This is a genomic window from Neobacillus sp. NPDC093127 (assembly GCF_044754175.1).
In the GTDB taxonomy this organism is placed as follows: domain Bacteria; phylum Bacillota; class Bacilli; order Bacillales; family Cytobacillaceae; genus Neobacillus.
This window is the reverse complement of record NZ_JBIVOP010000016.1, coordinates 57672-115342: the sequence shown is the minus strand read 5'-3', so window position 1 is coordinate 115342 and position 57671 is coordinate 57672. Positions and strand designations below refer to the sequence as shown.

The following is a 57671-nucleotide window of genomic DNA, read 5'->3' as shown; positions in this document are numbered from 1 at the left end:
AAAAGTTTTCATGCACCGATTGAGCCGCCAAGGCACAATTGCGCAGAAACTTTATCACAGTTACTCAGTATCGGTTATCGCATTATGGCCATTACACCCATCATTTCAAATCAAATTCAATACGTTTTAGTCCTTTAATTTTTTTACCATTGAACAAACCAAACAGGGTGCAATCCCGCTGCTCTTACAAATAGCTTACATTTCTAACGTAAATCCAGTTTATTTTTTTGAATAAACTCCTTCATATACATGCGAGTCTGTTTTTCAAGCATGGCAGCCATTTGTTCTGTCCAGCGATCTTTTCTAACTCCGTTCGTTCTTTGCTGATAATAGGTAGCGATGATCTCATTGTAATCATCGAGCTGGTGTAAATTAACTTCCTTATTTTGTTCATATCCATTTTCGTGATAAACATGTTCAAAAGGAAGTCTTGGTTTTTGACCGGTTACATTAGCAGGGTATCCAACAGCCAGTCCAAACAATGGGATGACACGGTCTGGAATATGTAAAACTTTTTTAACTTCTTCAAGGTTGTTGCGAATGCCGCCAATATAGCAGATTCCTAATCCAAGTGATTCAGCTGCAATGGCAGCATTTTGGGCAGCAAGAGCGGTATCAATTAAAGCCACCATGAATTTTTCGGTACTTTCAAGTGATGCCTCCACGTTTTTATCTTCCTTCTCCCCGATAAGGGTATGACGATATAGGTCAGCACAAAAGACAAAAAAGTGGCCGTTCTTTTCCACATACTCCTGATTTCCGGCGAGCTCTGCTAATTTCTTCTTTTTAACAGGATCCTTAACACCAATAATGGAGTAGGCCTGAATAAAGCTTGATGTGGCAGCTGCTTGTGCACACGAAACAATCGTTCTTATTTGCTCTTCAGTTAATGGCTTGTCCTCAAAATGACGGATTGAACGATGGTTTAGGATTGTGCCAATTACATCATTCATCTCGTACACCTCGCTGTTCATCTAAATTTTTCGTTTGTGTGATTATATCAATCAAAGCAATCTTATTCAAGAAATGAACGTAGTCTACGACACTCTAGTGGCGAATCTTCGAATATGTGAAGTACTTTGTTTGACAATGCTATTTATCTCAAATGCAATTATCTTGAATTAAAAATAAATTCCAAAAAGAAGGATGATTTTACATGACGAAAATTGGTATCTTACTTGGTAGTTTACGAAAAGAATCTTTTTCAAAAAAACTTGCAGCACATGTGGCAGAATTATTCCCTGCAGGATATGAAGCTGAATTTGTGGAAATCGGAAATCTCGCTTTATATAATCAGGATTATGATGATGAAAACAATGCACCGGCAGATTATACGGCATTCCGTAACACAATGAAGGGAATTGACGCTGTGTTATTTGTAACGCCAGAATATAACCGTTCTGTTCCGGCTGTATTAAAGAATGCTTTGGATGTAGGTTCCCGTCCTTATGGAGCGAGTGTATGGGATGGCAAACCAGCGGCGATTATCAGCCAATCGCCTGGCAGTTTAGCTGGTTTCGGTGCCAACCACCATTTACGTCAGTCGCTTGTATTCCTTAATATGCCAATACTTCAACAACCAGAAGCTTATATTGGTAATGTTGCCGATTTATTGGGTGAAAACGGAAAAGTAAAAGATGAAAACACTGTTCAATTCTTACAATCCTTTGTTAATACGTTTGTTGAGTTGATTAAGAAACATCAAGCGTAGAATATTTCAAAACTTTTGGAGATATAAAACGATCTCAAGTCGAAGTTCGTATAGTGAGGAAAATTCAATTCTATATTCAAGCCTTTCTTGTGACTCAATCTAATTTTTTAGGTTGAGTCTTTTTTTGCAGCAGGGGGGAAGAATCAATTTATAATACTGCCACCCATTTTCTAAAAAAATAGAGACCTCCTAGGAGATCTCTATTAAATATTTACTATGGCTCATTTAAATAATAAGGATTTATTTTTTAATTCATACTTTACAGATAGGAATTATGAGTTTATAGTAATAGTAATAAATTCGCTCATTAATAAAAGGGATTAAAAGATTTCCGGAGCTACTTAAAAAAAATGTAAAGGAAAAGAATCTATAAATAGTGAAGGAGTGTTTCTAATGAAAAAGGATGTTGAAAAAAAGAGACAAAAACTAATAAATAAACTGATATTCTTTCGTGTTTATGTCAAAGAGGATCAACAACTTTACGAATTTTCCCTTTCAAAACTGGAAAATGAATATAAAAGATTTAAATTACAACATCATCCACATGGTGAGTTTGGCTCTATTCAATGGAGATAATGTTTATAAAATAATTAAGCCAATATAGACAAGGTTTTATAGAAATCCTGTCTATATTGGCTTATTTTATGCAAAAATGAATACGGCCATGAATGCCATTTTGTCATTCCAAAAGCAGATCACGCTACTGCTAGCTTTTTACTACAAAGGATAAAATTAAAATTTTTTAACCCTTATGGGACTTACCATTAAGAGAGCGAGGATTAAAGTAATCCATGCATTGCTATATGAAAAGAATCCCATACCAGCCAATGGCAATCCAGCTGCAGGAATAGGCAATCCTTTAAAATATCCAATGGTTGGTTTAACACTAAACCTTGCTAAACGTAATGCTCCCATTGTTGGGAAAAGGATAAATGCTATAGATGTTAAAATGGATGGGTCTGCTATCGAATGAAATAGAAGTGCAGGAGCAACTCCGAAACTAACAATATCAGCTAAGGAATCCAATTCTACGCCTAATTCACTGTTTACTTTTAATTTCCTGGCAACCCTTCCGTCAAGAAGGTCTAAAACAGCCGAAAAGAAGATAAAAACGGAGGCTACTTCCCAAAAGCCACTCATATTAAAGGTAATGGAAAAAACACCGCACAATAAATTTCCGATTGTAAATAAATTGGGTACAGCTTTTACTATCTTATTGAACATGGCAGCTCCCCCTGACGTTAATAATTCGCCCATTTAAGTAGTATTTTCTATTTATTCTTCCGTTATCCTTAAAAGATTAGAATGTATTCATTTTCCAAATAAATAAATTCTTAATCTTATATTCAGAGAACGAAAAGGTTTCTTTTCTATACTTTTTGTTTTAAGTGGCGTCGTCATTGCAATGTATTTGGTTATTTTTTGGTTAACAGTAAAAAAAAACACGCTGAGTTGATTCAGCGTGTTTTACACATTTTACTGATTTGAAACCTTTTTAAGCGCACTTGGAGTGGTATGCACAGAAAGTCTGCCAAGAAGTTTAGTACTATCTAAATTTAACCCAATCAGATTCACCTTTACTCCATTTTGCTGATACTTAAGGACGATTTTATCAATCGCACCAATCGCAGAGTCATCCCAGAGATGAGCATTGGAGAAATCAATATCAATTTCAGTTATATCTTCTTTAAAATCAAACTGACTGACAAAATCTGTTACAGACGCAAAAAAGAGCTGTCCTGATACCTGATAAATCTTTTTATATGAACCTTTTCTCGATATCGTTTTAATCTCCAATTTTGAAATTTTTGAGGCAAAGAAAATGGCACTCAAGATTACCCCTATGAAAACTCCAATCGATAAATTATCCGTTGCAACGACAGTCACGACTGTCACAACCATAACGACAGTTTCCGATTTAGGCATAATCGGCAGTTTCTTCAATGATGACCAATCAAACGTACCAATACACACCATGAACATGACTGCTACTAGGGCAGCCATCGGAATTTTAACAAGGACATCATTTAGGGCAACAATAAGGATCAATAAAAATACAGCAGCCCAAAAGGTGGATAGTCTTCCTCTGCCGCCTGACTTAACATTGATTCCGGATTGACCAATCATGGCGCAGCCAGCCATACCGCCAAATAATCCTGAAACAATGTTGGCAATCCCTTGACCACGCGCCTCTTTATTTTTATCACTCCCCGTGTCCGTCAGATCATCGACAATTTGAGCGGTTAAGAGTGACTCTATCAAGCCAACAACAGCGATTCCAAGTGAATAAGGAAAAATGATTCTTAGTGTTTCTAGATTAATAGGAACATTGGGAATAAAAAATGAAGGCAAGGACTGACTTAAATGTCCTAAATCTCCGACTGTATTTACGTGAGCTCCAGTTGCCACCGAAATAATCGTAATGATAATAATGGCGACAAGTGGGGAAGGAACAGCCTTGGTTATCCGAGGGAAAAGGTAAATGATGGCTAATCCTCCCGCAACCATAGCGTACATCACCCATGATTGCCCTTTAAAATGGGTTAGCTGCGCGATAAAGATTAATATCGCCAATGAATTAACAAAACCCACCATAACCGAACGTGGAATAAATTTCATTAATCTCGCTACTTTTACTGATCCAAAAATTATTTGGATCATCCCTGTCAGGATAGTGGCGGCCATTAAATACTGCAATCCATGATCTTTCACTAACCCGCCCATTAACAAGGCTGTTGCTCCAGTAGCAGCTGAAATCATCGCAGGTCTGCCCCCAACAAAAGCAATCACAAGGGCAATACAGAAGGAGGCATACAAACCAACCATGGGATTCACCCCAGCAATAATCGAAAAGGCAATGGCTTCTGGAATCAATGCTAAAGCAACAACAGTACCTGAAAGGATATCTCCCTTTATATTCCCGAACCATTCATATTTAATTGTACTTACATTCAACAAGTAACACCTCATTTATTTAGGATTATTTTTGACTTTCAACTCTCATGAAAGCCGGGTCCGTTATTACCACTTGATAGTATATCTGAATGTGACAATTTTGCGAAATGCGATGAAAACGCTATTATCGGTAAAATACTCTTATATCATTCGTTATTCACCTATTTAATGTGGTTTCTAAAAATTTGCACCTCGGTCATTCATAGAACCTAACAAAACTTTTTACTGCCTATTGATATAAATCTAGTGCCTTTTACAAAACACGCTTCTAAATACCTACACAATGTCAGGTTTAGTGTTTGGGGAGTTCTGCCTATCATTTCTAACTAGTTCATGGTTAATCAACATAGTTTTACATTATGCCTCCTATCTTTATAGTGAAAAGGTAATTGATAACGTCGATTTTTGTTTCTTTTTGTAAATTCATTGAAGTTTACTAAACTATTAAAATCGTCGATAATCAATTGGAAACGTTTTCAAACGATAAAAAACTAGGAGGGATTTAATGAGTAAGAAAAAAATGATGTCAGTTTTATTAACGGCAGGGTTAGTCTTAAGCGTCAATGCAGCATACGCACAAGGACCAGGTGAGGCTCCAAACTCAAATGCAGCCTCGGCGTTTGACAACAAAATTATCAAAAAAATTAGTGCAGACAACATGTATAACACGATTGCTCTATTGTCAAAGGAGCCTCGGACGGCAGGTACCCCGGGGGAACTAAAGGGAGCACAGTACATAAAAGGACAGTTTGAGAAGTATGGGTATGAAACGGAACTGCAGCCTTTTGCTTTCTATGATGTGGTGAGAACCAATGTAAGTGGAGTTTTAGAAATTGGCGGCCAAGATCTAAAGCCATACGTATTTTCCGGATCATTTAGTGGTGAAGTAACGGCGGAAGTCGTGAACGCTGGTAAAGCAATCGCCGGTACCGTCCCGGATGCGGTGAGAGGGAAGATTGCCCTGGTTGAGCGCGGCGATAACACATTCGTTGACAAGGTGAAAAATGTTATAGAAAAAGGTGCAGTCGGCGTTATTTTATATAATAACACCGGAACTGCTAATAATGTGGGAGTTGCGGATCCAGGACAAAATATCCCGGCGGTAACGGTTACGAGGGCCCAGGGCGCTGCCCTAGTTGATCAGCTAAAAAGTGGCCCGGTAACAGCACATATAAAAGTAACAGGCTCAGGGTATAAAGAAGGAACTTCCTACAACGTTATCGCCAAAATGAAACCAAATAAAAACAAAGATACCGGCCAGATTGTCATGGTGGGGGCGCACCATGATTCTGTTCCAGGTGGTCCGGGGGCAAATGATGATGCTTCGGGTGTATCTGCGGTTCTTGAGCTAGCCAGAGTCATGGCCAATATGCCGATTGATACGGAGCTGCGTTTCGTGACATTTGGTTCCGAGGAAAAGGGCCTGTTAGGATCTTACCATTATGCCAGTACGTTAAGTGATACAGAAGCGGATAAAATTGTAGCCCACTTCCAAATGGACATGATTGGAAGTAAAGATGCCGGTGGTGATAACAAGGCAAACGGATTAATCATGTATACAATTGATGGTAAGAAAAATTTAGTCACTGATCTTGCTTCCGCTGCAGGTGTTAGAACAGCAATGGGTGAAGCCGTGCCATATGGCCAGTTGGGACGAAGTGACCATCAGCCATTCCATGAACTGGGAATCCCAGCAGCGTTATTCATTCACTCACCGCTTGAGCCATGGTATCATACACCAGCCGATACCATTGATAAAATTGATAAAAACAAGCTGCAAGAAACTGCGGAAATCGTTGGTGCCGCCGTCTATCAAATTGCTCGGCCGGACACACCAGCACTACAGCACTCCCGAGTTGCTCCGCAACCGGTCGATTATGATTTCGAAAATCGTCCACCAGGAGCTTAATAAATTTCACAAAAAATGGCGGAAGAAATTGATCCGTCATTTTTTATTTTTTGGCTCTGTTAAAGATAGTTGTTGATATTTGATACCTATTCGAATTCTTGATATTATGAACACGAGAACAGACATTCGGGGGTAAGGTGGGCAAAGCGTTTAGCAATTTGTTAGAGTAAGAATATCTGAATGATAATGGGAGGAAGGGTTATGTCAAATAACGTAAAACAGAGAAGAATAATTTTAGATTTAGCTGTTACTTTAGATGGTTTTATTGAAGGGAAAAATGGAGAAGTTGATTGGTGCATCATGGACTCTGAGATGGAGTTTATTAATTTCTTAAACCAAATTGATACTATTTTATATGGAAGAAAAAGCTACGATTTATGGGGACAATTTACTCCAGAAGCTATTGATGATACTGAAAAAGAAATATGGAAATTAGTTCATAGTAAAGAAAAATATGTGTTTTCCAAAACTAAAAAGGAAACCGATAATAAAGCGATATTCATAAAGGATAATATTCTTGAAGAAGTATTAAAACTAAAGAATAAGCCTGGTAAAGACATCTGGCTATATGGAGGATCAAGTCTTATTACTACTTTTATCAATTTAGGGATTGTTGATGAATTTAGATTATCTATTCACCCGGTTATTTTGGGAGAAGGAAAACGGTTGTTTATTGATATAAAACAGAGGTTGAGTTTAAAAATGGTTAATACAAGAACGTTCTCTTCTGGTGTTGTGCAACTAATTTATCATTGGGATGATAATTAATATATTATAAAATTATCAACATTAAATTATTACAGAGCCTATTTTTATGAATGGAGTTTATGAAAAAAATGAAAGTAATTATGTTAATATATAGTAAAATTAAATTTGATTTTACTTTTATTGCTAAGAGGCGATATATCTGAAAAAAGTATCCATTTTTATAGGTTGGATTATTGGGGTAGTTATAATGCTCGTAAGCAGCAAGCTTGCTGCAAATTATTACGCTATTCATGCAAACATTGACCCATTGTCAAAGAGTGCTTCATTACTAACTTTATTGTTCATGCTTTTTTTCTTTCTTGGAAGTTCCGTAACTGGTGTGTATATGTTTATTTTCCGAAAGCAGCATCCTAGATGAAGTTGCATAATGGAAAGAATTAATATGGGAGAGTGGTTTTGTTGAAGAAAATTTATCTAATTAGGCATTGTGAGGCTGAAGGGCAGCCATCTGAGGCAAAGCTTACAGAAAGAGGCCGTAAACAAGCATTAGAGTTATCTGGGTTTTTTTCTGATAGGAAAATCGACCGTATTATCGCTAGTCCATATAAGCGTGCAATTCAATCGATACAGCCCCTTGCCCAGCGATTAAATATTGAAATTAAGACCGACCAACGATTAATCGAACGTGTCCTAAGCACTACTAATCTTTCGGATTGGTTTGAAAAACTGAAAACAACCTTTGATGATCTTGAACTTAAATTTGAAGGCGGGGAATCCAGTCAAGAAGCAATGAACCGAATTGTAGAAGTGGTGGAGAAGGTTTTTAACAGTGAATCTGAAAACACCATCATTGTTACCCACGGAAATTTACTGTCCTTACTATTAAAGTATTATAATAAGGATTTCGGATTTGAGGATTGGCAAAATCTTAGTAACCCTGATGTATTTCTTTTAAAAAATGAAGATAATAAAGTAACCATTGAGCGAATATGGATAGGGTAGTATAGAGAAGGAAATCTAGAAAAAAATTAAGAACCCCTCTGCATTAATTTCGGTGAAGGTAAGAAAAATTATTTATCTATGCCGGAGCTATTTAACAATGCGGAAAAAATAGTTATAAATTTTAAGAAAGACTAGCTGAATCAAAAGTAAGGTGATGTGTATGCTATTTGAAAAAGAAAAAATAAAAGTGCGCCAATTGCAGCCGGAGGACAAGTATTTACTTGTTAAATGGCTTTCGAACCCTTCCGTTCTTGAATATTATGAAGGGCGGGACAATCCGTTTGATTTGGAAAAAGTAAACAAGAAGTTTTATTAATCGGGAGAATGGTATTGTTAGATGTTTGGTCGAGTATGAAGGGGTAAGTATCGGTTACATACAAATTTATCCAATAAATAAGAAAACAAGTTCAATAGATGATTATGATGAGAAAGAAATAGTTTTTGGTATGGACCAGTTCATTGGCGAACCGGATTATTGGAACAGAGGAATTGGAACAATACTTGTAAAGTCAATGGTGGATTATTTAATTGAGCAGAAACAAGCAACTCGGGTGATTATGGATCCTCAAATAACGAATATACGTGCATTAGCATGTTATGAAAAGTGTGGATTTAAAAAGATTCGATTACTCCCAAAACATGAATTCCATGAAGGAAATTATCGTGAATGTTGGTTAATTGAATGTAAATCTTAAACATTATGCAAATTCAATGGGGTGTTGGATATGGTAAAAATACGAAATGTAAAAATGGAAGATTTACCTGAACTTGTAGTCATTGAGCAGCTTTGTTTTACAAAAGAAGAGGCAGCGACCAAGGAAGTATTTGAAAAGCGTATACAAGTCATTCCGGATAGTTTCTTTGTTGCTGAGGAAGAGGGCAAAATTGTCGGTTTGGTCAATGGACCCGTCATTGAAAAAGCATACATAACGGACGACCTCTTTAGTAATTTAAAGGTAAATCTGGCGACGGGCGGCCATCAAAGTATTTTAGGATTAGCAGTGGCACCGCATTTTCAAAAACGTGGCGTGGCATCCGCGTTACTTTCATATATTGAAAAAGAAGCGAAGGTAAAAGGACGTGAAACGATTACACTTACTTGTAAGGCGGACTTAATACAATTCTATGAAAACCATGACTACCTAAACAAAGGTGTTTCAACTTCTGAGCATGGTGGGGTTATTTGGTACAATATGATTAAGAACTTGCAATGAATTAATTCAAAAAGTGTAATGTTATATAATTTGTAAAAGGAGGAGATTCCATGATATTGGAAGCCGTGATGCTTCAGGTTAAGCTAGGGATGGAAGAAGAATATGAGAAAGCCTTTCGCCAGGCTTCAGAAATTATTTCTTCAATGAAAGGTTACATATCTCACGAATTACAATATTGTTTGGGAGTGAATGGGAAATATTTATTATTGGTAAAGTGGGAAACATTAGAAGATCATACAGTTGGATTTAGACAATCAACTGAGTATCAAGAATGGAAAAGGCAATTACATCATTTCTATGACCCATTTCCTACAGTTGAACATTTTAAGAAAGTTCATCTTTCGTAAGGACATTATTAATTGGGAAAAAATTGAGCAGAAGAGACTTTCATAGAAAAAGCAAAAGTAAACTTGATTACTCCTGCTTCATCTTTTTTTAAGGCTGTTTTCTCAAAGGTTGTTGTTTTTATGATGTTTGGATTTTTTGATATAGTTATATGTAAATATATTGAGTTAAAAGAAACCTCTTTTAATATCAAGCGTAGATAATGTAAAGGAATTTAGGTAAGAGGGTGGAAGCATTGGGAGCTTTGCTTGAACTTTTAGGTTCTATAGGTACATTTCTATTTACCTTAACAAAGGATGTAACGGAGGAAGAAATAGAAAAGAATATAAATTTCCTAAAAGAATATCAATGGTTTCAAAAATATCTTGATAATGATAAATTTGAAAACTTAATTATGAATGATAAAGATGTTCGTTTTGCAATAGGAAAACTTAATAGTGAAAAAATGAAAAAGAATGCCTATTACAAAAAACATCAAATAAAGATTCAAAAAGTATTACTCAAAAAGTCAAATTAATTTAACGATACACCGACCTCATACTTGAGGTCTTTCTTTATGCACTTTTTAACATTTCAACCGTTGTATAATTAGATTTTTGACACGCTGAAATAAGCATTTGTTTTACTCGATTTTTAAAAGCAAAGTTCTTCCCAATTTCAAGCCGACGAAACGAATTAAGGTAGTTGTCCAAATATTTAGTTGCAACACCTTGAAAACGTTCCATCCAATGCCTTAACCCTTGCAAGAAGCCAGGTTAAGGATTTGATTTATGCGTGTTTCAAGAACACGTGGAGGTACTTATTACTATTTCCACCTTTTAAATAATTTAAAATTATCATATAATAGTATATATATGAAGCTGTAAATAATTGTTTACACTATGAAAGGGTTTTAATAGAGACAGAAAAGGTATGTGACTAGGTCGCTTCTTAGCTTGTTGTGACACCTCTATCTTTTCTGCAAATATCAGGGGAAAAGGTTGATAAAAATGAGCAACAGCGAAACTACTACAGATGTTATTTTAATTGGTGCCGGAATTATGAGTGCGACTTTAGGGACGCTCTTGAAAGAATTAGTACCGGAATGGGAAATTACAGTGTTTGAGAAGCTCGCAAACGCAGGAGAGGAAAGCTCTAACGAATGGAATAATGCGGGAACGGGCCATGCGGCACTGTGCGAGCTTAACTACACGATTGAAAAACCAGACGGATCGATAGATATTAGCAAAGCGATTAAAATTAATGAACAGTTCCAGCTTTCAATGCAGTTTTGGTCTCATCTTGTAAACAGCAAGCTAATACGTAATCCGCAGGACTTTATCATGCCACTGCCTCATATGAGTTTGGTAGAAGGGGAACAAAATGTAACGTTTTTGAAAAAACGTTTTAAAGCGCTATCAAATAATCCCCTCTTCCAAGGGATGGAATTTTCAGATGATCATGAAAAACTGATAGAATGGATTCCGCTGATCATGGAAGGCCGTACATTGAATGAACCGATAGCGGCAACAAAAATCGACTCTGGAACAGATGTCAATTTTGGTGCATTAACACGCATGTTGTTTGACCACTTAAAGAGTAAAAATGTCGATATAAACTTCAAGCATGGCGTTGAGGATATTAAACGTACTGACGACGGCTTATGGGAATTGAAAGTGTGGAATATGGGTACCGGTAACATCGAACGGCATACTGCAAAATTCGTCTTTATCGGCGGCGGTGGCGGGTCCTTGCATTTATTGCAAAAGACGGGTATTCCTGAGTCAAAACATGTTGGAGGTTTCCCGGTAAGCGGACTATTTATGGTATGTAACAATCCGGAAGTTGTAGCGCAGCATCATGCAAAAGTATACGGAAAAGCTAAGGTTGGAGCCCCGCCGATGTCGGTTCCGCATCTTGACACAAGATTTATCGACAATAAAAAATCGTTGCTATTTGGACCGTTTGCCGGCTTCTCACCGAAGTTCTTAAAAACCGGTTCAAATATGGATTTAATAACTTCCGTAAAACCGAATAATTTCTTAACTATGCTGGCGGCAGGAGCAAAACAGATCCCGCTGACAAAATACCTGATTCAACAAGTTATGTTATCGAAAGAACAGCGCATGGAAGAGTTACGTGAGTTTATCCCGGAGGCCAAGTTCGAGGATTGGGATTTAGTAGTAGCGGGACAGCGTGTGCAAGTGATCAAAGATACTGAAGCTGGCGGCAAAGGTACACTTCAATTTGGTACGGAAGTGATTACAGCCACTGATGGCTCGATTGCAGCATTACTAGGTGCTTCTCCAGGTGCTTCTACTGCTGTTCACGTTATGCTTGAGGTAATAAAAAAATGCTTCCCGCAACAAATGAAAGAATGGGAACCGAAAATCAAAGAAATGATTCCTTCTTATGGCGTGTCACTAATGGATAACCCAGAGCTCCTGCACGAGATTCATACTTTAACCGCAGAGACACTTGGTCTAAGCGAAAAAGAGCTGGTCTTAAGTTAATTCTTTGGAACATACGTTAATGAAGCTGCCTCGGCAGCTTTATTTTTTTTTTTTTTTAATTGTTTACGCCAGCTATTTAGATGAGGAGAAAAATAAAGTAAAAGTATTTAATTAATAAATTAGTACGATTTTTGCGACTTTCCGCACTGCTACCGCCCCTTTTTCATCCATAACCCCAAAAGGCCCACTTGGAAGAGCCCTTACACATTTTCAAATTAAACATATTTTGTATTAAGTCGTTGCAAAGGAGGAATGTGAAATGGACGGTGTAGGAGCTGGTGGAGGCTTTGCCTTAGTGGTTGTATTGTTTATCCTTCTCATTATAATTGGTGCGTCCTTTATGGGCTGTGGATATTGGTAACCAATTAATAACTTATTGAAGGGGGGGAGATCTATGTACGGTTACGGAGGATTCGGTGGCGGCTGCGGGTGCGGCGGTGGCTATGGTTACGGTGGCGGCTTCGGTTTTGGCGGAGGTTTTGCCTTAATCGTTGTATTGTTCATTTTGTTAATCATTATTGGTGCAACTTGTTTTTATTAATGAAAATCAATTAACTTCCTGATAAGGAATTAAAAAAAAAGCCCTTTTTTAGGGCTTTTTCGTTTTTATTCTTTGCTTAATTCCACCGAGTGCAAAATAAAGCAATTGAAGAGGTATTGTATGATATTGCTTTGGCTACTATTCAGTTTATGCTGCGATTTATGGAATGAATCGTCTAATTAAGCCCTTATTTTAAAATGTTTTAACGACAGTATTATTACAGAAAGAAAGCATCGACGGCGTCGTTGCATTACTACATATTAAAAATACTATTGTAATATATCTAAATATTCATTATAATACTTTTAGTTAGAATTAATAGATTAGCAAATTTTCTTAGACAATGGGGGGAATCATCTATGAAAAAACTATTGAAAAAGTGGAATCAATTGAGTCTGGTAAAACAAATAATTATCGGTTTAATTATTGGTATTATCCTAGCTGTGTTGATCCCAGAAGTAGCAAAGCCTGTTGTCATTTTAGGCTCATTGTTTGTTGGTGCTTTGAAAGCGATTGCACCTGTATTGGTTTTATTCTTGGTTATGTCAGCGATTGCGCAACATAAGAGCGGTCAACAAACGAACATGAAATCGATTATCGGACTTTATTTATTAGGTACTTTTCTAGCTGGATTAATTGCCGTTATTGTAAGTTTTGTTTTCCCAGTAAGCTTAACACTTGCCAAGGGCGCGGAGGATCTAGCGGCTCCCGGCGGTGTTACAGAGGTCCTTAAAGCATTACTGTTGAATGTTGTGGATAACCCAGTAAAAGCCATTTATAATGCCAACTATATCGGTATTTTAGCTTGGGCAGTCGTCCTTGGTATGGCTTTAAGAAATGCACCAGATACGACAAAAACGATGATCACTAATTTTTCAGATGCCGTATCGAAAATGGTTACATGGGTCATTAAGTTAGCGCCACTCGGCATCATGGGACTTGTGATTGACTCAATTACCGCAAATGGAATCGAGTCATTACTAAGCTATGGCAAATTAATTGCCGTTTTGATTGGTTGTATGCTCTTTGTAGCCTTTGTTGTCAATCCAATCATGGTGTTCGTCGCGATTCGCCAAAACCCATACCCACTTGTATTGAAGTGTATCAGGGAAAGTGGAATTACAGCATTCTTTACACGCAGCTCTGCTGCTAACATTCCTGTAAATATGAAATTATGTGAAAATCTAAAGTTGGATAAGGATACGTATTCTGTCTCCATTCCATTAGGTGCAACCATCAATATGGCAGGTGCCGCGGTTACGATTTCTGTTTTGACACTTGCAGCGGTTCATACACTACACATTCCCGTAGACATCCCAACAGCAATCATTCTTAGCGTCCTGTCAGCAGTATGTGCTTGCGGTGCTTCAGGAGTTGCCGGCGGTTCCTTATTATTGATTCCGCTAGCATGCAGCTTATTCGGAATTCCAAATGATGTTGCCATGCAGGTAGTTGGCGTAGGCTTTATCATCGGTGTTTTACAAGACTCTTTTGAAACAGCACTTAACTCTTCCACAGACGTCCTTTTCACAGCAACAGCTGAGTTTAAAAAGTGGCGTAAAGAAGGAAAGAAAATCGATATCAAAAAAGCAGCTTAAAGAAGAAAAGCCCTCTATACTTTGCAATAGAGGGCTTTCTTTTGCGTATGTGGCAGGACGTCTTAATATAGTATGGGTAACCACCACTCATTGAATTGTGAGTGCCATATTTATCGTATTATAATATTTTTTGTTGGGTAACAGTGAAAGCTACTGTTACCTTGGCTACTTCCATCAAAATTCCTTTGTGGAAAAAGGTAAGAAGAATCTTACTCCACGCTTATTAAAAGGTAATAGTTTCATATCAGCTATTAAGTGACTCAAGTACCCTGACAAACAAGTAATAAAAACTCCTTCTACCTTAAGTGATACTTCAAATTGATAAGCAATCACGCCGAAAAAGATTAGTCCTACTATTGAATGGGTATAGCTTCTATGGGGAACTAGAGAAGCCAGTATTATAAAAACACCTAATAGCCATAACCAATTTTCTTGTAATGAAAGCCCGCCTACCAAAACTCCGGCACCTGTAATGGTCAGCATATGCCTCTTTTTAATAAAGGAAGAAAACACAATTATTCCAATTCCAACACCAATTCCCAGCCACTTTTCCGTATCAATACCCTTCAAATAGCTATAAATCATCATGAAAAGACCGATAAATGGGGCTGCTGTTCGAATTAATTTATGGGGAATGGTAATTTTGTTACTTAATTTCCCGTCAATATCTAGATCAGGGATTAATCCGGCGATTCCTCCCGACCCCACTAATAATAGGGTAGTAGTTGGTTCCGTTTGTAATGTATTTGCAATTATTAAGCCTGTTAATGCTCCAATCGCAATATGTGCTGTACCTTTCAATCTTTTCCACCTATTTCTTTGTTTTTATATTCAGCTAATCAACTATCACATATAGCTATTATACCAGAATATACGTTCTTGTTGAGTGAAAAAAGAAATCTTTATCCCATTGGTGCCCCACAATCAGCCTAATATAGTTATAGACATATTAGGCTGATTATGTAATTACATAGGAACAAAAGGCTAAAATTCATAAACAATGCATTTCCACTTCCGCTTGATCCCATGAAACGGAATAGACTTGACCTTTTGAACAGAAAATCGAAGACGATGTATACTCAGGGTCCGCTTCTTTATTGTAATGGATTCTTGCGATGACCTCGGGCTGATTATGACAAGGGTAATAGCCGCCAACTACTAGATTCAGCAGGCCTTTTCCCTGTGTAAGTGATGCGAATTCTGGACCGTAGTTCATGAAGGTGGCTACTGGCACTTTCCCAGTTATGATGGTTTTGTTTCCTCCCATCATTGGTGGGTCGAAGCTGCCATGTGCCTTCTGAATATCTGTCAGCACTTTGCCGATATGATCCAAATCAATTATTATTTTAAAATCATAAAATGGTTCAAGCAGGATGTTCTCCGCTTTCTCCAATCCTTGCCTTAATGCACGGTAAGCGGCCTCTCTAAAGTCGCCGCCAGAGGTGTGTTTAATATGGGCTCGTCCGGTAAGTAACGTGATTTTTACATCCGAAATGGGGGAGCCTGTTAGAATCCCATGATGATCCCGTTCAAAAAGGTGATGACGGATTACATTTTGGGTTCCGACTGGCAAGTGATCGGTATGGCAGACAGTTTCAAACGAAATGCCGCTATTTCTAGGTGCGGGTGCTATTTTTAGATGAACTTCCGCATAATGCCCTAACGGTTCAAAATGACCATATCCAATTACTGCAGAACGAATTGTTTCTTTGTATAAGATTTCTGGTTCGGCAAATTCCACATCGAGATGAAAGCGGTCCTTAATGATGAGCTTCAACACCTCCAGTTGAATAGTTCCCATTACATGAATATGGATTTCCTGCAAGCGTTCTACCCAGGTCACGTTAAGAGCAGGATCTTCGGCATCCAACATTTTAAAATACCGTAATACCTCTTTAACATTTATCGATGGATCGATGACCACTTTGGATTTTAACGCAGAGACCATTTCATAATCAGCTTTTTCGCTTATGGTTCCTAAGCCGTCTCCAGTGGCAGCTGATGTCAAGCCTGTAACGGCAAAGATATCTCCGGCTGAAGCTTGATCGACAGCATTAAATTTAGTGCCATTATACATGCGGATTTGGGTGATTTTTTCAAAAAATGGCTCATCCTCATGCCCGTAACTGATTTCATCTCGTACCTTTAAAGTCCCACTCAAGGCTTTGATAAACGTAATTCTCGTTCCTTTTTCATCATAACGAATTTTATAGACGCGTCCAGAAAATCGACCCTCGAGGACATAATCCGTTGCTGTTAATAAGTCCAAATTTTCAAGAAAGCTTTTCACGCCGATATCATGCAAGGCAGAACCGCTTGCACATGGGAAAATTTGATTTTCCTGGAGCAGCGTTTTCAGTGTTTCTAGCCAAAGTTCCGGTTGATACCCGGTGTCCATGTATGTATCTAAAAGGGATTCATTTCGCTCTGCAATAAATTCAATCAGTGTCTCGTTCATTTCGCGATTGTTCAATGTCTCGGTCATGTCAACGACATCGGTAGTGAGGTTGGTGCGAATTTCATCCAGGACCTTTTGAGCATCAGCTCCAATCCGGTCGATTTTATTAATAAAGAAAAAAGTTGGCACACGATGTTTTCGCAAAATCCGCCATACAGTTTCTGTATGACCTTCGATTCCTTCAACCGCACTGATAATCACGATTGCATAATCCATCACTTGAATTGCACGTTCCATCTCAGGGGAAAAGTCGACATGCCCTGGGGTATCGATCAAATAATAATCAGAATCATTCAAGGAAAACATCGCTTGGTCAGCAAATACCGTAATGCCTCGTTGTTTTTCAATTTCATGCGTATCGAGGAAGGTATCCTGATGGTCGACACGGCCTCGTTGCCTAATGGCCTTTGTATGGAAAAGCAGTTGTTCTGCCAATGTCGTTTTTCCTGCATCCACATGTGCAAATATCCCAATTGTTTTCTTCATGCTGGCACCTCAAATATTTTTAATCATTCTTAATGAATAGTATAACAAAAGAAGATTCAGATGAATGGTAATACAAATCTGCATATGAATGATTAATAGAAATCCCGAACAAGAAACACAATAAGCAGGACATTTAAAAAAACATATAAAATATCGGTTTTGTACCCGAATTTTTATATGTTTTTAAGTCGTTTTTCTTATGCCATTTACGTAAAAAAATATAGAATTAGGCATCTAGGTCTTACCAATGGACCAATTACTGGTTGATTATTAAATCTCTTTTCGATAAAAACGCTCACCTGTTTCAGGATTGAAATACACTCTCGTTTTTTCACCCGACACAGGGTCAATGTTTACTTCCTCTGTCGAAATAAAACCTTTCGGTACTTTTACTCCGTGATTGCGTTTAAACCGTTTATCATAAATAAAATATCCAAGTAAAATGCAAATGATTGCACCAATAATTTCTAGAATGTAAAAACCGATGATGAAATTCATTATTCCTTCTCCACAACAGCAGCTGTTCCATATGCCACAATTTCACTCATGTTTTTACCAATTTCACCTGAATCAAATCGCATCATCACAATCGCATTTGCACCCATTTGGGTTGCGTTTACAATCATACGGTCTAATGCTTCTTTTCTAGAGTCCTCAAGCATAGCAGTATATTGCTTGATTTCGCCACCCACAAGGGATTTTAAGCCTGCCATAATATCGCCGCCAAGCCCTCTGCTTCTAACAATTAGTCCGAATACTGGCCCTTTAATTTCGACAATTTTATAGCCCTCAATTTTTTCTTTTGTCACTACGATCACTTTATTCACCTCCATCTATATTTTCTATTATTGCGGCTAACTCTTGCAATATCAAGTATTGAGATAGGGAATGGAAGACAGTTTTTCCCTAAAAAAATGAGCGAATCGAAACATTCACATCGATATGCAGATGTGTCTGTTGTTTAGGAAGAATAGTCCATATAAGTTTACTGTCTAGCAGCTGAAATTTCTTGCATTTTTCGCGACACAAGTGGATAAAAATGATTTTTTGCACTTGTTGTAGAATTACCACCGAAAAATCCAGTGCCGGGGCATGTTTTAACATTATATTCAGGAGCGTTATCTAACACTCTTTCGCCCGTTTTCAAATCCCACCAATGATGATACGTGATACTGTCAATGGAAGGTGTTAACCCGAATCTAAGACAAAGCAAAGCCGTAATCTCTACAATCGTTTCCTTTTGTTCTTTAGTCATGACGTCGTGACCAATATCAAAGTTACCAATATTTTCGATAGCGATTCCTGTAATGTTTGCCTTTATCCCAATTGAACCTTCGGGAGCGCTGTTAAATGGCCTCGAAACTGCTATTTTACCATCCGGAAAGGTAGTGATATTTTGTGCGATATTCTTCCATTTCCTTTCTCTAATATGAAAATTCTCCATACTCTTCAGCAATTTAAAATGATTGGAACCATAAAACTGCTTATAGGACGGTAACCACGTGTGATGATGTTGGATTAAAGTGATTTTTCGATTAAATTGATTGTGAAACAACCAATTTCTAAATTCCTCCTTCGTCATAAGAATATACTGTCCTTGGATGGTCATTCTTTTAGGTGGAATCATTAATTGCTGCCCTAAATATAGTTGATTTGTTGAAAGTCCATTTGTTGTCTTTATTGACTGTACTGAGGAATTATAGGCTGCTGAAATCATCCCAAGTGTATCCCCTGCAGCAACTTCATAAATAATCGGAACAAATAATTTCTGATTAACTAGTAATGTATCGGATAGCAATCCATTGGCACCTTTTAACTCTTCTATAGATGTACCGTATTTATTTGCAATTGCCGGTAAAGTATCTCCAGAAGTGACTGTATAAATATTACTGGGATTATTTCCGGCTGCATGAGCAAGAGAGCTATTTATGAGCAAATATAAAATCAAACAAAAAACAAGCACAAAAGTTTTATTCATTTTATTAGATCCTTTCATTCCGATATCACAATGTTCACTGCAACACACTGTTTTATTTTTCTAATCCGGAAATGAAATTATTCAAGGATATGGGGACAGACTGCTTGTCCCACTTGTTTTTCCCTAAAATCCAACAAAATAGAAGAGAAACAACGCAGTCTAACGGGTATTAACTGTATTGTTTATCATTTTAAGCTTTGGGGCATAAAGCCTAGCGAACAATATATTCTAACAATAGCTCTCCGTGTTCTTTGCGGCCGGTATCTTTAAAGCCGAATGACTGATAAAGACGTAAAGCAGCTGTATTTGATTCCTTTACCCCAAGAATGATGGTTTGGCTGCAATCAGGCAGGGCTGCTAAAAAATTCATCGTGTGTGCTAGAGCCAGCTTGCCATAGCCTTTTCCTTGCTGCGTTTGATCCATCATGAAACGGATAATCCAATAGGTCCCATCCTCAGGGTCCTTTCCATACATAAGGAATCCTATCATTCTATTATCTAAGTAAATGCCCATCGGTACAAAAGATGTCTCAAATTTTGATTCTGCCAATGAATAAACATTTGAGGCAATATATGATTTCTGGTGGGGTGCAACCTCTAACTGAATACATTCCTCCCAGTTCTCTTGCGTTATTCCTTTTAATGAAATAGACAAATTGATCATACTCCTTTTCATGTATTTTTTTACAAAAATGGTTTTTAGTGAATATTCTCATATTTTATCAAAAAATCTTTCAATAAAACTAGTGTTTAATCTCATTATTTGCGCTAAAACAAAAACGACTAAAAAAGTGATCTTTAGTCGTTTATGTTTTATTTTCATTAATTTTTTTAAATGATTTCATTTTTTGGGTATTTTATAATAAAATATAACTAATCAGTTGATAAGTAATGAAGGGATTAGCTAAAAATGGCTGCTAGAAGAAGTAATCAAAACGACTATACGACGCAAGAAACAAAACAATTAATCATTTATACCTCACAAAAATTATTTATGACGTACGGCTATCGTTCGGTAACTACTAGACAAATTGCTGAAGCGTGCGATGTCACTCAGCCGGCACTTTATTATCATTTCCCAAACAAACAAATGATTTATATTGAAGTGGTTCGATCGATCATGGATCGAACTAGGGCTGCTCTACATCATATTAATGAGCATCAAATCTCTTTTAGAGATCGTTTATTTCAAATTTCGATGTATATGTTAACGAACCATCAAGAGGATTTGTCACAGATGTTTCATGATATCGAGCATGAAATGAATGAGGAGTCACAGGGGTTAATCCGAAAGTGGTGGCTGGATAGTTATTTACATCCTGTTGTGGCGATGATTGAGGATGCAGTTAAACGTAGGGAAATCCGTGAACTGGATACTCTCAACAGCAGTGTAATGGAAATGGCTTATTTTATCCTTGATTTAATGAAATCATTCCTGCAGACCTCAATCTATAGGATTTCGAGTGAAGCAGAGAGGAAAAGAGAAGCTGAAAGAAAATCGAATTTAATTGTTACCATTATTATTGAAGGTTTAAGTGGCTAATAAAAAGAGCCACCTCTTTTTTGCTTATTACTTATCAACTGATAAGGAAGAGGGAGGGAGATGAAAAAACATGATCCGAAGCTTGGCCAAACGGTATGGAGCGTTTATAAGTGGAAGGAAAGGACGATGGATCACTTTATTTACTTGGGTGGTGCTCATTTTTGCATTGAATGGATTGTTGCCACAGGCGAATTCACAAAAGAACGAACGTGCTGACATTTTCTTAGAAGAAACAGATTCTACCAAGGCTAACGAAATTATCGATAGGGAATTTAGTACAAATAAAGGGACCCCAGCCTTACTAACGTGGTACAAGGCAAGTAGATTATCAGATGATGATCTTGCTTCTATCCAAGGGTTAACGAAAAAGCTTACAGATCAACCGATAAAAGGTACGATTGTTCCACCCTTTCATAACATTTCGCTTCCTGTTTTAAAAAGTCAAGTGTCAAAGGATGGAACAACCCTTGTTTTACCGATCGTCTTTGATAAAAACCTAGAAACAGCAGAGATATCAGCTCGCCTGGCAGAGATGAAGAAGACTGCAAAATCAATTTTTCCAAAAGATCCTTTTCGTATGAGTCTGAAGGATGAGGAGAGTTTGGTGGTAAGGGTAACGGGCCCAGCGGGGGTAGCAGTGGATGCCACCGAATTATTTAGTCAAGGGGACCTTTCGTTATTGATTGGTACGGTAATGATTGTTCTTCTCTTTTTACTGATTATTTATCGCTCACCCATTTTGGCGCTTATTCCCCTTGTTGGGGTTGGAATGGCATATATGCTGATTAGTCCCATTTTGGGCGTGTTAGGCAGTGAGGGTGTCATTGATTATGATGCACAAGCTATCTCGATAATGACCGTCTTGTTATTTGGTGCAGGGACGGATTATTGTTTATTTTTAATTGCACAATATCGTAAAAATTTGCGGGAGGTGGAAGATAAATTTACAGCAATTCGACGCGCTTTTTCACTTTCTTCGGGTGCGATATTTATGAGTGGACTAACCGTTGTCGCTTCCTTACTTGTATTACTAGCAGCAAATTATGGGTCTGTTCATCGATTTGCGATTCCCTTTAGTTTAGCCATCTTGATCATGATGGCCGCAAGTTTATCACTCATTCCAGCACTTCTAAGTATTCTTGGCAGAACTTCGTTTTATCCGTTTGTTCCACGGACTGAAGAAATGACGGTGAAATGGGCTGCTAAAAAAGGGAAAGTAGTTAAAGCTCCAAAGAACAAAGCGAATTTAGGAGAGTATGTTGGGAAAGTGGTCAGCTATAAGCCATGGAGAGTAGCGGCTATAACCCTTGTTATTTTAGGCATATTCGCTCTATTTTCAACAAAGATGGAAACAACGTATGACACCCTTTCATCCTTCCCAAAGGATATGCCGTCCCGTGAAGGTTTTGACCTTTTGTCAAAGAAATTTAATCCTGGTGAATTGGCCCCGGTTAGTGTAATTGTAAAAGGGAATGGTTCGGAAGCGAACTTGAAGGAGAAACTAGAGAATTTACCTTATGTGGCTGTGGTTTCGAATCCTGAGAAAGAGGAAAAGGACACTAGCATTGTCAAATACGAACTTGCCTTAAATATTAATCCCTATTCCAATGAAGCAATGGCCCATATACCAGAACTTAAAAAAGAAGTTCAGTCATTCATAAAGAAATCTGGTAGTGATGTCCGTGATGTATGGATTGGAGGAATGACCGCTGAACAGTATGATACAAGTCAAACAACGAAAGCTGATTCATCCCTGGTGATTCCACTTATTATTGGCCTGATTGCCATTTTACTTTTGCTCTATTTGCGTTCAATCACAGCTACTGTTTACTTAATTGCTACCGTCCTTTTGTCCTATTTTAGTGCGCTAGGCTTAGGATGGATCATTTTACATTATGGCTTTGGCGTTGAAGCCATTCAAGGATTTATACCGCTTTATGCGTTTGTTTTTATTGTAGCTCTCGGTGAGGATTATAATATTTTCATGATTTCGAGTATTTGGAGGAAAAGTAAGGAAATGCCGCTGAAAAGGGCAATCAAAGAAGGAGTCTCGGAAACAGGCGGCGTTATTACCTCTGCGGGGATAATCTTGGCTGCGACATTTACTGTTTTAACTACATTACCGATACAAGTTCTTGTCCACTTTGGTACGATCACAGCAATTGGCATCCTTTTAGATACATTTATTGTTAGACCGTTTTTGGTTCCTGCTCTTACCTCAATATTTGGACAGTGGGCTTTTTGGCCTTCAAAGAAAAGAATGGATGAGGTTAGGATTTTAAAGGAGAAAGAAGTAATCCGTAATTGATCAATAATGTGATAGGGCAGTCATAATGGCTGGCTGCCCTTCATTTCGTATTTACTATTGCTTTAGTTGATTCAATTCTTCCATACATTCTTGGACAAGAGTAACCGCCTGACTCATCGTTGCTCCGCCGCCAAAGGCTGCCGTCACCCCAACTGCTTCGTAAATTTCTTGTTCAGAACACCCTTGATCAAGACACCCTTTCACATGATAAATGATGCAATACTCATCCTGAGAGTGAAGGGCGATTCCAAGTGCAATCAGTTGTTTTTCTTTTTGAGATAGGACACCCTCTTTAAAACATTCCTCTGTAAAAGCATTATATTGTCTTGCGAGGTTGGGCATCTTTTTTGTGAATAATCCAAGACCCGCTTTATAGTGATGAAGCGCAGTCTCTGTGGAATTTCTCGATGCAGTATCCATATTCATTCCAACTCCATTCTAGTTTCATTACATCAACCATTAGTATTTGCCAAAAAGTACAGTTGGTACTCGTTTCTAATTTAACATCCATTAAATAAATTTCATTTGGGTTGCATTAAATCATATTTAAAGCAGAAAATAAAAAAAGGAGGTGTTGAATCTATGAGAACAATCCACAGAATTGCCTTAGTTCTAGTTATTATAGGTGCAATCAATTGGGGATTAATTGGTTTATTTAGATTCGATTTAGTTGCAGCTATTTTTGGTGGACAAGGTGCCTTTTTGTCAAGAGTAATCTATTCTCTTGTTGGATTAAGTGGCTTGATTTGTATAAGCCTGCTATTTATTCCAAGTCGGAATGAAGAGCATGAAGTAAATCGCCAAGGCACCGGAAACTTAAATTATGCTACTGAATTTGGTGAGGAAACCGATTTATCTAAATTAAAAAAGGATTAAAAAAACACTCAGATGACATAGTCATCTGAGTGTTTTTTTTGTTATGGATTCGATGTCCAATTCGTTTGAAAATATAGCAAAAAAAGTAAGTAATGATTAACGGCTGTATTGGTAAAACTACATTTGTGCTTCAGGAAAGGTGGCACTGTCAATGAATAAGTTTACCTATACACTAAGGAGGGCAACGATGGGAATTTTAAGCGGAAATCCTAAGGAAGAGCCTTTGCACTATGGTGAGGTTTTTGACCTTTGGGCCTCATTATTAGCGGGCAATGGTATGATTGCAGGTTATCAAACCATGATCAACCATGCAGGAGACGATGATTTAAAAAAGTTATTAGCAGAAGCCGTTGAATTATGCCAGCAGGAAAAGAAACAAGTGGAAGAGCTATTAAAGGAGAATGGGGTCGGTTTACCGCCAGCAGCACCGGAGCCGCCGCAAGCATGCTTGGAGGATATCCCGGTTGGGGCTAGAATTCCTGACCCAGCAATCGCTGCAACACTTTCAGTTGATATCGCAGCTGGATTAGTAGCATTTAGTCAAACGATGGGTAAATCACTCAGGGAAGATGTAGCTATGATGTATGGACAATTTCATTTGCAAAAAGCGGCACTCGGTTTAAAGGTCCTTCGATTAAATAAGGAAAAAGGCTGGCTGATTCCTCCTCCATTGCATCTTACCAAACATGGGGATTGTTAGAAAACATATTGATAAAAATCAACAAAAAGACAAGTTTCATTTTAACGGCTTCCATTCCCTATCCCAAACATTAAAAATGTAAAGAAAAATGACTATCAAAAGTATATCATTTGATAGTCATTTTTTGTTGATATCTATATTAGGAAAAGTAGGGCTGTTTGATTTGAATTTAAACAAACGGACAGGATAGTTGGTATATAAGAATATTTTAATGGAAAACCTAATCAAAAAAAACGAGGAATAGGGGATTGCTGATGGATACTAAAAACCCAATGGATATATTAAAACCAATTAATTTAAGTACAAAAGAATTTGACGAAACTCAACCTTTAACATCAGTTGAAATGGGTAAACTTTGGGCTACATATTTTGGAAACAGTATGACCAGTCAAATCTTGAGTTATTTTCTTCAACATTGCGAAGATGAATATATTAGGACGTTATTGGAAAATGGATTAGCCATAAGTAAGGATTTTATGCAGAGGATAGAAGGATTTTTTATAAAGGAGAATTTTCCTATACCTAGGGGATTTTCCAAAGAAGATGTAAATCTTGGTGCCCCGCGTTTATATGAGGACGAATTTTACGTGCATTATTTAAAATATGCAGCTAAGGCGGGGCTTAGCATATACGCAATCGCAGTTCCATTGATAATGAGGGAGGATATAAAGGAATTTTTTATTTATTGCAATCAATGCACGACCATCCTTTTAGGGCAGATTAATAAGGTTCTAGTTGAAAAAAAATTAATTGCAAAACCTCCTATGATCCCAACACCAAATGGCAATGACTTTATTAGAAAGCAAAGTTACTTAAATGGTTTTGTTGGAGATATCAGACCATTACACGCATTAGAAATTACCCACCTTTACGATAACATTGAGAATAACACAACAAGTAAAGCTTTGTTATTGGGCTTTTACCAGACAGTTAAGGATGAAAAGATAAAAGCTTTGTTTAAACGGGGTTTGGACATGACTGATAAAGTTGTTAAGCAATACATGGAAAAACTTCACATTGAAAGCTTGCCATCACCATCATACATAGACCATTTAGTTACAACGTCTGCATATCCACCTTTTTCCGATAAAATTATGCTATTTCATAAAGTGGATATGTTCGCGATGAAGATCAGGTCGTTTGGAAACTCACTTGCGGTAAACGGAAGAAGAGATATAGCAATGTTATATGGAAGAACTCTCATAAACATTGGCTTATTTGTCGATGACGGAGCGAATATCTTAATGGAAAAAGGGTGGATGGAATCACCGCCAAAAGCATTTGACAGAGCTTAACTGTATGTAATTTGTATCTGTTTTCAATAGCAAAAACGAATTGTTTAAAATTGATCAAAATGTAAGGGGAACCATGATGAAGATTCGTTTTGGATATGTGGCCAATGCACTAGGTCTATGGGATGCCAGCCCTTCCAAAGCTTTAACCTTTGCTCGTTATTCTCGACTGCCAAAAAACGAGCGAACCGAGAAGCTCAAATCGGTAACGGCACAAAATTTACACCATACAAAAAGAATTTTGCATTATAATATCGCGCACGAAATCAACTTATACCGTTTTTCAAGCTCTTTGGTCCCCTTAGCAACCCATCCGGAAGTGATGTGGGATTTCATTACTCCTTTCAAATCGGATTGGGAAGAGCTTGGACAATTGATCCAACAATTTCAGCTTCGTCCGAGTTTTCATCCTAATCAATTTACCCTTTTTACGAGTCCTCGCACAGAAGTGACCATGAATGCTGTGAAGGATATGGAATTCCATTATAAGATGCTCGAGGCAATGAAGGCATTGAAGAGAGGGATTATCAATATTCATATTGGCGGCGCCTACGGTGATAAAAATACATCATTAGAACGTTTTCATCAAAATATTAAAAAATTACCAAACGAAATAAAAAAGCAAATGACGCTGGAAAACGATGATAAAACCTATAATGTAGAAGAAACCTTGGTTACTTGTGAAAAAGAAAAGATACCGATGATTCTTGATTATCACCACTATATGGCGAATAAGGGGGGAGTTGACCTTTCGCTTTTTTTACATCGGATCTTTAACACATGGAATACGATTCCAAAGGTTCATATTTCCTCGCCAAAATCAGATCAAGCCTATCGTTCACATGCAGATTTTGTCTCTTTAGACTTCATCCTTCCTTTTTTGAAAATGGCAAAAGGGCTTAATCAAGACTTTGATATTATGATTGAAGCGAAAAAGAAGAACCTTGCGATGTTGCAACTTATCGAAGAAATCGCCTCGATTCGCGGAGTCAAACGTCTATCTGGAGGTGAGGTGGAATGGTGAATAAAAAGACCAGGGAATGTGGTGGAAAAATGATAAAAAAGCACCTGACTCACAGGTGCTTCCCGTTAATTTTTTTCAAGTAAGCATTATTAGGAACTTAATAGGTATCCATTAATTGAACTAAACACTTGTTGAATGGCCTCATTACCGGCTTTCTCCCATCTGCTTTTATCATAAATGTAGCCGTCTTTATCCAATGGCGGTTGAAATTGCTCAAGCCCTGTGGTAGCAGTTACGAAGGAGTTTTCATCATGATCTAATCCAATATTGACGACATGCTTGATGACAAAGGGTGTTCCAAACTCAATCAACGCATTCGTATGATCTAAAGCACCATCTAAAACATATATGGGAACTCTTAGATAAATAGACTCTCCGCCATCACGATATAACAATGCATCAAATTTCCCTTGGTCATAATCAAAATTACTGCAAAAACTACATCCCATTGAATGAAAGATATCGCGAACTGCCCCAAAATAAGCCCTTTTTCCCTCAATTTCTGTTTGCAACGTAATCATATTCATTTCACTCCTATATTCAAAAGGTTTGTTACTATTCTTTACTAGATTTTTAAAAAAATACTTACCTCCAATAAGGAATTGGAAAATGATATTTTCTCTTTTTTATATGGCTTCGAATAACTTATGCGATGTAACAAATCCTAATGAACAAAGGAGGTGTTACTATTGTCAAATCAGCAAAGAACAAACCGTGATAATCAAAAAGGACAATTCGGCAATCAACCCGGTTCAGGATCAAAGTACCATGAGGAACATGCAGGGAAGGTCACTGGCTATGGTCAACCGGACCCGAGCGTAGAGGGGTTGACAAATAGTTCGGACAAACCTACTTTATAATCCTAATTTAGATGCCCGATAGGGGTGTTTTTTTCAGAAAAAAATAGGAAGGTGAAGGTATGGAAATAAATCAAGAGTATACCTCCTATAATCCGGGAGACGTTGTATACGTCTTTTATCGAAATCCTCATATACAAAATGTTGCAAATATACAGGAAGCCGCTGTTGTGAAAAATCCTGAGAATCCCAATGAATTGGCTATTTTTCTGTATGAAACTTATTATCCCTTAACAAACGAAATGGCTGTTTACTCTAGCGAAGCCGATGCCTTAAACGCCTTTGAACAGTATTTTGGGAATGAATAGAATGGGGATAACTACATGAATAAACCATTTACGCCCCAGCTTGTTTTCTTTGAACCCAAAGCTTTGGAATATCCGCTAGGTCAGGAGCTGAAAGAAAAATTCGAGAAAATGGATGTGGAAATTCGCTATACCACCTCACATAATCAAGTCAGAAATCTTCCTGGTGATACTGATTTTCAACGGTACAGGATTGCAAAGTCAACACTCGTAGTCGGCATCAGAAAAACTCTTAAGTTCGATACATCCAAACCTTCTGCGGAATATGCGATTCCTTTTGCGACAGGCTGTATGGGGCATTGTCATTATTGTTACTTGCAGACAACAATGGGGTCAAAACCTTATATTCGTACCTACGTCAATGTGGATGAGATTTTGGAAGCAGCCGATCAGTATATGGAGGAACGTGCCCCTGAAATTACACGGTTTGAAGCTTCATGTACTTCGGATATTGTTGGCCTCGATCATCTGACGCATACGTTAAAGCGGGCGATCGAACACTTTGGGAAAACGGATCTTGGCAGGCTGCGTTTTGTGACAAAATTTCATTATGTCGACCATTTACTTGATGCAAAACATAATGGAAAAACAAGATTTCGCTTTAGTGTCAATGCGGATTATGTGATTAAAAATTTTGAACCTGGTACCTCACCATTAGCTAAACGAATCGAAGCAGCTGGTAAAGTAGCAAGAGCAGGTTATCCTCTTGGATTCATCGTTGCCCCCATTTACCTTCATGAAGGCTGGGAGGAAGGCTACTATCATATGTTTGAGCGCCTTGATGCCGAGTTACCGATGGAAGCAAGGAAGGATATCACGTTTGAGTTCATTCAACATAGATTCACCAAACCTGCAAAGAGAGTGATTGAAAAAAATTATCCAATGACGAAATTAGAATTGGATGAGTCAGCTAGAAGATATAAATGGGGGAAATACGGTATCGGCAAATATATTTATCAAAAAGAGGAAGAAGAGGAGATAAAAAATCACCTTTATTCCTATATGGAAAAGTTTTTTCCGCATGCCAAATTGGAATACTTCACTTGATAGTTTAATCAGTAAGATCCTTTTTGTTATTCATAAAATATAAAAAGCCATCCTTTTAAAAAAATGAATGGCTTTTTTAAATTTTTTAGAAATTTTTCTTACAATATCTAAAACTTTACTATACTTCTTTTGCCATTTCTTTTCTATTAGGAGCAAGCGGCGGTTGTTCTAACCATTTATTCTGTACCATTAAATTAAACCATTTTTTTGTTATCATAAGATTTTTTAGAATGGTACCCTCATAAGCGGTTACAAGGTCTGTTCGCATGGCTGATGCTAGACCTACCCCATGATAGTTTTGTGCTGCCTGGAACAAGAAACCAATATGGTACAACATTAACTTATCGGAAAAAGGAGAGTCCGTTGAATTGGTCACTTCAGTTTCCCATGATTTTGGAACTGGCAGGTTATCCGTTTGCATTATTTTTGAAAACGTTTTTATTTGACCATCTGCGGTGTTCTGGGAATCCGTTAAGAACTTTCTTACTTCTTTTGTTTGAGCGACTTGACTGAATGCAATAGATAGGGTTTTCGCCATAATGCTTTTTTTTAGGTTGAAAGAAATACTAATGATTTCTGTCGCTGCTAATTTTCTACCCTTTCCGAAAAATCCATCCGTGAAATCTTTGCTGGAAACTAATTCAGGGTTCTTAGCTGGATAAAATAAAGGGTCTCTCTGAAAATTTCCTTTCTCTAGCAATAACTCTATGGTTAGATGATACATCCTTTTTGCTTCATCATCGCAGGAATCGTAAAAGCCCCTTAAGTCTTTTCTAACAGAAACAGCTAATGCAGTGCTGTGGCCAAGCAACCCATGTAATGTCATGATATGTAAATAATTCAAGCAAAATATATCCGTGAACAATCTCTGTTTTCCTTTAAAGAGGTCAGATTCTGTAAATCCAATTGGAACTGGAAATCCCTCATTCTCGATAAACGTTACGATTTGTTGCTTTTGATTTCCGAACGTCTTAATAGCATCCTCAAAAATGGCTTTAATTTGTTCGTCCTCAATAATAGTGACCATATATCTATTTACCACATCTGTCATTGTTCCGTTTACATACTCTCCCCACAATGTTCCTATTTCGGAAGATGTGAGTTTTAAATTATTCTCATCCACATTATCACCTCTTGACTATTATTTACCAATTCGGAAAATGTTATGAATTTCTATGAATAACAAGAGAAATTTCTCTGGATTTTACTAAGAAAGATTGATTAAAATGGTCGGAACTTACCATTACACAAAAAAAGGCATGCTAAGTTCTGCGCTCACCCTTTTCTCCAATAACGTGAAATAGACAATACTTGTGGATTACTCGATTCTTAAGCTAAAGCTGGCATTCTTAAAAAAACTTTTAATCTGTAGGTTGTATTACTAATTACAAATGCAACTCTAATACCCAAAATAATTATGCTTGAGAGTATGCTAAAAAGAATGTCCAAAGTATATCCCTCCACATTGTAGTTTAGTGTTAATGGATAACACTATGGTTAGTTTTAATCTGAGAGAGAAATTTATACTTATTTCGAGTTACCGGTCATGAGGACAAAAATCGGAAAAAAAGTGCCAAACTTGTCCATATAAAGCGATAATGAAGCCCAAAAACAGTTTTTGGTTCATATATTTAATCGTCTTACATACATTTAATGTAGAGTGTCCTATCAACGGGGCCATCTCTGTATAAAATCGGTACAAGCTGTTTGATCAAAATGGAAAATATATACCTGTTCTTTTACCTTCTTATCTCGATTCCACGGATAAAAGGGAAGTACTTAAATGGAAAGGGGACACATGCGGATGCAGCTCCTACAAGAAATAATAAATAGTTATAGTACATTTTTTTCACTGGAGACATTAGAGAAGGTAGTGTCGGATCCTGCGAGCTGGGGAATAATTGGTACCCTTATTATTCTTGAAGGATTATTATCTGCTGATAATGCCCTTGTTTTGGCGGTAATGGTGAAACATCTGCCAACGGAACAACGAAAGAAAGCCTTGTTTTATGGAATTTTTGGCGCCTATTTTTTCCGGGTTGTGGCTATTGGATTAGGGGTTTCCTTAATCACCATTCCGTGGATCAAAATTGTATGCGGGCACTATCTTCTATGGATTGTCTTCCAAAACTTTTTTCAAAAAAACGAAGAGGAAGATGGGGTTCAAAATAAAAAGATGGGATTCTGGAGAACCGTTTTAACCGTTGAGCTGATGGACATTGCTTTCAGTTTTGACAGTGTGATTGCGGCATTTGGCGTTTCAAATCAGGTTTGGGTTTTGTTCTTGGGAGGAGTGCTTGGAATCTTAATGATGCGCGGGGTAGCTCAGTTATTCCTGGTATTGATTGAAAAAGTTCCTGAATTTGAAATAACCGCGTTTATCCTAATTGCGATAATAGGAGTAAAAATGATTATTTCTGCATTTGGATTCCATATGAATGAAGTTCTATTTTTTAGTATTTTAATCGCTATATTCTTAGGTACATTCATCGTCCATTTATTTAGGAATCATTCAGGAAATGAACCAACAATGTAACATTTTTTTAGGGGAAGGACAAATCGTTCTTTCTTTTTTCTAGTGTCAACTTCTTAATGAAGGGGGTAAGAATCTATCCGTGTTGCCGCACTTCATGGTAAAATTGGTTATTATGATTTAAAAGGGGGAAACCATTGTGCAACAAGAGGGCTATATTGAGGTAACTGGAGGCCAGGTCGCGTATCAACTTTATAATCCACAGGCAATTGGAACACCTGTGATAATTTTACACGGGGGACCTGGTTCGTCTTGCTACTCGCTGCAAGGGTTAAAAGCGCTATCTGAGGACCGCCCGGTTATTCTCTATGATCAATTAGGATGCGGTAAATCGGACAGGCCGACAGACACATCTCTTTGGCGGCTTGATCGATTTGTAGAGGAATTAGCACAGGTTAGAAAAGCATTGAATCTTGATGAAGTACATATTTTAGGCCATTCATGGGGGACTACGCTTGCAGCTGCTTACTGCTTAACGAAACCAAGCGGTGTGAAAAGTGTTATATTCTCAAGTCCCTGCCTTAGCGCCCCTTTATGGGAACAAGACCAAAAACGCAATCTGCAGAAGCTGCCGGCGGAAACACAAGAAATAATCAAACGTTGTGAAGAGGATGGTACAACCGATTCTGAGGAATTTAAAGCGGCAATTGAAGTATTTAACAAACACTTCGTTTGCAGAATCCCAAAACCGGAACATTTATCACAGGGCTCACATTATCGCAACCCAGAAATTTATAATATCATGTGGGGTCCGTCTGAATTCACAGTGCTTGGCAATCTGAAAGAATTCGATTGTACTTCTCAGTTAAAGGAAATTAGCTGCCCAACTCTATACACATGCGGGCGTTTTGATGAGGCAACCCCGGAAACTACCCAATATTACAGCAGTTTAACACCTGATGCGAACTTCCATGTGTTTGAGAATAGCGCCCATTTACCATATATCGAGGAACCGGAAGCGTATTTGCAGGTGATAGGCAGCTTTTTGAGAGAAATTGATTCCTTTTAATCTCAACTAAAAAAATCCACCCTTGAGGTGGATTTTTTCAGTAATCTTGGCGGCCATCCCTTAATAAAAATTAGCAGCAAGGGTGATGCATCGGAAAACAGCATGGGTTGTAAGCGGGCGGGCAGCACGGATTATACATTGGCGGCGGGCAGCATGGATCATACATTGGCGGACAGCATGGATTATACATCGGCGGCGGACAGCACGGGTCATACATTGGATAACAACAAGGATTTTGAACTGGATAACAACTCGGCTGCGGATAAACTTGTGGTGCGATATAAGGGATATTTGGGACATTAGCTGGGAAAACAGGTTGGTTTGGCATGATATTAGCAGATGGCTGGTTTGGCATAATATTGGAACTTACAATCGGCTTGTTTGGCAGGGCATTAGGACTTCCATAGTGCTTTTTTTCCATGATTGATCTCTCCTCATCCATTTTTCATACAAGATAGTCTATGTGTCTATAAACAAGAGTGTATAGACACATCCCCATTCAAACCTCGTCAAATCCAGAATACATTTTTTTCATCATTTTTCCCATAAAATTTCAGAATCATCTAAATTAGTGAAGGAAAAAGCAGAAATTAGTCGAATTAATACTAGTAAATATGCCCATTTCGAGGACAAAAAAATGAATATATTCGGACAAGTTATACTCGTGTTAATTTCCATCCTATTTACCACCTATCAGCACTTCATCCATAATGAGCCCTTTTTTACGTTAGACTTTGTTTTTTTCACCGTAATAGCCTGGATTGTTGGCTGGCAATATGATAAAGCGCGATTTTATGAAAAAAATGCGCGTGCAAGTGAAGACAGCTATAAACAATTAATAGATTCATTGCCTGATCCCGTTTATGTTACAGGGGAGCATCGGCTGCTTTATGCAAATCATGCGGCTGTTTCCATGATTGGTGCTACAAAAAAAGAGGATGTAATCGGTAGATTTATTACTGATTTTATTGTTCCTGAGTATGAAAATCGTTTAATGGAACGATTTAAGCAGATAAAGAAAGCGAAACAGCCGATAAATACCATTGAATACAAAGCAAAGCGTTTGGATGGAACATTGTTTTTCTTCGAAGTTTCATCGTTGTCTATCGTTTTTGGCGGAAAAGCGGCGGTGCTTTCTATGGGGAAGGATGTTACGGAAAAAAAAGAACAAACGAGCCAGCTGTTACAAAAGTCTGAAAAACTGGCCTTGCTCGGTCAAATGGCTGCCGGGATTGCCCATGAAATCCGGAATCCCCTTACATCGATAAAAGGATTTATTCAGTTGTTCAAGTCCGACCATCTGCAAGATGAATACTATGATATTGTGTTATCAGAGCTTGATCGAATCAACGAAATAGTAGGTGAATTCCTAGTTCTCGCCAAACCGTCGGCAGCTGTATTAGTAGAAAAAGATGTAAAGGTATTAATAAAAGAGGTGGTAACGTTTTTTAATAGTCAATCCATTTTGAAAAATATCCAGATTTTTGTCGAATATGAAAGTGATTTGCCAATGATTAGCTGCGAAGAAAATCAGTTAAAGCAGGTTTTTCTCAACCTCCTTAAGAATGCTATGGAAGCCATGCCGTTTGGTGGAACTATTGAGGTTAAAGTAATGGCGAAAGGCGATGATCATGTTTCTATCCAGATTGTCGATCATGGTGTTGGGATACCGGAGGATCGGATTTCCACACTTGGAGAGCCTTTTTATACTACTAAGGAAAAGGGGACTGGCCTCGGGTTGATGACCTGCTTTAAAATTATCGAAAGTCATAACGGAAAGCTCACCTTTCAAAGTAAGGAAAAAGTGGGAACCACTGTTGAAATCATCTTACCGACGATTACGCAGCAGTTATTGAGTACGGAAATAAGTTATAATCATTAATTGGAAATAATATTCCATTGTCCACTACTAAACTATTACTATATGATTATTCTAGCAACGGATACAATTAATAGTTTTGGAGGGGAAACATAGAGTGAGAAAAATTCTGCTTACAGTCGCAGCTTTTGCCTTACTTATTTCTTTACTACCTGCTGGTCATGGTTTTGCACTTCAGCCTGAGCCACTCATCAAAGTGAAGTTGATTAATTTTTTGGGAAACAAAACGGAAATCAGCTTGAAACCGAATGGGGATTATCTAACGAATGATCCGAATTTTATCTTACAATCAGGCAGCACCTACCTATTAAAACAGGTAAATGAAAAACTATCACTTTATAAGGATGGAAGCTTTCTGAATTCATTTGAAACCTTTTCTGTCCTGCCTCAAAAAGCAAATTCCCAACTTTCAATTAATAATCGTTTGTACCTTGGCAGCTTTGATTTTTCCATCGAAAACAAGCAATTTGTCAGACCAGTTAATTCTATTTTGATGGAAGATTATTTAAAAGGCGTTGTTCCAATTGAAATGTATCCTTCCTTGAATATTGAAGCCTTAAAAACTCAAGCGGTAGCCGCAAGGACATACGCGCTGGGTTATCTTAATCGCGGTGTGATCGATGATACAATTTCCTATCAGGTGTACGGCGGTTATAATTGGACGCTAACGACGACAAAAGCAGTTGATGAAACGAAAGGACAGGCTGCCCAAGTTAATGGCCGCCTTATCGATGCTGTTTATTCGGCCAGCAATGGCGGAATCACTGAAAGCAATGCTAACGCCTGGGGATCTCCAGCCGTTCCTTATTTATCAATAAAAAATGATACCTATGACCCCAAGGTGGGTTGGGACTTTTCCTTCCGTAAAACTCAAATTGATCTTACTTCAAAGGATTTATCAAAGTCGGCCGAATGGTGGTCCGCAACCAATGAAACGGACGTAACGATAACCACTAATATTAAATTATGGTTAAGCAATAACGGTTATACAAGCAAAGACATTAAAATTGTTTCCATTTCTGATTTTTCGCTTCATAGTCCTGGTTCTGGCGGTCGTGTCAGTAAAGGAAGCATAACGATAGATTTTTTAGAAAAAGATAAAGTCGATGCAGCGGGGAATATAGTACCGCAGCGTGTTGTTTTTTCAAATGTGAATGCCTCCACCTTAAGAGCGATGATTGGAAACCGTGTGATGTTGAGCTATTTAGTTGATAAAATCGATGCGGACGGGAATAGTGTTACTGTTAAGGGATTTGGTGATGGTCATGGTGTCGGCATGAGTCAATGGGGTGCCAAATACATGGCCGATGCCGGGAAAACGTATGAAGAAATTTTAAAGTTTTATTATACAGGGATTACGCTTGTTAACATGTATGATGCTACCTCTCAAAGTGTAAGTGCGCCAACTTCACAAAGTGATAGTCCAGCAACTACTGTGCCACCTTCTCAAAGTGTAAGTCCAGCAACTGTAGCAAAAACCGGCTGGGTAAAAGAGAACGGAAAGTGGTTCTACCTCAAATCAGGCGGTGTTAGGACGACTGGCTGGCTGAAAGATGCTAACAAATGGTATTATTTAAACAAAAATGGTGAAATGCTAACAGGCTGGCTGAAAGACGCTAATAAATGGTATTATTTAAACCAAAGTGGAGCAATGCTGACTGGCTGGCAAAAGGTCAGTGGAAAGTGGTATTATTTACAGCCAAGCGGAGCCATGGCAACCGGCTGGTTGATGGATAAAGGAACATGGTACTATCTTACTTCTTCAGGTGCGATGGCAACCGGCTGGATTACGGTAAGTGGCAAACGATACTATTTGACCGCTAATGGTGTCATGGTGACAAACCGGCAATGGATTAGTGGAAAATGGTATCAATTTCATGCGAGTGGTTATTTAATAAAATAAGAAAAGATCCTCTGTAGGAAAATTGCCTTTTCGGGGGCTCCGACGTATTGTTGGAGCCTATTCGTTTTTTCTAAAAGGCTTTGTTAAAGAATATTGTTGATTTTGATCACAATGTTGATTGGAGTGGAAGGCGCGAGACTCCTGCGGGAGCAGCGGGACAGGTGAGACCCCGCAGGCGCTTTAGCGCCGAGGAGGCTCACCGCCCGCCCCGCGAACCGCTCGCGCCTGGAACGGAAATCAACATTCACTTTTAACACCACCTTCTAAAAAATAGTTAGGTTCATAATGTTGCATTTTGTTATAATAGTAGAAGTGAAATAATGAATGTAAAAAAGAGGAAATATTTTATTAGGGGTATTTATTTAGGAGGCAAGTATGGGGAAGAATAGATTTGTATTTTGGGCGTTAGTGATTACCACCCTTATTTCAGCGTTGGATGCAAATATAATGCAAACCGCAAGTCCGACGATTGTCAAACAGCTTGGCGGTATGGAGCTGTTTGCCTGGATTTTTGTTGTTTATATGTTAGCAAGTACGGTTACGGTTCCGCTTTACGGGAAATTATCGGATATGTACGGAAGGAAAAGATTACTAATTATCGCCGTTGGAATCTTTACAATCGGTTCGGTTCTTTGCGGAATGGCGAATTCGATGGTTATGCTCGTAGTTTTTCGGGGTGTGCAAGGCCTAGGGGCTGGCGGTATGATTCCGCTTTCGATGATCATCGTTGGTGACCTGTTTACCATTGAAAAGCGGGGCAGGATCCAAGCGGTTTTCAGCACCATTTGGGCGCTTTCTTCGATTGTTGGTCCTGTATTAGGCTCGTTTTTCGTCGAGGCCTTGACATGGAGATGGATTTTCTTTATCAACATTCCTATCGGCATTGCCACAGTGCTTTGCTTGCTTCCATATAAGGAACAAATTGAATTTAAAAAGACCCATATCGACTTTAAAGGTTTCTTCCTTTTCGGTGCATCGATTACGTTGTTATTGTTAGCGACAAATATGAGTAATCCGCTATGGTACGTTATTATCGGAGTTATTGGATTGATTGTATTTGCCTTAGTGGAAAGGAAAGAAGCACATCCTTTTCTACCTGTTGCTTTATTTAAGAACAAAGGGTTATTTTCGACTAACTTGTTCATGCTGGTGTACTGCCTTTCTTTTTTCGGGACATCGAACTTTATCCCATTGTTTCTGCAGGAAGGCGCGCATATGAGTATTTATAAAAGCGGTCTGATCCTGTTAAGTATTGCGGTAGGTTGGATGTTTGGCAGTACTCCTGCTGGAAATTGGATTATCCGCTTCGGCTACAGGCCTTTATTTATTACTGGAAGTTTTATTACCGCCCTATCAGGATTGGCACTATTTTTATTTATTAAAGATTTATCTTATACGAATTTGTTTATCATTCTGACCATCCAGGGTGTTTCCTTTGGTTTATTATTTGCGGTGGGTACGATAGCTTCTCAAGAATTTGCCGATCCTTCTATCAAAGGGGTGTCGACGTCACTGCAAATGTTCTTAAGAAATATTGGCACATCCATCGGTGTTACGGTAATGGGGCTGCTTATTAACCAAGCAGCAAACATAGTCGTCGGTATGCAAAACGTGTTTCTTTATGCCCTTTGCTTAAGTTTAATTACGGTCGTGTTGAGTTTTCTCATCCCTTCAAAAACAGGTGCATTGAGTGAGGGCAAATCTAATAATTAATAATAAAAAGACCGGACAATTGTTCGGTCTTTTTATTTGGTGCCTGACACCATTAATAGTGCTTATCCATGCAAAAAGATGAGGCATTTGAGAATACTAATGTTATATCAACGGTTCTCTAAGAAAGAGGTTTGAGATTTGGGTAAAAAAAGTCACACGTCACCGCTATTCAAGCTGGTAAAGCAGGCATTAGAAATTAAAAAGAATCCTTTTCCATGGACAAAGGCGATTTGCGCTGGGTTTTGTGCGGCAATCCCGGCCCTCATTGGGTTGCTTAACGGTAATTTAGCGTATGGAATGCAGGCAGGGATTGGAGGTTTTACCTATCTTTATGTCTTTAATGAGCCATATGCTCAGAGGGCGAAAAAACTCTTTGGTGTGATGATGGGACTGAGCCTCTTAGTGGGTATTGGGACAATCCTGGCCCCTTATCCACTTTTATCAGCCCTAATGGTCGGAGTGATTGGAGCGGTAGGGACATTTATTTTTGGGGCATTAAAAATTCCAGGGCCAGCAGCGGTGTTTTTTGTTTTATGTTTTTCCATGACCTCAGGAATGCCGATTGATCCTGCCCTTGCTCCATTGAGAGCGGGTCTCGTTTTAATGGGCGGGCTGCTTTCATGGGTAATTGGCATGGCAGGTTGGCTTTATCATCCACATGCACCTGAAATGAGAGCTGTAAAAAAAGTATATTTAGAACTAGCATGCTTCTTAGATTCCATCGGGACAGAAAACTATGATCAAGCAAGGCATCGAACCGTGATGAAGATGAAGGATACGGATGATATTCTGTTATCTGGTTATATTTCATGGCGAAGTTCTGATCTATTCAACCGGTTAATCATGTTAAATAATCATGCCAATACTATATTTATGCATGTAATGGATCGTTTTTCAGACCAAAGCGGAAGGCTGCCCCCTGAAATAGCAGCAGCGGTCAGGGGGATTGTCCATTCAATCGATCATAAAATGAACACGCGCTTAAATATTCGCCTGCCTGAAGAAATGAATGAAGACATTGACCTATTGTTTCGCAAAATCTTTGATGCCGATGCCATAATGAATGAGCCTGTTTCGAAAATCATTCAAGAAATTACCATCTTTAAGCGTCCATTAACCACTCTATTCGGTGGTGCTTTTGACAAAAACTCGATTGTCTTTCTCTCTGCCGTTCGTTATGGCGGAATCCTTACGGTTGCGGCGATTGTTGCGTATTCTTTTGATTTTTACCGATCCTATTGGATCCCGTTATCCTGTGCGGCAGTGATGCTGGGGTCCACCATTATGTCAACCTTTCATCGCGCCATACAGAGAACCTTAGGGACAATCATTGGAATTCTGGCTGCAAGTATCATTCTTTCGGCAAAACCCCAAGGAATTTTACTTGTGTTAATCATCTTTTCACTGACTACCTTGACAGAGCTTTATATTGTTAGGAATTACGCAATAGCTGCGATGTTCATCACGCCCAATGCATTATTAATAGCTGAAAGCTCGACACACTTACATAAGTTGTCCATTTTTGCAACAGCAAGAATAACAGACGTGTTAATTGGCTGCTTTATTGGCTTGATTGGTACCTATTTGATTGGAAGAAGGTCAGCTTCAAGCAGGCTGCCACATGCCATGGCTAAAACAATTCGCAGCCAGATGCAGTATTTCCAGGTGTTATTTTCGGCTCAAAGCAAAGGCTATTCTTTAGGTGAAATCCCGGCACAAAGCAAAATGCACACGAATTTAGATAATTTAAAAATTATCTATACAACAGCATTAGGGGAAATTCCAAACAATAAATCTGCGTTAGGGGAACTATGGCCAGCCATTTTTTCAATGGAACAGTTGCGATTTCATCTAGATGCATGTTTAAAAACGAAGGACCGGCCAATCCTTCCAGATGAAAGCCTCGCCCAAGTATTATTCGTCTTTGAATCTATGGCAAGCGCAGTTGAACATAAACAAACTGTAGTAAGAAAGAAGATACCAGAAATAAAGGGATTCTCAAAAATTCAAAAAGAAATCGCAGACTTGCAAAACGCTTTGGGGGAAAAACAATTCAATAAATAGTAGAATAGAAACAGTTTCCATGACATTTAATGGTGTTGGAATGAGGACTGAGGTGAATTGGTTGGAGGACCATGGATTAGATTTTTTTCTTGAGCTTAAAAGGATTGAATATGGAGCGCCAAAGGTAAATAGAGGTGTTCAAATTGTATTTGTTATAAATGGGATACTAACAGTAGAAACGAATAGCCGCTTTTATTCTTTAACTGAAAATGATTTACTTCTTCTTAATCGAAATCAGCTTTATCAATTGCATGGCACGAATGATAATTGTGTGTTGCTGTTGACGATTACGGACGCCTTTATCGATCGCTATTATCCAGACTATCACAGGCGTCGGTTTCAATGCTTTTCACGAGAGATCGAAATGGGCCGGGAGTTAAAGATTGACAAAATCAGGCGATTGCTTGCGGAAATGATGATTACCTATTTAAGGAGGGATGAAAGCTATAAGCTTGAAATTCAAGGAACCATCTGTCAAATTCTGTTGATCCTTATTCGTAATTTTAGTGGTGAAGGTACCGCTTTCGAAAAAATCGATGCAGATGATCAGCGGTTAACGCAAATCATTGACTATATGGAAAGAAACTATGAACAACAAATTACCTTGGAAGAAATGGCACAAAAGACCTTTCTTTCAACAGGCTATTTATCGCGCTATTTTAAACAAAAGATGGGAATGGGTTTCAGCCGATTTTTAATGAATATTAGGCTGAAACACGGTGTAAAAGACTTACTTTATACAACGGATTCGATTTCGCAAATAGCGATGAAAAATGGATTTCCAAACACAAAATCATTTACAAACCTGTTTAAAGAAGTATATAGTGTAACGCCGCATGAATATCGAGAAACTCATTCCCCCGAACAACTAGTGGATTCCATCCACAGCTATCATTTGCACGATTCAGAAACACTGATGAAGACTCCGGAAGTTTTGACTAAATTAGGGATGATCTTAACGGCTAGTGACAAAATGTATGTCAATACAGAAACACGCTATGAAGAATTGGCGATTGAACTTATTCATGATAAAAAGGGATCGGTCAACCTTCCTGAAAACATCCTGATCATTGGGGAATTAAAGGAATTATTAAAAGAAGATGTGCGTTCGCAAGTGTTGATGGTGAAAGAAGATTTGGGATTATGCTTTATTGGAATCCGCCATTTGGTTAGCGGGGCGACCATCCTTCCTGCTATAGAAACAGATGAACGGTTTGCCACCACCTCACCTTACTTTAACACGGATGGTGCGTTAAATTTTATGAAAAAAAATAATCTCTCCTTGTTTGTAAGGGTAGATTATAAAGAAATTTCCATTGACGAAGACCAGTACTTCAGTAAACTAACGAAGTTTTTAAAACACTGTTTGCAGGTTTATGGAGAAATTTACTTAAACTCATGGCATTTCATGTTTAATGAGCCCTTTTATACAGCGGTGAAGGCTAAGGACTTACAGCGGGTCTATCTAAAACTATATCGTCTCCTTAAACAGCATGTTCCTGGAATTCAGGTCGGTGTATTTCTGCCATTTTCTTTTCATGACGAAAAAATTCCGAAAGAGCATGAATGGCAGTTAGAAGAAAGGGGCCGGATTGATTTTATTGGCTACCATGCGAACCAAAATGAAGTGATTGATTTTAACGAAATGGGCGATGTTCGCTTTTCATTAGCAAAGGATTACATAAAGGAGAAAACAAACAAGATAAAAGGATTTTTAAAGCAGCATCAAATCGATAAACCATTTTTTCTCGTATCGTGGAATACACTTTCCGGAAATACCCGGTACACAAATGGCACGTTTTTCCGCGGTGCCTTAGTACTAAAAAATGCTTTAGATTTAGCAAATGAGATTCATTCGCTGGCCTTTTGGATTAACACTGAATTGCATGAAGAGGATAAAATGAACCTAAGAATTCGACTAGAAGGGTTAGAATTATTTCATTATTTCAATGGAAAGCGGCCTGCCTTTTACTCGATGTTATTTGCGAACAAGCTTCAAGGAGAAGTCGTTGCAAAGGGACAAGATTATTTCATGACACAAACGGAATTAGGCTACCAGCTGGTCCTCTTGAATTGCAATTACGTTAATCCCTATTTTTCAATTGAGGAAGCGTTTCTTCAAAAACTAAATAAAGATATTCGTGTGAAAATTTCCGGCATGCAGCAAGGTGAGTATCAGATTCGTAAGTATATTTTTGACAAGGACAATGGGGCATTGTATACGAATTGGTGGAAATTGGGCAGTAAACATGGAATGGATGCTGAGATTATTGATTATATTACCCGTTCTAGTCAGCCATCATTAGAAATATTTGATGAGTCAATTGAGGAAGATTGGGTGTTTTATTCCTATATGACCACAAACGCCATCCATTTTTTCGATATTCGTAAAGTAATCGAATAATCAGATTATCCATTGATGTGAATCAATGGCTTTTTTTTTGAATGGCTGTGTTAAAGAACATTGTTGATTTTGAGCACAATGTTGATTGGAGTGGAAGGCGCGAGACTCCTGCGGGATCAGCGGGACAGGTGAGACCCCGCAGGCGCTTTAGCGCCGAGGAGGCTCACCGCCCGCCCCGCGAACCGCTCGCGCCTGGAACGGAAATCAACATTCATGTTTAATACAACCTTTTGAATAAATCAAACCAAATGTCAAAAATCGACGGCTATTTTTCGCTGTAAAGGAAGGGCGTTTAAAAAATTGACCAAGAATACAACAAAACAAAACAATAAAAGACTCAGTTTCATTGGCTGTTTTTTCTATAATAGGGACATAAACAAGATATGAGTTAACCGTTATGAACTACAAGAAGATAATTTATTCATTTTGAATCAAGGCAATTTTTTAATCAAATACTATGCTGTAGGAATGCTATTTTTTTGAAACTGATAACGGTTAGCAAAAAAATAAATTGGGGGTTCAACCATGGAAACAAGTTACAAAGGTACAAATAAAATGATCATAGGAATTGTGTTTGGTGTTCTAACATTCTGGCTATTTGCACAAGCATTGCTAAATGTGGTTCCTTCTGTTCAAAAAGATTTGGGCGTTTCACTTGGAACAGTGAACATTGCCATCAGTTTAACGTCCTTGTTCTCAGGATTGTTCATCGTTGCTTTTGGTGGACTTGCAGATATAGTTGGTCGTAAAAAAATGGCTAATATTGGTTTTGTTTTAAGTATCATTGGTTCACTTTGTCTAGTTTTTGCTAACGGATCCGTATTGCTCATTATTGGACGTATCTTAACAGGATTTTCGGGTGCAGCTATAATGCCATCAACCATCGCCTTAATGAAAGCTTATTTTGAGGGAGCAGATCGCCAGCGTGCTCTAAGTTTCTGGTCCATCGGTTCTTGGGGAGGAACAGGGATTGCCTCATTTTTAGGCGGTGCCATTGCCTCATCTTTGGGATGGAGATGGATTTTCATCATTTCTATCATCGTTGCCATTCTTGGTATGCTTCTTTTGAAAGCTACACCAGAAAGTAAACAAGAATCTGAAGGTGGTTTTAAATTCGATTACACTGGTTTAGTCATTTTTATCATCACCATGTGTGCTCTGAATGTATTTATTAATTTCGGACCGGCTCTTGGATGGACAAGCCTGACTTCCATTGTTCTTATCATTATCACAATCATAGGTTTGATTGTTTTCATAAAAGTTGAAAGTAGTAAAAAAATCGTACTGATTGACTTTGCTGTATTTAAAAATAAGGCATATACTGGTGCGACTATATCCAATTTCTTGTTAAATGCAACTGCTGGTGCGATAGTTGTAGCCAATACGTATGTACAAGTAGGTCGTGGAATGAGTTCATTCCAAGCAGGTTTGTTATCACTAGGTTATCTAGTAGCAGTGCTTGTGATGATTCGTGTCGGAGAGAAAATATTACAAAAAGTAGGCGCGAAATTACCAATGATCTGGGGTACCATCATTACGACAATTGGTGTGGCATTGATGGGCTTAACTTTCTTACCAGGTGTTGGTTATATAATTTCTGAATTCATTGGATTTACACTATTTGGTCTCGGACTTGGATTTTATGCTACTCCATCAACGGATACATCCGTATCGAATGCTCCTGCTGACAAAGTAGGACAAGCAGCTGGAGTTTATAAAATGGCAAGCTCACTTGGTGGTGCATTCGGCGTTGCAATTTCCGCAGCTACTTATGGTGCAATCGCAGCAAGTGGAAATCTTGCATCAGCCGGTGCAATTGGTATGGCCGTAAATGTTATATTTGGTATAATTGCAATACTATCTGTTATCTTCTTGGTGCCAGGAGATGCTGGTAAAACAGCTGCTGCTCCTAAAAAATCAAAGGCTAACAGCCACCGTCCTGTTACAGAATAATTTGCAATTGGAAATGTAAAACGCGCCACATTTAGTGGCGCTCTCGAAATAATAAAAAGGTGGTTAGATCATGAGAAGTAAATTAATGGAAATGTTAGAATCTCGAAAGGATGAAATGATTAAAATTCGCAGACATCTACACGAAAATCCTGAGCTTTCTTTTAAAGAAGAAAAAACAGCTCAATATATTATTGATTTTTATAAAGGTAAGGATGTAGAAGTTCAAACGAATGTAGGTAATGGACACGGAGTTATCGTAACCATTAAAGGCGGCAAACCTGGGAAAAATATTGGTTTGCGCGCTGATTTTGATGCACTCCCAATTGTCGAAGAAACAGATTTACCATTTAAATCAAAAAATGAAGGCGTTTTTCATGGGTGTGGGCATGATGGACATACAGCCTATTTGTTAATCTTAGCGGATTGCCTCATTCAATTAAAGGATGAAATTCCAGGTACCATCAAAATTATTCACCAACATGCAGAAGAAGTTCCGCCAGGCGGGGCAAAAAGTATTGTCGAATCTGGCATTCTTGACGACTTAGACAATATATTTGGCATCCATCTGCTGCCAATGGACAAAGCTGGAGTGGTTGGTTATCATGCTGGATTTTCCTTTAACGGCAGGGCTTATATGAAATTAAAAATTCAAGGGAGAGGCGGCCATGGTTCTTCACCACATTTAGCGAATGATGCCATTGTGGCTGGTGCTCATTTTGTTACAGCCGTTCAAACAATTATCAGCCGTCGCTTAAGTCCTTTTGATATTGGTGTAATTACGATTGGTTCTTTTGATGGGAAAGGAACATTTAATGTCATTAAAGACAGCGTAGAGCTTGAAGGCGATATTCGTTATATGACGGTTGAAACAAAAGCAACCATTGAAAAAGAAATGAAACGTATAGTAAAAGGACTTGAAGAAGAATTTGGTGTAACATGTGATCTAACTTACGAAAATGATTATCCTCCACTATATAACAACCCAGAATTAACAGAGAAAGTTTCTCAATTCTTAAAGAGTGCAAATGATCAAGATATTACAAAAGTAGAAGAGTGGCCAGCTATGCCGCCATCCGAAGACTTTGCTTATTATGCTGAAAAATTCCCTTCATGTTTCTTCTATATCGGTTGTACACCTAAGGGCGTGGAAAAACCATATTTTAATCATAATCCTAAATTTGATATAGATGAAGATTCACTTCTCGTAGCAGCAAAAGCAGTAGGATATGTGGTTTGTGGTTATTATGAGTTAGATTAGGTGAAATAAATTTGAAATAATAATATTATGTAAACTTTAAAAAAGACCATTGTTTCTAATGGCCTTTTTGCTGTGATTTCATTTCATGAACAGTGATCATTTCATATACTAATTGAAATGTAATCAGAGGTGAGAAAATGGCTTTAAAAATCGAAAAAACAAAATTGTCAGAAGCAGCAGTCCTGTTAGCGATTCAGAAAGAGGCGTTCCAAGCCGACTTGAAAAAGTATCGGGACTATGATTCAAGTCCTGCCGCCGAAACATTGGATTTTTTTAAATATAAAATCAATAACTCCTTTCATTACACGATTTTCCTCGACGGGAAGATAGCAGGCGGCATCTGCGTTGTGAAGGTGTCAGATACCCATTACCGCTTGTTTCGAATTTTCCTTCATCCCAGCTATCAAGATAGAGGGTTAGGCGGTAAGCTTGTTTCAAGCATTGAAAAAAAATTCCCCAAAGTGAATACGTGGAGCCTTGACACCCCAAAGGATAATCGTCGAAATCGCTATTTTTACGAAAAACTGGGCTATCAGAAACAGGGAGAATTTAACGTAAATGACCGATTAACGCTAATAGAATATCAAAAAAAGGTAAAATGAAGGATGAATTCTTAAGTACTGGCTATTTTTAAAAATAAAAGTACAATATAATAATGGATGTAAAAAAATATATGAGTGGAGAAAAATAATGATTGCAAAAACAGAAGCAGATTTTAATGGTTTAAAGGAAATAGGCAGGATTGTAGCATCCATTCGGGATGAGTTGGTTAAAAGGGCAGTTCCAGGCGTCACGACAAAAGAACTTGATGATGTAGCCGGAAAGCTTTTTGAAGAGGCCGGCGCCGTTTCTGCTCCGATGGGTGAATATGATTTTCCGGGTTACACTTGTATTAGCGTAAATGAAGAAGTGGCCCATGGGATTCCAAGTTCAAGGGTAATTCAGGAAGGGGACCTTGTTAATATCGATGTATCCGGGTCGAAAAACGGCTATTTCGCTGATACTGGTGTTTCTATTGTTGTTGGAAAAGGTGATGAATTATTAACCAAAATCTGTGAGGTTGCGAAGCTGGCCTTTGAAGCGGGGCTTAAGAAATGCAAACCGGGTGCGAAGAAAAGCGGCATCGGCAAGGTCGTGCACCAAACAGCACAGCAGCATGGATTAACCGTCATCAAAAATCTCACCGGTCACGGGATTGGCCGCTCCATCCACGAATCACCTGACTATGTTTATAATTATTATGAGCCTTGGGACGATGAATTGCTCAAGGAGGGGATGGTTATCGCATTTGAACCATTTATTTCTACCCTTGAAGAGGAAGTAATTCAACTCGATGACGAATGGACCTATGCTACAGAAAAGAGTTTTGTCGCTCAGTATGAGCATACCATGATCTTAACAAAAGCTGGACCGATTATTGTGACACTTTAAGATTAGTGAAGTTTACAGGTTAGGATTGGCTGTTTTCATAAGAAGACAGCTTTTTTTTTTACCGCCGTTTAATGTAAGCGCTTTATAATTGACAAAATAGTTAAAATAGTCAAAAAACATTGACGTACCACTTTTCCCGTGTTACCCTTATTTTTATAATTTAACATGAATCGAAGACGAGAAAAGTAGGATAGGTCCTTGTACAAAAGAGAGTCGATAGCTGGTGGGAGTCGATGGCAGGACTATTTGAAGATCATCTCTGAGATGCGTAGCTGAAATCAGAAAGTAAGCTAGGCCGGCTAAGTCCGCCGTTACAACGGAACACGTACATGTCAATTGTACGTCGATCGAGAGCCGCAGTCATTTAAGTGCTGCGGAAGTAGGGTGGTATCGCGAGGAAACTCGTCCCTATTCACTGGGACGGGTTTTTTGTTGTTTATAAAATGCTATTCGTTATAGGAGGAAAAAGAAAATGAATCAAAAAGTTGAGAAAAAAGTGTTTAATGTGGAGGATATTATCATTGCCAGTCATACCATCAAGGACGAGATTTCACCTACTCCGTTGCAATATAATCACTTACTTTCGGAACGCTACGACTGCCATGTGTATTTAAAGCGCGAGGATCTGCAAAGCGTCCGTTCGTTTAAAATTCGCGGTGCCTATAATCGAATTAAAAAATTAAGCCCTGAAGAGTTAGAAAACGGAATTATCTGTGCAAGCGCCGGTAATCATGCACAAGGAGTCGCATATTCCTGCCACCTGTTACAAATTCATGGAAAAATCTTTATGCCAACCACCACTCCAAAGCAAAAGGTGAACCAAGTTAAATTTTGGGGTAAGGGCAGTGTTGAAATTGTCTTAGCAGGCGATACCTTTGATGATGCTTCTGACCAAGCAATGGCATGCAGTCAAGAGGAAAAGCGGACATTTATCCACCCATTTGATGACTATGATGTGATTGCCGGCCAAGGAACAGTTGCCGTAGAGCTGCTTAATGATTGTCCTGAAAAAATGGATTATCTATTTGGAGCAATCGGCGGCGGCGGTCTTATGGCTGGAGTTGGAACGTATTTAAAGCACTTTTCACCGCAAACGCGATTAATTGGGGTCGAGCCTGAAGGTGCGCCAGGGATGAAAGAGTCGCTTTTAAAGGGGGAGGTAACCACACTTAAAACCATTGACACATTTGTTGACGGCGCTGCAGTAAAAACGGTCGGAACCAAGACCTTCAACATTTGTAAGGAAATCGTTGATGATATTATCGTCATACCAGAGGGCAAAGTATGTACCACGCTTTTATCACTTTACAATGAAAATGCGATTGTTGTCGAACCGACCGGAGCGTTATCCATAGCTGCTTTGGATACATATGCAGAGGAAATTAAGGGTAAAACGGTGGTCTGTATTGTTAGCGGCGGTAACAATGATATCGGCCGGATGCAGGAGATCAAAGAGCGTTCGAAGCTTTATGAGGGCCTGCAGCATTATTTTATCGTCCAGTTCCCGCAGCGTCCCGGAGCCTTACGTGAATTCTTGTTTGATGTTCTTGGACCGAATGATGATATCAGCCATTTTGAATACACGAAAAAGAACAATCGCGAAACGGGACCTGCACTGGTTGGGATCGAACTAAAGGATAAACACGACTATTTCCCTCTTATTGAACGGATTAAAACGAAGGGATTTTTATATCGGGAAGTGAATAAAGACAGCACCTTGTTTCAGATGCTGGTGTAAGGGGGATCATTTTTCACTGAATCACCAAGTCAAAGAAACTGCCGAAATCAAAATAACTTTTTATGTCTTGAACATTTTAAGACTATGTTTCATATTTTATCATAGTGAAGGAAATAAAAAAAAGACCGTGGGGCAGTGCCGCGGCCTATGAACATTACGAAGTAAAAGGATCATCCATCTTTGTCCGCCATAACAAGATGGATTATTTTTTTTTCGTTTTTAAAATCAATTCGATTACCCTCCAATTTTCCTATTTGTGTTACGGTAAATGGATGGTTTTGACGTGCTCAAGATTTCGAAACACCTTTTCCCTATCGGCTGTAATGAGAGTCAATTTCTTATTAAGCACCTTCTCAAGAAAGCCTATTTTTTCGCTGCTGTCGCCGCCATCGATAACTACCAGCTGCCGCTCTAATTTTTTGCATTGTTCTTCAAAACTCCTGGCTAATGGAATGTTCGTGGGATTAACCGGAAGTGACTCGTTGCTTAAGGAGTAGGGTGTGGCATTTTCCGGATACGGAATCAGCCATTTCACATGGTTCATTGAAATAAACAATGTTTTATAGATTGGAGAGTAAAAGACAAAGTGATCGTTCATAATACTGGTTAAATAGCCATGAACCGATTTATTGCCCGTTACATACACTTCGACAAACCTGCCTCTGGCGTTGTTTAAAATTCCACGAAATGACACCACGGGTGAATTTGTTTCAAGTGGCTTTTCTGAGGGCGGCTCGTAGTAGATTGTATCTTCCTCTTGTTTAGCCTCTTTCATTTGCTGAATATGAACAACCGGAATGTAGAGGAAGGCCCCCGTTCTACCCACGAATAAAACAATGATGTCTAACCCGCTATCAACCAGTATTCCAGAGTAAAAATTCTTTCCGGAAATCTCAATTTCGATATTTTTTCCTAATAATTCTTTGAAGTCATTCATGTTAATTCTCCTTTATCTAGATGTTTCTTATTACTGAAGTGCTCCGCCAAAGATCCATGTAACCCAGTGAGATAGAACAATCAATGTAAACAAAACAGCTGGAGGGATGACGACTGCAGTTATTTTTACATACTCAAACCAGGTAATTCTCACTTTACCTTTCCTGACAATGTGCATCCACATCAGTGTTGCCAGCGTTCCCATTGGTAGAAGCAACGATCCCATGTCACTGCCAATAACGTTGGCAAGATAGGAAACTTTCAAGGTGAGTGTGTCTAGGCCCATATGTGTTAATGTGAGAGTACCAACCATGAGCGCAGGGTGGTTATTAAAGATATTGGATAGAACGGATAGTAGAACGCCCATCATGATACTCGCATGATGCAGACTGCCGGAAACCATTGGACGCATGAAAGCAATCAGCCAATCGGTCAAACCAATATTATTCAGACCGTAAATAATGACATACATGCTGAAAGCAAAGATTAGAATATACCAAGGTGTCTTTTTCAGCATATCGTATGGAGGTATTTTTAAATAAGCCCATCTCCAGCCTAAAAGGATAAGTGATCCGATGACGGCCATAACCGAGACAGGAATGGCTAAATACGATGCAACAAAGAGACTGACACGGACAGCAAAGACAAAAAGAAGAACATTTCTCATAAACTTAGAGCGGGCTTTATCCGATGCGTAAATGGGTTCTTTCTTTAGTGGGTGGTAGGTTGGCAATGTAAGGCCGGTTACTTTTGTGGGAACGGTTTTTGGCAGGACTTTGTAAAACCGTAGAAACAAGAGTCCAACTAATAACAGAAGACCAAGTGTTGCTGGTACAAACATCATCGCCGTGTGCATATACAAGCTCATATCGACGATTTTTAGGGCAATCAGATTGACAATATTACTGACGCCTATTGGAGCACTTGAAGCGGTAGCAATTAACCCGCCTGATAATAGGTAAGGAATTTTTTGATGGTTTTTTAAACCCATATTGTTTAGCAGCATGACAAGAATAGGTGTTGTGATTAAGATACTTCCATCATTATTGAAAAACAGCGTCATCAGAAAACATAGCAGATTGACGTACCAGAATAAGCGAATTCCTGACCCGTTTGCTTTGGCAGCGAGCTTCTCTGCCACCCAGTGGAAAAATCCAAAACTTTCAAGAACAATCGCCATGACAATCGTTGCCATAATGGTAATCGCTGCGCCGCTGATTGTTTCAGTGATGATTCCGAGGTCAGACAAGGAAACACTTCCGCTGATTAAAACAAAAATCGCTCCGATTGTAGCCGGAATCGCTTCGTTAATTCCCCTCGGCCTCCACAGAATTAAGATAAGTGTAACGACAAATGATAATATGGTAATCCAGATCATTGGTTGAAGAAACATGTTTTTCCCCTTTCATATTTGCAATTAATTCATGATGTTTCATGAGAAGCAACAGCCTCCAATATTCCAAAGTAAAGTCCGCTCATGGCCCCCCCTTCCATCTATCCCTCTTGTAAAGTTGTACTACATTTATATGTATCACGATTCAGACGAGCTCTAGGTTTGTACCCGATTTTCACCAATTCCACGAAAACCTATGTAAATGTTGGGAAAGCTTTATTAACAGAAGCCATCAATATAGCAAAAAGTATAGAAGGAATTTGGAAAAGAATCTGACACCCTTTTGATTTATTCTTTGGACGAAGTCAATTGGGACTTAACAAATGAGTTAAATAAGGTATAATATTATTTGTAAAAGATGCACCGTATCATTAATAGAGTTGAATCAAAGATCGGTTGATTGTTATTTTGAAAAAGTATTGAAATGATGACTTTTTCTATTATAATTATTTTGTGTAGTTTAAAGCGGAAAGAGAGTGTTCAGAATGGGACGTAAATGGAATAATATTAAAGAAAAGAAAGCGTCAAAGGATGCCAATACGAGTCGTATTTATGCCAAGTTTGGCGTTGAAATTTATGTAGCCGCAAGACAGGGTGATCCCAATCCAGAATCAAATCAGGCATTAAAATTTGTCCTAGAACGTGCAAAAACTTACAATGTCCCGAGACATATTATTGACCGTGCGATTGAAAAAGCAAAAGGCGGTTCAGAAGAAAGCTATACTGAACTTCGTTATGAAGGCTTCGGACCCAACGGATCCATGGTGATTGTCGATGCACTCACAAATAACGTGAACCGCACGGCATCAGATGTACGTGCAGCCTTTGGTAAAAACGGCGGGAACATGGGTGTCAGTGGATCGGTAGCATATATGTTTGATGCAACTGCTGTCATCGGTGTCGAGGAGAAAACAGCTGATGAGGTACTTGAACTATTAATGGAAGCTGATGTGGATGTACGCGACATTTTAGAGGAAGACAATTCGGTTATTGTTTACGCTGAGCCAGACCAGTTCCACGCCGTCCAGGAGGCATTTAAGACCGCTGGCATAACAGAATTTACGGTTGCCGAACTAACCATGCTTGCACAAAACGAAATCACATTACCAGAGGACGGACTTGCCAAGTTTGAAAAAATGATTGATGTATTAGAAGACTTAGAAGACGTGCAGCAAGTGTACCACAATGTTGATTTAGGGGAATAAACATAGTAAAAAGCAGACCGTTTATGGTCTGCTTTTTGTTGAATAAACAGAGGAATATCCACTGGGAAGAAAGAATAAAGAACATAAAGTGTGAAAAAGAGAGGGGGGAAGAAATTCAATGGATTCTAAAAAAGATAATGGTCATGTTAATTGGATGGATCAAGTTTCGAAAGATTATAATTTGGATGAGGAAATGAAAAAACACCCGGGATTCGGAAAACCACTTCCATCTCGGTTATTTTCAGGCGATATCTATTCCAATTTCCTCAATACTGCGAAAGAAGCCGGATATCTGCCACCATTTGTAGCCTTGCAAAAGGAAATAAGACAAGAGATAGGTAAGGCGCTAAAATTAAAAGAAGAAAATGCAAATGAACCTGAATTAACCAACTTAATCGCTGAAATTAATGAAAAAATAAAGAAGTATAATTCCAGCTGTCCACCAAGCATGCAGCGAGGAAGGATTGGTTTAGACAATATTGAAAAGCTTTATAAAATTTGGGAATAAGATGCTCACTAATATAAAGATAGAGCAATTAGCTAGCCTTGATATCAACTTGCTAGCAATTTGATAGCTAATTGACTTACGATTGATAGCAATGGAATGCGTGACTGGTAAATTAGGTGTTTAAAAGAAAAGGAAACGCTTGGAGGTGAATCCCAAGCGTTTTTATTTCGTCTAAATCAACTGTTGAGTAACAAATTCCCCAATCTCATCAATTGCCTGCTGAACTTCTGGGATGCCAAAGGTTGAAACAGATGCCACATATGTTCCCATATTTTAAAATTATCTTGGCGTGATTGGTTTTACTATTATTGCTGGTGAGTAGGTGGTTAGGATACAGCCTTCCATATGAGTTGGACTTAGTAATTCTAAATTAAGCGCGGATTTAATTTTTTCATGATCTGGCTTTTTAACAACTTGAATCAGGTCATTCATCTGTAATTCTTCTAATCTTTTAATCGTTTCTTCTTCATCATACTTTTCCGTTTTTCGAATCTGCCTTTGGAGCTTGTAGCCGCTGATGGTGATTTCACCTTTATGCTCGGGGCCGACCAAGTTATTAAAATAAGTTTGAAAAGCATCCTTTAATTCATTCATTTCATGCTCAATTTCTTTTTTCTGTTTATTCAGTTCGTAATACTTGACCAACATCTCACCTGTAATGAAGGATTCATTGTTTTTCATCAAACTCCTCGCCTCCTACGAACGTATATTCTATATTATGATGAATTTGGAAAAATAGTACCTTTTTTCATCAAAAGGTATGGTTTTAATTCCAAAAAGAAATTACCATAATTTTAAAATTTGTGTCAGGCACCATTATAAGAAAAAACATTTGCTTTCTGTCCTATTTACTGGCAAGCTTAAGAAGGAAAAAAATCTTCTTATGAAAGAATTAATAGGTGATTAATATGATTGAGATTAAAACTTCGACGCTTAGTGATGGGGAGTTAAATAGAGGGGTATTTGCAACGCGTGATATCGCAAAAGGTGAGCTGATTCATCAAGCACCGGTTATTCCTTATCCAAACGAGGAGCATGTTCACATAGAAAAAACCTTACTTGCCGATTATGCCTTTGAATATGGTGTGAACCACACCGCGTTCGTTTTAGGATATGGCATGTTGTTTAACCATTCGTATGAGCCAAATGCCACTTATGAAATTAATTTTCCAAATCACTCCTTTGATTTCTATGCTTATAAAGATATAAAAGCAGGGGAAGAGATCCTCATCAATTATAATGGCGACGAGGATGACAATGAACCGCTTTGGTTTAATAAGGATCAAGATAGCACGGACGAAAATAAGTAAATCAAAAAAGGATAGATGGAAGCAGTTATTTCTGCTTAATCTATCCTTTTTTCAATGAAAACGGAGCTATTTGACTCATGAAAATGGAGGGATTATGAGAAAAAAATAAAAAAACACTTGCAAATAGTAATGGTTACGATTTAATATATATAGGTGGATGACAGAAGGCATAAGTCTACAGCTTATTTTTTAATTTTTAAATCGTAATGATTATGGTTTATCTGCAATATAATATGTCGAACTTATAATTGCTGAAAACAAAACGAAGGAGAGATGTACAGTTGAGTAGAAACACAATTCCAGTTACAGTGTTAAGCGGCTACCTTGGGTCAGGTAAAACGACGCTGCTTAATCATATTTTGGAAAACCGTGAAAATAAAAAGGTTGCCGTAATCGTGAATGATATGAGTGAAGTAAATATTGATGCCATGCTTGTTAAACAAGGTGGTTTTTCACGAACAGATGAAAAACTTGTAGAGCTACAGAATGGCTGCATTTGCTGCACGCTAAGAGAAGATTTAATTATCGAAGTGGAAAAACTAGCTTCAACAGGCGATATTGATTACATCGTAATTGAATCAACTGGGATCAGTGAACCAGTTCCTGTTGCACAAACTTTTACATACGTGGATGAAAATTTAGGGATTGATCTGTCAAAATTCTGTCGTTTGGATACGATGGTTACGGTTGTCGATGCCAATCGGTTTTGGAATGATTTTTCTTCAGGAGATAGCTTAATTGATCGAAAACAGGCTACCGACCTCAATGATACAAGAGAAGTGGTGGATTTACTGATTGATCAAATCGAGTTTGCGAATGTCATCCTGTTAAATAAAATCGACCTCGTGGATAATGAGGAAATAAGTGAATTAAAGGCAGTTATTCAAAAGTTAAATCCAGATGCTCGAATCTTAGAAACCGACCATTCTATCATTCCATTGCATGAAGTTTTGGATACGAACTTGTTTGACTTTGAAAAAGCGAGTCAAGGGGCAGGATGGATAAAGGAATTGAATGAGGAACACATTCCGGAAACAGAGGAATATGGTATTTCTTCATTTGTCTACAAAAGAAAAAAGCCATTTCACCCAGAACGCATTATGAATTGGTTAGAAAATTGGCCAGTTGAAGTGGTCCGGGCTAAGGGATTTATTTGGCTGGCATCACGAAACAATATCGCTTGCCTACTTTCGCAAGCGGGTCCATCAATTACCTTCCAGGGAGCCGGAGAATGGATTGCATCCTATTCAAAGGAAGAACAAGAGGAAATATTGAAAGAAGAACCGGAATTGTTAGCGCGTTGGGATCATACTTATGGAGACCGGTTAACTGAACTTGTATTGATCGGAATTGAGATGAAACAAAAAGAAATCGAGCGTTCGCTTGATCAATGTTTACTAACCGATGATGAGTTATCACAGGATTGGTCTTTGTTAAACGATCCATTGCCATTATTTACCGAAGCTGCAATCAATTAATTTCAGGAGGATAAAAAAATGAGAGTAACTATCACTTTAGCTTGTACAGAAACAGGGGATCGAAATTATATCACAACAAAAAATAAACGAACAAACCCTGAGCGCCTCGAATTGAAAAAGTATTGCCCACGGTTAAAGCGACACACGTTGCATAGAGAAACAAAGTAACGAAATTAGAGAAACGAGCGGTTTTTTTTGGAGTATAAATCGTAACTATTTCGATTCAAAACAGGGAGAGAGAAACTTGAAAAATAATAGACTTACGAAAATGATCAAGATTGGCATTGTAGCGCTGGCTTGCTTGACTTTCATTTCCGGATGCAGTTCTAAAGAAACAATTAATGAAAAAAGTAGCGTTGATGGAGATAAAAAGCTACATGTTGTTACTACTTTTTATCCAATGTATGAGTTTACGAAAAGCATTGCAGGTGATCAAGCAACTGTTGATCTGTTAATTCCTGCAAGTTCAGAACCCCATGCCTGGGAACCATCACCAAAGGATATGGCTAACATTCAGAAAGCTGATCTTCTTGTATACAACAGTCCATTTTTTGAGACCTGGGTTCCAAAGGTGGAGGAGTCACTCGATAAAAATAAAAAACCATTATTTATTGAAGCCAGTGAGGGGATTGCTTTAATGGAAGGGACGGCTGAGGAAGAGGATGGGGAAAAGCATGACCATGATCATGGTCATGCCATGGATCCTCATGTATGGCTTAGCCCGGCGCTTGCACAAAAAGAAGTAGAGACGATTACAACAGCACTTGTGAAAAAAGATCCAAAAAATAAAGAAGTTTATGAGAAAAATAGTCAAGAATACATCCAACAACTTAAAAATCTCGATCAAAGCTATCGGGATAGCCTAAAAGAGTATGCTGGAAAAGAAATTATTACCCAACACGCCGCCTTTGGTTATTTGACAAAGGAATACGGTCTTAAGCAGGTACCGATTGCCGGGCTATCTCCGGAAGAGGAACCAAGTGCTGCGAGATTAGCGGAGCTTAAAACATTTGCGCAAGAACATAATCTTCACACGATTTATTTTGAAGAGTTGGCTTCTCCAAAAGTAGCACAAACACTGGCAAGCGAAATTGGAGCAAAAACGAAGGTTCTCAATACGCTTGAAGGATTAAGCAAAGCGGATCAGGAAAAGGGATGGAATTACATTGAAGTCATGAAGAAAAACTTAAAGTCACTTGTGGAAACACTCTCGCAAAAATAGGGAATTAATGAAAACGAAAAAGTGTATACACTTTTTCGTTTCCGCATTAAGTTGGATAAATAGTAAGAGAGGTGTTACATAATGAGGCTTGCTTCCGTGGAAAATATTGTGTTTGGTTATAACCATTTACCAAGCCTAAATGGTGTTTCATTTGAAATTGAAAGTGGCGAGTTTGTAGGGATAACTGGACAAAACGGCGCATCCAAAACGACGATGATTAAATTGCTTCTTGGATTGCTTAAACCTTGGGAAGGCATAGTATCTGTAAGTAAGCATAATGCTTATGGAAAAAGTCTTACGATTGGGTATGTCCCCCAGCAAATCGCCTCATTTAATGCAGGTTTCCCAAGTACGGTACTGGAGCTAGTTCGTTCAGGAAGATTTA

60 protein-coding genes, 1 pseudogene and 1 other annotated feature (2 of these 62 cut by a window edge) are annotated in these 57671 nt (G+C 38.4%); of the genes and pseudogenes, 44 read left to right on the top strand and 17 right to left on the bottom strand.

Annotated features, from left to right (window positions below):
• Positions 1 to 138, top strand: partial view of a hypothetical protein gene (locus ACIQCO_RS20515; protein WP_400431846.1) — the 3' portion only. It extends 111 nt beyond the left edge of the window; the window shows 138 of its 249 coding nt (coding positions 112-249); the start codon falls outside the window, past its left edge; it ends in the stop codon at positions 136 to 138.
• Between the two features lie 65 nt (positions 139 to 203).
• Here ACIQCO_RS20515 and nfsA read toward each other — a convergent pair whose 3' ends face one another.
• The gene (gene nfsA, locus ACIQCO_RS20510) at positions 204 to 953 is read right to left on the bottom strand and encodes an oxygen-insensitive NADPH nitroreductase (protein ID WP_400431885.1); all 750 of its coding nucleotides are present in this window, start codon (positions 951 to 953) and stop codon (positions 204 to 206) included.
• A 203-nt stretch (positions 954 to 1156) separates the two neighbouring features.
• On the opposite strand from nfsA, the gene ACIQCO_RS20505 reads away from it, so the two are divergent.
• Entirely contained in the window at positions 1157 to 1711 is a 555-nt protein-coding gene (locus ACIQCO_RS20505; RefSeq protein ID WP_400431843.1) for an NADPH-dependent FMN reductase, read from the top strand.
• Positions 1712 to 2104: 393 nt separating this feature from the next.
• On the top strand, positions 2105 to 2287 hold the full coding sequence (locus ACIQCO_RS20500) for a Fur-regulated basic protein FbpA (protein ID WP_400431841.1): 183 nt from the start codon (positions 2105 to 2107) through the stop codon (positions 2285 to 2287).
• A 156-nt stretch (positions 2288 to 2443) separates the two neighbouring features.
• Here ACIQCO_RS20500 and pssA read toward each other — a convergent pair whose 3' ends face one another.
• On the bottom strand, positions 2444 to 2935 hold the full coding sequence (gene pssA, locus ACIQCO_RS20495) for a CDP-diacylglycerol--serine O-phosphatidyltransferase (RefSeq protein ID WP_400431838.1): 492 nt from the start codon (positions 2933 to 2935) through the stop codon (positions 2444 to 2446).
• Positions 2936 to 3187: 252 nt separating this feature from the next.
• A complete protein-coding gene (locus ACIQCO_RS20490) occupies positions 3188 to 4666 on the bottom strand; it encodes a SulP family inorganic anion transporter (protein ID WP_400431835.1) in 1479 nt (492 codons plus the stop codon).
• A 505-nt stretch (positions 4667 to 5171) separates the two neighbouring features.
• Here ACIQCO_RS20490 and ACIQCO_RS20485 point away from each other — a divergent pair.
• The 8 genes from ACIQCO_RS20485 (at position 5172) to ACIQCO_RS20450 (ending at position 10361) form a co-directional block, all read left to right on the top strand.
• Positions 5172 to 6575, top strand: a complete 1404-nt coding sequence (locus ACIQCO_RS20485) for a M28 family peptidase (RefSeq protein ID WP_400431832.1) — start codon at positions 5172 to 5174, stop codon at positions 6573 to 6575.
• Positions 6576 to 6776: 201 nt separating this feature from the next.
• Positions 6777 to 7343 carry a dihydrofolate reductase family protein gene (locus tag ACIQCO_RS20480; protein ID WP_400431830.1) on the top strand — a complete coding sequence of 189 codons (567 nt, stop codon included), beginning with the start codon at positions 6777 to 6779 and terminating at the stop codon, positions 7341 to 7343.
• 399 nt (positions 7344 to 7742) lie between these two features.
• Positions 7743 to 8285, top strand: a complete 543-nt coding sequence (locus ACIQCO_RS20475) for a histidine phosphatase family protein (RefSeq protein ID WP_400431828.1) — start codon at positions 7743 to 7745, stop codon at positions 8283 to 8285.
• A gap of 160 nt (positions 8286 to 8445) precedes the next feature.
• Positions 8446 to 8601: a hypothetical protein gene (locus tag ACIQCO_RS20470; RefSeq protein WP_400431825.1), complete on the top strand. Its 156-nt coding sequence runs from the start codon at positions 8446 to 8448 to the stop codon at positions 8599 to 8601.
• 25 nt (positions 8602 to 8626) lie between these two features.
• Positions 8627 to 8980, top strand: coding sequence for a GNAT family N-acetyltransferase (locus ACIQCO_RS20465; RefSeq protein ID WP_400431823.1), 354 nt, complete (start codon positions 8627 to 8629; stop codon positions 8978 to 8980).
• Between the two features lie 30 nt (positions 8981 to 9010).
• Entirely contained in the window at positions 9011 to 9499 is a 489-nt protein-coding gene (locus tag ACIQCO_RS20460) for a GNAT family N-acetyltransferase (protein ID WP_400431820.1), read from the top strand.
• Positions 9500 to 9549: 50 nt separating this feature from the next.
• The gene (locus ACIQCO_RS20455) at positions 9550 to 9846 is read left to right on the top strand and encodes an antibiotic biosynthesis monooxygenase family protein (protein WP_400431817.1); all 297 of its coding nucleotides are present in this window, start codon (positions 9550 to 9552) and stop codon (positions 9844 to 9846) included.
• Between the two features lie 224 nt (positions 9847 to 10070).
• Positions 10071 to 10361, top strand: a complete 291-nt coding sequence (locus tag ACIQCO_RS20450; protein WP_400431814.1) for a hypothetical protein — start codon at positions 10071 to 10073, stop codon at positions 10359 to 10361.
• Between the two features lie 37 nt (positions 10362 to 10398).
• Here ACIQCO_RS20450 and ACIQCO_RS20445 read toward each other — a convergent pair.
• Positions 10399 to 10581: pseudogene (locus ACIQCO_RS20445) on the bottom strand (IS1595 family transposase); the annotation flags it as partial.
• Between the two features lie 252 nt (positions 10582 to 10833).
• Between ACIQCO_RS20445 and ACIQCO_RS20440 the strand changes: the two are divergent.
• The 4 genes from ACIQCO_RS20440 (at position 10834) to sstT (ending at position 14475) form a co-directional block, all read left to right on the top strand.
• Positions 10834 to 12336, top strand: coding sequence for a malate:quinone oxidoreductase (locus ACIQCO_RS20440; RefSeq protein ID WP_400431811.1), 1503 nt, complete (start codon positions 10834 to 10836; stop codon positions 12334 to 12336).
• A gap of 259 nt (positions 12337 to 12595) precedes the next feature.
• Positions 12596 to 12697, top strand: a complete 102-nt coding sequence (locus tag ACIQCO_RS20435; protein WP_400431808.1) for a YjcZ family sporulation protein — start codon at positions 12596 to 12598, stop codon at positions 12695 to 12697.
• Between the two features lie 33 nt (positions 12698 to 12730).
• Positions 12731 to 12877: a YjcZ family sporulation protein gene (locus ACIQCO_RS20430; RefSeq protein ID WP_066086976.1), complete on the top strand. Its 147-nt coding sequence runs from the start codon at positions 12731 to 12733 to the stop codon at positions 12875 to 12877.
• A gap of 359 nt (positions 12878 to 13236) precedes the next feature.
• Positions 13237 to 14475, top strand: a complete 1239-nt coding sequence (sstT, locus tag ACIQCO_RS20425; RefSeq protein ID WP_400431805.1) for a serine/threonine transporter SstT — start codon at positions 13237 to 13239, stop codon at positions 14473 to 14475.
• 174 nt (positions 14476 to 14649) lie between these two features.
• Here sstT and ACIQCO_RS20420 read toward each other — a convergent pair whose 3' ends face one another.
• From ACIQCO_RS20420 to ACIQCO_RS20395, 6 genes are all read right to left on the bottom strand, one after another.
• Positions 14650 to 15276: a metal-dependent hydrolase gene (locus ACIQCO_RS20420; RefSeq protein ID WP_400431803.1), complete on the bottom strand. Its 627-nt coding sequence runs from the start codon at positions 15274 to 15276 to the stop codon at positions 14650 to 14652.
• Positions 15277 to 15466: 190 nt separating this feature from the next.
• Entirely contained in the window at positions 15467 to 17419 is a 1953-nt protein-coding gene (locus ACIQCO_RS20415; RefSeq protein WP_400431800.1) for a GTP-binding protein, read from the bottom strand.
• Positions 17420 to 17689: 270 nt separating this feature from the next.
• Entirely contained in the window at positions 17690 to 17917 is a 228-nt protein-coding gene (locus tag ACIQCO_RS20410) for a hypothetical protein (protein ID WP_400431797.1), read from the bottom strand.
• The gene (locus tag ACIQCO_RS20405) at positions 17917 to 18237 is read right to left on the bottom strand and encodes a heavy metal-binding domain-containing protein (protein ID WP_024027565.1); all 321 of its coding nucleotides are present in this window, start codon (positions 18235 to 18237) and stop codon (positions 17917 to 17919) included. The genes ACIQCO_RS20410 and ACIQCO_RS20405 overlap by 1 nt, the downstream gene beginning before the upstream one ends.
• 167 nt (positions 18238 to 18404) lie before the next feature.
• Positions 18405 to 19397 carry a LysM peptidoglycan-binding domain-containing protein gene (locus ACIQCO_RS20400; RefSeq protein WP_400431793.1) on the bottom strand — a complete coding sequence of 331 codons (993 nt, stop codon included), beginning with the start codon at positions 19395 to 19397 and terminating at the stop codon, positions 18405 to 18407.
• Between the two features lie 211 nt (positions 19398 to 19608).
• Entirely contained in the window at positions 19609 to 20052 is a 444-nt protein-coding gene (locus tag ACIQCO_RS20395) for a GNAT family N-acetyltransferase (RefSeq protein WP_066086997.1), read from the bottom strand.
• Between the two features lie 255 nt (positions 20053 to 20307).
• Between ACIQCO_RS20395 and ACIQCO_RS20390 the strand changes: the two genes are divergently transcribed.
• The 3 genes from ACIQCO_RS20390 to ACIQCO_RS20380 are packed head-to-tail and all read left to right on the top strand — an operon-like array spanning position 20308 to position 23248.
• On the top strand, positions 20308 to 20940 hold the full coding sequence (locus ACIQCO_RS20390; RefSeq protein WP_400431789.1) for a TetR/AcrR family transcriptional regulator: 633 nt from the start codon (positions 20308 to 20310) through the stop codon (positions 20938 to 20940).
• Between the two features lie 60 nt (positions 20941 to 21000).
• Entirely contained in the window at positions 21001 to 21156 is a 156-nt protein-coding gene (locus ACIQCO_RS20385; RefSeq protein WP_400431786.1) for a hypothetical protein, read from the top strand.
• Positions 21119 to 23248, top strand: a complete 2130-nt coding sequence (locus ACIQCO_RS20380) for an MMPL family transporter (RefSeq protein WP_400431783.1) — start codon at positions 21119 to 21121, stop codon at positions 23246 to 23248. The genes ACIQCO_RS20385 and ACIQCO_RS20380 overlap by 38 nt, the downstream gene beginning before the upstream one ends.
• A gap of 54 nt (positions 23249 to 23302) precedes the next feature.
• Here ACIQCO_RS20380 and ACIQCO_RS20375 read toward each other — a convergent pair whose 3' ends face one another.
• On the bottom strand, positions 23303 to 23668 hold the full coding sequence (locus tag ACIQCO_RS20375) for a carboxymuconolactone decarboxylase family protein (protein WP_400431882.1): 366 nt from the start codon (positions 23666 to 23668) through the stop codon (positions 23303 to 23305).
• Between the two features lie 162 nt (positions 23669 to 23830).
• Between ACIQCO_RS20375 and ACIQCO_RS20370 the strand changes: the two genes are divergently transcribed.
• From ACIQCO_RS20370 to uvsE, 4 genes are all read left to right on the top strand, one after another.
• Positions 23831 to 24124: a DUF378 domain-containing protein gene (locus ACIQCO_RS20370; RefSeq protein WP_400431780.1), complete on the top strand. Its 294-nt coding sequence runs from the start codon at positions 23831 to 23833 to the stop codon at positions 24122 to 24124.
• Between the two features lie 187 nt (positions 24125 to 24311).
• The gene (locus ACIQCO_RS20365) at positions 24312 to 24824 is read left to right on the top strand and encodes a DUF3231 family protein (protein ID WP_400431880.1); all 513 of its coding nucleotides are present in this window, start codon (positions 24312 to 24314) and stop codon (positions 24822 to 24824) included.
• Positions 24825 to 25078: 254 nt separating this feature from the next.
• Positions 25079 to 26119, top strand: a complete 1041-nt coding sequence (locus ACIQCO_RS20360; protein ID WP_400431777.1) for a DUF3231 family protein — start codon at positions 25079 to 25081, stop codon at positions 26117 to 26119.
• A gap of 76 nt (positions 26120 to 26195) precedes the next feature.
• Complete coding sequence (gene uvsE, locus ACIQCO_RS20355) at positions 26196 to 27140, top strand: UV DNA damage repair endonuclease UvsE (protein ID WP_400431775.1); 945 nt, start codon at positions 26196 to 26198, stop codon at positions 27138 to 27140.
• Between the two features lie 89 nt (positions 27141 to 27229).
• On the opposite strand, the gene ACIQCO_RS20350 is transcribed toward uvsE, so the two are convergent.
• Positions 27230 to 27661, bottom strand: coding sequence for a YugN family protein (locus ACIQCO_RS20350; RefSeq protein ID WP_400431772.1), 432 nt, complete (start codon positions 27659 to 27661; stop codon positions 27230 to 27232).
• A gap of 168 nt (positions 27662 to 27829) precedes the next feature.
• Between ACIQCO_RS20350 and ACIQCO_RS20345 the strand changes: the two genes are divergently transcribed.
• From ACIQCO_RS20345 to splB, 3 genes are read left to right on the top strand one after another with little or no spacing between them, the layout of a single operon-like run.
• Entirely contained in the window at positions 27830 to 28000 is a 171-nt protein-coding gene (locus tag ACIQCO_RS20345; protein WP_400431769.1) for a hypothetical protein, read from the top strand.
• A gap of 59 nt (positions 28001 to 28059) precedes the next feature.
• Entirely contained in the window at positions 28060 to 28305 is a 246-nt protein-coding gene (locus ACIQCO_RS20340; protein WP_400431766.1) for a transcriptional regulator SplA domain-containing protein, read from the top strand.
• A gap of 15 nt (positions 28306 to 28320) precedes the next feature.
• Entirely contained in the window at positions 28321 to 29349 is a 1029-nt protein-coding gene (gene splB / locus ACIQCO_RS20335; RefSeq protein ID WP_400431763.1) for a spore photoproduct lyase, read from the top strand.
• A 118-nt stretch (positions 29350 to 29467) separates the two neighbouring features.
• Here the strand turns inward: splB and ACIQCO_RS20330 are convergent, their stop codons facing one another.
• The gene (locus ACIQCO_RS20330) at positions 29468 to 30472 is read right to left on the bottom strand and encodes a DUF3231 family protein (protein ID WP_400431760.1); all 1005 of its coding nucleotides are present in this window, start codon (positions 30470 to 30472) and stop codon (positions 29468 to 29470) included.
• Positions 30473 to 31147: 675 nt separating this feature from the next.
• On the opposite strand from ACIQCO_RS20330, the gene ACIQCO_RS20325 reads away from it, so the two are divergent.
• Both ACIQCO_RS20325 and ACIQCO_RS20320 read left to right on the top strand, forming a co-directional pair.
• Positions 31148 to 31885, top strand: a complete 738-nt coding sequence (locus tag ACIQCO_RS20325; RefSeq protein ID WP_400431877.1) for a TerC family protein — start codon at positions 31148 to 31150, stop codon at positions 31883 to 31885.
• A 136-nt stretch (positions 31886 to 32021) separates the two neighbouring features.
• A complete protein-coding gene (locus tag ACIQCO_RS20320; protein ID WP_400431757.1) occupies positions 32022 to 32891 on the top strand; it encodes a proline iminopeptidase-family hydrolase in 870 nt (289 codons plus the stop codon).
• A 70-nt stretch (positions 32892 to 32961) separates the two neighbouring features.
• On the opposite strand, the gene ACIQCO_RS20315 is transcribed toward ACIQCO_RS20320, so the two are convergent.
• Complete coding sequence (locus tag ACIQCO_RS20315; RefSeq protein ID WP_400431754.1) at positions 32962 to 33312, bottom strand: hypothetical protein; 351 nt, start codon at positions 33310 to 33312, stop codon at positions 32962 to 32964.
• Between the two features lie 216 nt (positions 33313 to 33528).
• Between ACIQCO_RS20315 and ACIQCO_RS20310 the strand changes: the two genes are divergently transcribed.
• The 10 genes from ACIQCO_RS20310 to ilvA all read left to right on the top strand — a co-directional run bounded on the left by ACIQCO_RS20310 (position 33529) and on the right by ilvA (position 49234).
• Positions 33529 to 34773 (top strand): ATP-binding protein, encoded by a 1245-nt coding sequence (locus ACIQCO_RS20310; protein ID WP_400431751.1) that lies wholly within the window; start codon positions 33529 to 33531, stop codon positions 34771 to 34773.
• A gap of 94 nt (positions 34774 to 34867) precedes the next feature.
• A complete protein-coding gene (locus tag ACIQCO_RS20305) occupies positions 34868 to 36673 on the top strand; it encodes a SpoIID/LytB domain-containing protein (protein WP_400431748.1) in 1806 nt (601 codons plus the stop codon).
• A gap of 375 nt (positions 36674 to 37048) precedes the next feature.
• Positions 37049 to 38386 (top strand): MDR family MFS transporter, encoded by a 1338-nt coding sequence (locus ACIQCO_RS20300; RefSeq protein WP_400431745.1) that lies wholly within the window; start codon positions 37049 to 37051, stop codon positions 38384 to 38386.
• A gap of 138 nt (positions 38387 to 38524) precedes the next feature.
• A complete protein-coding gene (locus ACIQCO_RS20295) occupies positions 38525 to 40450 on the top strand; it encodes an FUSC family protein (RefSeq protein WP_400431742.1) in 1926 nt (641 codons plus the stop codon).
• A 52-nt stretch (positions 40451 to 40502) separates the two neighbouring features.
• Positions 40503 to 42854 (top strand): helix-turn-helix domain-containing protein, encoded by a 2352-nt coding sequence (locus ACIQCO_RS20290; RefSeq protein ID WP_400431739.1) that lies wholly within the window; start codon positions 40503 to 40505, stop codon positions 42852 to 42854.
• 525 nt (positions 42855 to 43379) lie between these two features.
• Positions 43380 to 44807 carry an MFS transporter gene (locus ACIQCO_RS20285; protein WP_400431736.1) on the top strand — a complete coding sequence of 476 codons (1428 nt, stop codon included), beginning with the start codon at positions 43380 to 43382 and terminating at the stop codon, positions 44805 to 44807.
• A 70-nt stretch (positions 44808 to 44877) separates the two neighbouring features.
• Positions 44878 to 46065: an amidohydrolase gene (locus ACIQCO_RS20280; protein WP_400431733.1), complete on the top strand. Its 1188-nt coding sequence runs from the start codon at positions 44878 to 44880 to the stop codon at positions 46063 to 46065.
• A gap of 137 nt (positions 46066 to 46202) precedes the next feature.
• Positions 46203 to 46667 carry a GNAT family N-acetyltransferase gene (locus ACIQCO_RS20275; RefSeq protein ID WP_400431730.1) on the top strand — a complete coding sequence of 155 codons (465 nt, stop codon included), beginning with the start codon at positions 46203 to 46205 and terminating at the stop codon, positions 46665 to 46667.
• Positions 46668 to 46755: 88 nt separating this feature from the next.
• Complete coding sequence (gene map, locus ACIQCO_RS20270) at positions 46756 to 47496, top strand: type I methionyl aminopeptidase (RefSeq protein WP_400431727.1); 741 nt, start codon at positions 46756 to 46758, stop codon at positions 47494 to 47496.
• Between the two features lie 164 nt (positions 47497 to 47660).
• Positions 47661 to 47909, top strand: a binding site (T-box leader).
• 59 nt (positions 47910 to 47968) lie between these two features.
• Positions 47969 to 49234: a threonine ammonia-lyase IlvA gene (gene ilvA, locus ACIQCO_RS20265; RefSeq protein ID WP_400431724.1), complete on the top strand. Its 1266-nt coding sequence runs from the start codon at positions 47969 to 47971 to the stop codon at positions 49232 to 49234.
• A 259-nt stretch (positions 49235 to 49493) separates the two neighbouring features.
• Here ilvA and ACIQCO_RS20260 read toward each other — a convergent pair whose 3' ends face one another.
• Both ACIQCO_RS20260 and ACIQCO_RS20255 read right to left on the bottom strand, forming a co-directional pair.
• Complete coding sequence (locus ACIQCO_RS20260) at positions 49494 to 50171, bottom strand: DUF2642 domain-containing protein (protein WP_400431721.1); 678 nt, start codon at positions 50169 to 50171, stop codon at positions 49494 to 49496.
• A 30-nt stretch (positions 50172 to 50201) separates the two neighbouring features.
• On the bottom strand, positions 50202 to 51563 hold the full coding sequence (locus tag ACIQCO_RS20255) for an arsenic transporter (protein WP_400431718.1): 1362 nt from the start codon (positions 51561 to 51563) through the stop codon (positions 50202 to 50204).
• Between the two features lie 485 nt (positions 51564 to 52048).
• Here ACIQCO_RS20255 and ACIQCO_RS20250 point away from each other — a divergent pair, with 485 nt between their 5' ends.
• Positions 52049 to 52768: a YebC/PmpR family DNA-binding transcriptional regulator gene (locus ACIQCO_RS20250; protein WP_400431715.1), complete on the top strand. Its 720-nt coding sequence runs from the start codon at positions 52049 to 52051 to the stop codon at positions 52766 to 52768.
• A gap of 118 nt (positions 52769 to 52886) precedes the next feature.
• Entirely contained in the window at positions 52887 to 53276 is a 390-nt protein-coding gene (locus ACIQCO_RS20245; protein ID WP_400431713.1) for a DnaJ family domain-containing protein, read from the top strand.
• 279 nt (positions 53277 to 53555) lie between these two features.
• Here ACIQCO_RS20245 and ACIQCO_RS20240 read toward each other — a convergent pair whose 3' ends face one another.
• On the bottom strand, positions 53556 to 53957 hold the full coding sequence (locus ACIQCO_RS20240) for a hypothetical protein (RefSeq protein WP_400431710.1): 402 nt from the start codon (positions 53955 to 53957) through the stop codon (positions 53556 to 53558).
• Positions 53958 to 54184: 227 nt separating this feature from the next.
• Here ACIQCO_RS20240 and ACIQCO_RS20235 point away from each other — a divergent pair, with 227 nt between their 5' ends.
• The 5 genes from ACIQCO_RS20235 to ACIQCO_RS20215 form a co-directional block, all read left to right on the top strand.
• Positions 54185 to 54586, top strand: a complete 402-nt coding sequence (locus ACIQCO_RS20235; RefSeq protein WP_400431707.1) for an SET domain-containing protein — start codon at positions 54185 to 54187, stop codon at positions 54584 to 54586.
• A 281-nt stretch (positions 54587 to 54867) separates the two neighbouring features.
• Complete coding sequence (locus ACIQCO_RS20230) at positions 54868 to 56064, top strand: GTP-binding protein (protein ID WP_400431704.1); 1197 nt, start codon at positions 54868 to 54870, stop codon at positions 56062 to 56064.
• Between the two features lie 18 nt (positions 56065 to 56082).
• A complete protein-coding gene (gene rpmG, locus ACIQCO_RS20225) occupies positions 56083 to 56232 on the top strand; it encodes a 50S ribosomal protein L33 (RefSeq protein ID WP_066087106.1) in 150 nt (49 codons plus the stop codon).
• A 100-nt stretch (positions 56233 to 56332) separates the two neighbouring features.
• Positions 56333 to 57286, top strand: a complete 954-nt coding sequence (locus ACIQCO_RS20220) for a metal ABC transporter substrate-binding protein (protein WP_400431874.1) — start codon at positions 56333 to 56335, stop codon at positions 57284 to 57286.
• A gap of 81 nt (positions 57287 to 57367) precedes the next feature.
• Positions 57368 to 57671: the 5' portion of a metal ABC transporter ATP-binding protein gene (locus ACIQCO_RS20215; RefSeq protein ID WP_400431699.1), read on the top strand. Its footprint extends 404 nt past the window's final position; only the first 304 of its 708 coding nucleotides appear in the window; the start codon lies at positions 57368 to 57370; its stop codon lies beyond the right edge, outside the window.

What these genes read in the sequence shown, in the direction of transcription:
- ACIQCO_RS20440 (WP_400431811.1), top strand. Translation starts at nt 10,834, where the DNA reads ATGAGCAACAGCGAAACTACTACAGATGTTATTTTAATTGGTGCCGGA.
- ACIQCO_RS20500 (WP_400431841.1), top strand. Translation starts at nt 2,105, where the DNA reads ATGAAAAAGGATGTTGAAAAAAAGAGACAAAAACTAATAAATAAACTG.
- ACIQCO_RS20325 (WP_400431877.1), top strand. Translation starts at nt 31,148, where the DNA reads ATGCGGATGCAGCTCCTACAAGAAATAATAAATAGTTATAGTACATTT.
- ACIQCO_RS20350 (WP_400431772.1), bottom strand. Translation starts at nt 27,661, where the DNA reads ATGATTACGTTGCAAACAGAAATTGAGGGAAAAAGGGCTTATTTTGGG.
- ACIQCO_RS20505 (WP_400431843.1), top strand. Translation starts at nt 1,157, where the DNA reads ATGACGAAAATTGGTATCTTACTTGGTAGTTTACGAAAAGAATCTTTT.
- ACIQCO_RS20310 (WP_400431751.1), top strand. Translation starts at nt 33,529, where the DNA reads ATGAATATATTCGGACAAGTTATACTCGTGTTAATTTCCATCCTATTT.
- ACIQCO_RS20430 (WP_066086976.1), top strand. Translation starts at nt 12,731, where the DNA reads ATGTACGGTTACGGAGGATTCGGTGGCGGCTGCGGGTGCGGCGGTGGC.
- ACIQCO_RS20280 (WP_400431733.1), top strand. Translation starts at nt 44,878, where the DNA reads ATGAGAAGTAAATTAATGGAAATGTTAGAATCTCGAAAGGATGAAATG.
- ACIQCO_RS20385 (WP_400431786.1), top strand. Translation starts at nt 21,001, where the DNA reads ATGAAAAAACATGATCCGAAGCTTGGCCAAACGGTATGGAGCGTTTAT.
- nfsA (WP_400431885.1), bottom strand. Translation starts at nt 953, where the DNA reads ATGAATGATGTAATTGGCACAATCCTAAACCATCGTTCAATCCGTCAT.
- splB (WP_400431763.1), top strand. Translation starts at nt 28,321, where the DNA reads ATGAATAAACCATTTACGCCCCAGCTTGTTTTCTTTGAACCCAAAGCT.
- ACIQCO_RS20245 (WP_400431713.1), top strand. Translation starts at nt 52,887, where the DNA reads ATGGATTCTAAAAAAGATAATGGTCATGTTAATTGGATGGATCAAGTT.
- ACIQCO_RS20275 (WP_400431730.1), top strand. Translation starts at nt 46,203, where the DNA reads ATGGCTTTAAAAATCGAAAAAACAAAATTGTCAGAAGCAGCAGTCCTG.
- ACIQCO_RS20340 (WP_400431766.1), top strand. Translation starts at nt 28,060, where the DNA reads ATGGAAATAAATCAAGAGTATACCTCCTATAATCCGGGAGACGTTGTA.
- ACIQCO_RS20370 (WP_400431780.1), top strand. Translation starts at nt 23,831, where the DNA reads ATGAGAACAATCCACAGAATTGCCTTAGTTCTAGTTATTATAGGTGCA.
- sstT (WP_400431805.1), top strand. Translation starts at nt 13,237, where the DNA reads ATGAAAAAACTATTGAAAAAGTGGAATCAATTGAGTCTGGTAAAACAA.
- ACIQCO_RS20260 (WP_400431721.1), bottom strand. Translation starts at nt 50,171, where the DNA reads ATGAATGACTTCAAAGAATTATTAGGAAAAAATATCGAAATTGAGATT.
- ACIQCO_RS20235 (WP_400431707.1), top strand. Translation starts at nt 54,185, where the DNA reads ATGATTGAGATTAAAACTTCGACGCTTAGTGATGGGGAGTTAAATAGA.
- ACIQCO_RS20435 (WP_400431808.1), top strand. Translation starts at nt 12,596, where the DNA reads ATGGACGGTGTAGGAGCTGGTGGAGGCTTTGCCTTAGTGGTTGTATTG.
- ACIQCO_RS20480 (WP_400431830.1), top strand. Translation starts at nt 6,777, where the DNA reads ATGTCAAATAACGTAAAACAGAGAAGAATAATTTTAGATTTAGCTGTT.
- pssA (WP_400431838.1), bottom strand. Translation starts at nt 2,935, where the DNA reads ATGTTCAATAAGATAGTAAAAGCTGTACCCAATTTATTTACAATCGGA.
- ilvA (WP_400431724.1), top strand. Translation starts at nt 47,969, where the DNA reads ATGAATCAAAAAGTTGAGAAAAAAGTGTTTAATGTGGAGGATATTATC.
- ACIQCO_RS20300 (WP_400431745.1), top strand. Translation starts at nt 37,049, where the DNA reads ATGGGGAAGAATAGATTTGTATTTTGGGCGTTAGTGATTACCACCCTT.
- ACIQCO_RS20285 (WP_400431736.1), top strand. Translation starts at nt 43,380, where the DNA reads ATGGAAACAAGTTACAAAGGTACAAATAAAATGATCATAGGAATTGTG.
- ACIQCO_RS20255 (WP_400431718.1), bottom strand. Translation starts at nt 51,563, where the DNA reads ATGTTTCTTCAACCAATGATCTGGATTACCATATTATCATTTGTCGTT.
- map (WP_400431727.1), top strand. Translation starts at nt 46,756, where the DNA reads ATGATTGCAAAAACAGAAGCAGATTTTAATGGTTTAAAGGAAATAGGC.
- ACIQCO_RS20240 (WP_400431710.1), bottom strand. Translation starts at nt 53,957, where the DNA reads ATGAAAAACAATGAATCCTTCATTACAGGTGAGATGTTGGTCAAGTAT.
- rpmG (WP_066087106.1), top strand. Translation starts at nt 56,083, where the DNA reads ATGAGAGTAACTATCACTTTAGCTTGTACAGAAACAGGGGATCGAAAT.
- ACIQCO_RS20460 (WP_400431820.1), top strand. Translation starts at nt 9,011, where the DNA reads ATGGTAAAAATACGAAATGTAAAAATGGAAGATTTACCTGAACTTGTA.
- ACIQCO_RS20375 (WP_400431882.1), bottom strand. Translation starts at nt 23,668, where the DNA reads ATGGATACTGCATCGAGAAATTCCACAGAGACTGCGCTTCATCACTAT.
- ACIQCO_RS20360 (WP_400431777.1), top strand. Translation starts at nt 25,079, where the DNA reads ATGGATACTAAAAACCCAATGGATATATTAAAACCAATTAATTTAAGT.
- ACIQCO_RS20410 (WP_400431797.1), bottom strand. Translation starts at nt 17,917, where the DNA reads ATGAATTTCATCATCGGTTTTTACATTCTAGAAATTATTGGTGCAATC.
- ACIQCO_RS20315 (WP_400431754.1), bottom strand. Translation starts at nt 33,312, where the DNA reads ATGGAAAAAAAGCACTATGGAAGTCCTAATGCCCTGCCAAACAAGCCG.
- ACIQCO_RS20455 (WP_400431817.1), top strand. Translation starts at nt 9,550, where the DNA reads ATGATATTGGAAGCCGTGATGCTTCAGGTTAAGCTAGGGATGGAAGAA.
- ACIQCO_RS20390 (WP_400431789.1), top strand. Translation starts at nt 20,308, where the DNA reads ATGGCTGCTAGAAGAAGTAATCAAAACGACTATACGACGCAAGAAACA.
- ACIQCO_RS20415 (WP_400431800.1), bottom strand. Translation starts at nt 17,419, where the DNA reads ATGAAGAAAACAATTGGGATATTTGCACATGTGGATGCAGGAAAAACG.
- uvsE (WP_400431775.1), top strand. Translation starts at nt 26,196, where the DNA reads ATGAAGATTCGTTTTGGATATGTGGCCAATGCACTAGGTCTATGGGAT.
- ACIQCO_RS20470 (WP_400431825.1), top strand. Translation starts at nt 8,446, where the DNA reads ATGCTATTTGAAAAAGAAAAAATAAAAGTGCGCCAATTGCAGCCGGAG.
- ACIQCO_RS20485 (WP_400431832.1), top strand. Translation starts at nt 5,172, where the DNA reads ATGAGTAAGAAAAAAATGATGTCAGTTTTATTAACGGCAGGGTTAGTC.
- ACIQCO_RS20365 (WP_400431880.1), top strand. Translation starts at nt 24,312, where the DNA reads ATGGGAATTTTAAGCGGAAATCCTAAGGAAGAGCCTTTGCACTATGGT.
- ACIQCO_RS20250 (WP_400431715.1), top strand. Translation starts at nt 52,049, where the DNA reads ATGGGACGTAAATGGAATAATATTAAAGAAAAGAAAGCGTCAAAGGAT.
- ACIQCO_RS20400 (WP_400431793.1), bottom strand. Translation starts at nt 19,397, where the DNA reads ATGAATAAAACTTTTGTGCTTGTTTTTTGTTTGATTTTATATTTGCTC.
- ACIQCO_RS20220 (WP_400431874.1), top strand. Translation starts at nt 56,333, where the DNA reads ATGATCAAGATTGGCATTGTAGCGCTGGCTTGCTTGACTTTCATTTCC.